The 57,671-nt window shown below is 63.0% G+C and carries 54 protein-coding genes and 4 pseudogenes (2 of these 58 running past the window's edge); 10 read left to right on the forward strand and 48 right to left on the reverse strand.

The genetic code is table 11. The annotated features are described in order from the left end of the window. Positions 1-5,634: the 3' portion of a helicase-related protein gene (locus K3G64_RS00575; protein WP_370646923.1), read on the forward strand. The gene continues 33 nt to the left of window position 1, outside the view; 5,634 of the gene's 5,667 nt are visible here — the last part of the coding sequence; its start codon lies off the left edge, out of view; it ends in the stop codon at positions 5,632-5,634. Further along, positions 5,631-6,362 carry a hypothetical protein gene (locus tag K3G64_RS00580; protein ID WP_238884719.1) on the forward strand — a complete coding sequence of 244 codons (732 nt, stop codon included), beginning with the start codon at positions 5,631-5,633 and terminating at the stop codon, positions 6,360-6,362. Before K3G64_RS00575 ends, K3G64_RS00580 begins: the two co-directional genes overlap by 4 nt. A gap of 104 nt (positions 6,363-6,466) precedes the next feature. Here the strand turns inward: K3G64_RS00580 and K3G64_RS00585 are convergent, their stop codons facing one another. Beyond that, positions 6,467-7,228 (reverse strand): hypothetical protein, encoded by a 762-nt coding sequence (locus K3G64_RS00585; RefSeq protein WP_238884720.1) that lies wholly within the window; start codon positions 7,226-7,228, stop codon positions 6,467-6,469. A gap of 227 nt (positions 7,229-7,455) precedes the next feature. On the opposite strand from K3G64_RS00585, the gene K3G64_RS25595 reads away from it, so the two are divergent. Both K3G64_RS25595 and K3G64_RS00590 read left to right on the forward strand, forming a co-directional pair. After that, the gene (locus tag K3G64_RS25595; protein WP_370646911.1) at positions 7,456-7,728 is read left to right on the forward strand and encodes a hypothetical protein; all 273 of its coding nucleotides are present in this window, start codon (positions 7,456-7,458) and stop codon (positions 7,726-7,728) included. 2 nt (positions 7,729-7,730) lie between these two features. Beyond that, positions 7,731-8,393: a Fic/DOC family protein gene (locus K3G64_RS00590; RefSeq protein WP_238884723.1), complete on the forward strand. Its 663-nt coding sequence runs from the start codon at positions 7,731-7,733 to the stop codon at positions 8,391-8,393. Positions 8,394-8,447: 54 nt separating this feature from the next. Here the strand turns inward: K3G64_RS00590 and K3G64_RS00595 are convergent, their stop codons facing one another. The 3 genes from K3G64_RS00595 to K3G64_RS00605 all read right to left on the reverse strand — a co-directional run bounded on the left by K3G64_RS00595 (position 8,448) and on the right by K3G64_RS00605 (position 9,830). Next, positions 8,448-9,149, reverse strand: coding sequence for a hypothetical protein (locus tag K3G64_RS00595; protein WP_238884725.1), 702 nt, complete (start codon positions 9,147-9,149; stop codon positions 8,448-8,450). Between the two features lie 64 nt (positions 9,150-9,213). Further along, positions 9,214-9,561, reverse strand: coding sequence for a type II toxin-antitoxin system PemK/MazF family toxin (locus K3G64_RS00600; RefSeq protein ID WP_238884887.1), 348 nt, complete (start codon positions 9,559-9,561; stop codon positions 9,214-9,216). A 2-nt stretch (positions 9,562-9,563) separates the two neighbouring features. Then, positions 9,564-9,830: an antitoxin gene (locus K3G64_RS00605; RefSeq protein ID WP_238884726.1), complete on the reverse strand. Its 267-nt coding sequence runs from the start codon at positions 9,828-9,830 to the stop codon at positions 9,564-9,566. A 741-nt stretch (positions 9,831-10,571) separates the two neighbouring features. On the opposite strand from K3G64_RS00605, the gene K3G64_RS00610 reads away from it, so the two are divergent. The 3 genes and pseudogenes from K3G64_RS00610 to istB all read left to right on the forward strand — a co-directional run bounded on the left by K3G64_RS00610 (position 10,572) and on the right by istB (position 13,399). After that, positions 10,572-10,823, forward strand: a complete 252-nt coding sequence (locus K3G64_RS00610) for a helix-turn-helix domain-containing protein (protein ID WP_238884728.1) — start codon at positions 10,572-10,574, stop codon at positions 10,821-10,823. 282 nt (positions 10,824-11,105) lie between these two features. Next, positions 11,106-12,605, forward strand: coding sequence for an IS21 family transposase (gene istA, locus K3G64_RS00615; RefSeq protein WP_238884730.1), 1,500 nt, complete (start codon positions 11,106-11,108; stop codon positions 12,603-12,605). Next, positions 12,602-13,399: pseudogene (istB, locus tag K3G64_RS00620) on the forward strand (IS21-like element helper ATPase IstB). The gene istA (K3G64_RS00615) and the pseudogene istB overlap by 4 nt, the downstream one beginning before the upstream one ends. 456 nt (positions 13,400-13,855) lie before the next feature. Here istB and K3G64_RS00625 read toward each other — a convergent pair. The 10 genes and pseudogenes from K3G64_RS00625 to pcaH form a co-directional block, all read right to left on the reverse strand. Further along, positions 13,856-14,209 (reverse strand): DUF732 domain-containing protein, encoded by a 354-nt coding sequence (locus K3G64_RS00625; protein WP_011891521.1) that lies wholly within the window; start codon positions 14,207-14,209, stop codon positions 13,856-13,858. A gap of 11 nt (positions 14,210-14,220) precedes the next feature. Then, a complete protein-coding gene (locus K3G64_RS00630; protein WP_011891522.1) occupies positions 14,221-14,709 on the reverse strand; it encodes a cupin domain-containing protein in 489 nt (162 codons plus the stop codon). Between the two features lie 210 nt (positions 14,710-14,919). Further along, entirely contained in the window at positions 14,920-15,513 is a 594-nt protein-coding gene (locus K3G64_RS00635; RefSeq protein ID WP_238884888.1) for a CAP domain-containing protein, read from the reverse strand. Positions 15,514-15,786: 273 nt separating this feature from the next. Then, positions 15,787-16,239: pseudogene (locus K3G64_RS00640) on the reverse strand (aldehyde dehydrogenase family protein); the annotation flags it as partial. Between the two features lie 64 nt (positions 16,240-16,303). Continuing rightward, positions 16,304-17,026 (reverse strand): 3-oxoacid CoA-transferase subunit B, encoded by a 723-nt coding sequence (locus K3G64_RS00645; protein ID WP_238884732.1) that lies wholly within the window; start codon positions 17,024-17,026, stop codon positions 16,304-16,306. Beyond that, positions 17,023-17,721 (reverse strand): 3-oxoacid CoA-transferase subunit A, encoded by a 699-nt coding sequence (locus K3G64_RS00650; protein ID WP_238884734.1) that lies wholly within the window; start codon positions 17,719-17,721, stop codon positions 17,023-17,025. The genes K3G64_RS00645 and K3G64_RS00650 overlap by 4 nt, the downstream gene beginning before the upstream one ends. Then, positions 17,718-18,899 (reverse strand): bifunctional 3-oxoadipate enol-lactonase/4-carboxymuconolactone decarboxylase PcaDC, encoded by a 1,182-nt coding sequence (pcaDC, locus tag K3G64_RS00655; protein ID WP_238884735.1) that lies wholly within the window; start codon positions 18,897-18,899, stop codon positions 17,718-17,720. The genes K3G64_RS00650 and pcaDC overlap by 4 nt, the downstream gene beginning before the upstream one ends. After that, positions 18,896-20,101, reverse strand: a complete 1,206-nt coding sequence (locus K3G64_RS00660) for a lyase family protein (protein ID WP_238884737.1) — start codon at positions 20,099-20,101, stop codon at positions 18,896-18,898. Before K3G64_RS00660 ends, pcaDC begins: the two co-directional genes overlap by 4 nt. Continuing rightward, positions 20,098-20,667 (reverse strand): protocatechuate 3,4-dioxygenase subunit alpha, encoded by a 570-nt coding sequence (gene pcaG / locus K3G64_RS00665; RefSeq protein ID WP_238884738.1) that lies wholly within the window; start codon positions 20,665-20,667, stop codon positions 20,098-20,100. The genes K3G64_RS00660 and pcaG overlap by 4 nt, the downstream gene beginning before the upstream one ends. Beyond that, entirely contained in the window at positions 20,667-21,464 is a 798-nt protein-coding gene (gene pcaH, locus K3G64_RS00670) for a protocatechuate 3,4-dioxygenase subunit beta (RefSeq protein WP_238884739.1), read from the reverse strand. Before pcaH ends, pcaG begins: the two co-directional genes overlap by 1 nt. 72 nt (positions 21,465-21,536) lie before the next feature. Between pcaH and K3G64_RS00675 the strand changes: the two genes are divergently transcribed. From K3G64_RS00675 to K3G64_RS00685, 3 genes are all read left to right on the forward strand, one after another. Further along, on the forward strand, positions 21,537-22,286 hold the full coding sequence (locus K3G64_RS00675; RefSeq protein ID WP_238884740.1) for an IclR family transcriptional regulator: 750 nt from the start codon (positions 21,537-21,539) through the stop codon (positions 22,284-22,286). A 267-nt stretch (positions 22,287-22,553) separates the two neighbouring features. Next, positions 22,554-23,531, forward strand: a complete 978-nt coding sequence (locus tag K3G64_RS00680; protein ID WP_238884741.1) for a dihydrodipicolinate synthase family protein — start codon at positions 22,554-22,556, stop codon at positions 23,529-23,531. Positions 23,532-23,572: 41 nt separating this feature from the next. After that, the gene (locus tag K3G64_RS00685; protein WP_238884743.1) at positions 23,573-24,535 is read left to right on the forward strand and encodes a ketopantoate reductase family protein; all 963 of its coding nucleotides are present in this window, start codon (positions 23,573-23,575) and stop codon (positions 24,533-24,535) included. Between the two features lie 25 nt (positions 24,536-24,560). Here the strand turns inward: K3G64_RS00685 and K3G64_RS00690 are convergent, their stop codons facing one another. The 34 genes and pseudogenes from K3G64_RS00690 to K3G64_RS00850 all read right to left on the reverse strand — a co-directional run. Continuing rightward, positions 24,561-25,559, reverse strand: a complete 999-nt coding sequence (locus K3G64_RS00690) for an AraC family transcriptional regulator (RefSeq protein WP_238884745.1) — start codon at positions 25,557-25,559, stop codon at positions 24,561-24,563. A gap of 389 nt (positions 25,560-25,948) precedes the next feature. Further along, entirely contained in the window at positions 25,949-26,761 is an 813-nt protein-coding gene (locus tag K3G64_RS00695; protein ID WP_083044876.1) for an ATP-binding protein, read from the reverse strand. Continuing rightward, a pseudogene (istA, locus tag K3G64_RS00700) lies at positions 26,758-28,310 on the reverse strand (IS21 family transposase). The gene K3G64_RS00695 and the pseudogene istA (K3G64_RS00700) overlap by 4 nt, the downstream one beginning before the upstream one ends. A gap of 860 nt (positions 28,311-29,170) precedes the next feature. Further along, entirely contained in the window at positions 29,171-29,431 is a 261-nt protein-coding gene (locus K3G64_RS00705) for a hypothetical protein (protein WP_238884746.1), read from the reverse strand. A gap of 251 nt (positions 29,432-29,682) precedes the next feature. After that, positions 29,683-29,907, reverse strand: a complete 225-nt coding sequence (locus K3G64_RS00710) for a ferredoxin (protein WP_370646912.1) — start codon at positions 29,905-29,907, stop codon at positions 29,683-29,685. 152 nt (positions 29,908-30,059) lie between these two features. Further along, the gene (locus K3G64_RS00715; RefSeq protein ID WP_238884747.1) at positions 30,060-30,278 is read right to left on the reverse strand and encodes a dihydrodiol dehydrogenase; all 219 of its coding nucleotides are present in this window, start codon (positions 30,276-30,278) and stop codon (positions 30,060-30,062) included. 48 nt (positions 30,279-30,326) lie between these two features. Beyond that, the gene (locus tag K3G64_RS00720; protein WP_238884748.1) at positions 30,327-30,845 is read right to left on the reverse strand and encodes an aromatic-ring-hydroxylating dioxygenase subunit beta; all 519 of its coding nucleotides are present in this window, start codon (positions 30,843-30,845) and stop codon (positions 30,327-30,329) included. A gap of 64 nt (positions 30,846-30,909) precedes the next feature. Further along, a complete protein-coding gene (locus K3G64_RS00725; protein WP_238884749.1) occupies positions 30,910-32,310 on the reverse strand; it encodes a Rieske 2Fe-2S domain-containing protein in 1,401 nt (466 codons plus the stop codon). Positions 32,311-32,382: 72 nt separating this feature from the next. Continuing rightward, positions 32,383-33,273, reverse strand: a complete 891-nt coding sequence (locus K3G64_RS00730) for a VOC family protein (RefSeq protein ID WP_370646913.1) — start codon at positions 33,271-33,273, stop codon at positions 32,383-32,385. A gap of 12 nt (positions 33,274-33,285) precedes the next feature. Then, on the reverse strand, positions 33,286-34,137 hold the full coding sequence (gene hcaB / locus K3G64_RS00735) for a 3-(cis-5,6-dihydroxycyclohexa-1,3-dien-1-yl)propanoate dehydrogenase (RefSeq protein WP_238884891.1): 852 nt from the start codon (positions 34,135-34,137) through the stop codon (positions 33,286-33,288). A gap of 236 nt (positions 34,138-34,373) precedes the next feature. Further along, positions 34,374-35,153: a class II aldolase/adducin family protein gene (locus K3G64_RS00740; protein WP_238884752.1), complete on the reverse strand. Its 780-nt coding sequence runs from the start codon at positions 35,151-35,153 to the stop codon at positions 34,374-34,376. Positions 35,154-35,687: 534 nt separating this feature from the next. Further along, positions 35,688-36,641, reverse strand: coding sequence for an extradiol ring-cleavage dioxygenase (locus tag K3G64_RS00745; protein ID WP_069416773.1), 954 nt, complete (start codon positions 36,639-36,641; stop codon positions 35,688-35,690). Positions 36,642-36,660: 19 nt separating this feature from the next. Continuing rightward, positions 36,661-37,803, reverse strand: coding sequence for a Gfo/Idh/MocA family protein (locus K3G64_RS00750; RefSeq protein ID WP_238884753.1), 1,143 nt, complete (start codon positions 37,801-37,803; stop codon positions 36,661-36,663). A gap of 123 nt (positions 37,804-37,926) precedes the next feature. Further along, a complete protein-coding gene (locus K3G64_RS00755) occupies positions 37,927-38,439 on the reverse strand; it encodes an aromatic-ring-hydroxylating dioxygenase subunit beta (protein ID WP_096312488.1) in 513 nt (170 codons plus the stop codon). Positions 38,440-38,441: 2 nt separating this feature from the next. Then, positions 38,442-39,758 (reverse strand): aromatic ring-hydroxylating oxygenase subunit alpha, encoded by a 1,317-nt coding sequence (locus K3G64_RS00760; protein WP_238884754.1) that lies wholly within the window; start codon positions 39,756-39,758, stop codon positions 38,442-38,444. Continuing rightward, complete coding sequence (locus K3G64_RS00765; protein ID WP_370646924.1) at positions 39,758-40,657, reverse strand: alpha/beta fold hydrolase; 900 nt, start codon at positions 40,655-40,657, stop codon at positions 39,758-39,760. The genes K3G64_RS00760 and K3G64_RS00765 overlap by 1 nt, the downstream gene beginning before the upstream one ends. A 451-nt stretch (positions 40,658-41,108) precedes the next feature. Further along, a complete protein-coding gene (locus K3G64_RS00770) occupies positions 41,109-41,627 on the reverse strand; it encodes a MarR family winged helix-turn-helix transcriptional regulator (RefSeq protein WP_036348802.1) in 519 nt (172 codons plus the stop codon). Between the two features lie 165 nt (positions 41,628-41,792). Continuing rightward, a complete protein-coding gene (locus tag K3G64_RS00775) occupies positions 41,793-42,671 on the reverse strand; it encodes an NAD(P)-dependent oxidoreductase (RefSeq protein WP_370646915.1) in 879 nt (292 codons plus the stop codon). A gap of 89 nt (positions 42,672-42,760) precedes the next feature. Continuing rightward, entirely contained in the window at positions 42,761-43,204 is a 444-nt protein-coding gene (locus K3G64_RS00780; protein WP_011559081.1) for a cupin domain-containing protein, read from the reverse strand. Positions 43,205-43,303: 99 nt separating this feature from the next. Next, positions 43,304-43,858: a 3-phenylpropionate/cinnamic acid dioxygenase subunit beta gene (locus K3G64_RS00785; RefSeq protein ID WP_094286155.1), complete on the reverse strand. Its 555-nt coding sequence runs from the start codon at positions 43,856-43,858 to the stop codon at positions 43,304-43,306. Continuing rightward, complete coding sequence (locus K3G64_RS00790; RefSeq protein WP_083043724.1) at positions 43,855-45,270, reverse strand: aromatic ring-hydroxylating oxygenase subunit alpha; 1,416 nt, start codon at positions 45,268-45,270, stop codon at positions 43,855-43,857. The genes K3G64_RS00785 and K3G64_RS00790 overlap by 4 nt, the downstream gene beginning before the upstream one ends. 251 nt (positions 45,271-45,521) lie before the next feature. Further along, positions 45,522-45,719 (reverse strand): ferredoxin, encoded by a 198-nt coding sequence (locus tag K3G64_RS00795; protein WP_238884757.1) that lies wholly within the window; start codon positions 45,717-45,719, stop codon positions 45,522-45,524. A gap of 30 nt (positions 45,720-45,749) precedes the next feature. Further along, the gene (locus K3G64_RS00800; protein WP_238884759.1) at positions 45,750-46,730 is read right to left on the reverse strand and encodes an FAS1-like dehydratase domain-containing protein; all 981 of its coding nucleotides are present in this window, start codon (positions 46,728-46,730) and stop codon (positions 45,750-45,752) included. Between the two features lie 52 nt (positions 46,731-46,782). Continuing rightward, complete coding sequence (locus K3G64_RS00805) at positions 46,783-47,037, reverse strand: Zn-ribbon domain-containing OB-fold protein (protein ID WP_234794338.1); 255 nt, start codon at positions 47,035-47,037, stop codon at positions 46,783-46,785. A gap of 81 nt (positions 47,038-47,118) precedes the next feature. Continuing rightward, positions 47,119-47,241: pseudogene (locus K3G64_RS25600) on the reverse strand (Zn-ribbon domain-containing OB-fold protein); the annotation flags it as partial. A 36-nt stretch (positions 47,242-47,277) separates the two neighbouring features. Next, positions 47,278-48,444, reverse strand: coding sequence for a thiolase C-terminal domain-containing protein (locus tag K3G64_RS00810; protein ID WP_238884760.1), 1,167 nt, complete (start codon positions 48,442-48,444; stop codon positions 47,278-47,280). Beyond that, positions 48,441-49,694: a CaiB/BaiF CoA transferase family protein gene (locus K3G64_RS00815; protein WP_238884761.1), complete on the reverse strand. Its 1,254-nt coding sequence runs from the start codon at positions 49,692-49,694 to the stop codon at positions 48,441-48,443. The genes K3G64_RS00810 and K3G64_RS00815 overlap by 4 nt, the downstream gene beginning before the upstream one ends. A 54-nt stretch (positions 49,695-49,748) precedes the next feature. Beyond that, entirely contained in the window at positions 49,749-50,780 is a 1,032-nt protein-coding gene (locus K3G64_RS00820) for a 2,3-butanediol dehydrogenase (RefSeq protein ID WP_238884762.1), read from the reverse strand. 106 nt (positions 50,781-50,886) lie between these two features. Further along, positions 50,887-51,429 carry an aromatic-ring-hydroxylating dioxygenase subunit beta gene (locus K3G64_RS00825; protein WP_238884763.1) on the reverse strand — a complete coding sequence of 181 codons (543 nt, stop codon included), beginning with the start codon at positions 51,427-51,429 and terminating at the stop codon, positions 50,887-50,889. Continuing rightward, positions 51,426-52,817 (reverse strand): Rieske 2Fe-2S domain-containing protein, encoded by a 1,392-nt coding sequence (locus K3G64_RS00830; RefSeq protein ID WP_238884764.1) that lies wholly within the window; start codon positions 52,815-52,817, stop codon positions 51,426-51,428. The genes K3G64_RS00825 and K3G64_RS00830 overlap by 4 nt, the downstream gene beginning before the upstream one ends. A 284-nt stretch (positions 52,818-53,101) precedes the next feature. After that, positions 53,102-53,530, reverse strand: coding sequence for a MarR family winged helix-turn-helix transcriptional regulator (locus tag K3G64_RS00835; RefSeq protein WP_013470368.1), 429 nt, complete (start codon positions 53,528-53,530; stop codon positions 53,102-53,104). After that, positions 53,520-54,980, reverse strand: a complete 1,461-nt coding sequence (locus K3G64_RS00840) for an MFS transporter (protein WP_238884765.1) — start codon at positions 54,978-54,980, stop codon at positions 53,520-53,522. Before K3G64_RS00840 ends, K3G64_RS00835 begins: the two co-directional genes overlap by 11 nt. Positions 54,981-55,294: 314 nt before the next feature. Beyond that, the gene (locus K3G64_RS00845; RefSeq protein WP_238884767.1) at positions 55,295-56,728 is read right to left on the reverse strand and encodes an aldehyde dehydrogenase family protein; all 1,434 of its coding nucleotides are present in this window, start codon (positions 56,726-56,728) and stop codon (positions 55,295-55,297) included. Between the two features lie 162 nt (positions 56,729-56,890). Further along, positions 56,891-57,671, reverse strand: the 3' portion of a protein-coding gene (locus K3G64_RS00850) for an epoxide hydrolase family protein (protein ID WP_198957150.1). Its footprint extends 344 nt past the window's final position; only the last 781 of its 1,125 coding nucleotides appear in the window; its start codon lies off the right edge, out of view — the gene reads right to left on this strand; it ends in the stop codon at positions 56,891-56,893.

The raw sequence follows: 57,671 nt of genomic DNA on the forward strand, positions 1-57,671 counted from the left end.
CGCCGCGCCGACCACAGCGCCGCCGAGGAACAGGCACACGAGACGGCAACGCATGCCCCGCACACGCTGACCCTGCACCCCCCTCAACGACCGCCGCTGACGCTGGTGCCGCCGCTGCAAGCCCAAACCCCCGACACCACGACCCAGGCAGACGAGACCCGCCCGCACCTGAGCGCAGTCCCCGACACGACGCCCGCCGCAGGGCGTGACACCGCGACCGCCGCTGCCGAGGCTTCGGAGTCGGTCCCGGCGGAGACCGCCGAACAGCAGCAGGAAGTGGTTCACCCGCCAGCGGTGGACTTTCAGCCCGGCACCGACATCCGCGTGCCGTCGGGCACCAAGGCCCGGCTGACGGCCAACATCGCCGTCATCGACACCCTGATGCGACTGCAGCAGGAAGGACGGCCCGCCACCGCCGCCGAGCAGCAGACCCTGGCGTGCTGGTCGGGCTGGGGTGCAGTCGCCGACGTCTTCGACACCCGCAAGGACACCTACCAGTCCCAGCGCGAATACCTCAAAGAGGTGCTGGGGCAGCGGCAGTACCGGGCGGCCTCAGCCAGCACCCTCAACGCCCACTACACCGACCCGGCCATCGCCGAGCACATGTGGAAAGCCGTGCAGCACGCCGGATTCAGCGGCGGCCGCGTCCTGGAGCCGGGCTGCGGATCGGGCACCTTCATCGGGCTGGCACCCGAGACCGCCCAGATGGTCGGGGTCGAGAAGGACCCGATCAGCGCAGCGGTGGCCGCCCACCTATACCCGTCGGCCCAAATCCGTTCCGAGGGCTTCGAAACCACCAACGTGCCCAACGGCAGCTTCGCCGCCGTCATCGGCAACGTGCCGTTCGGCGACTTCGCGCTGCGTGACCCTTCCTATAACCCGAAGCGGCTGTCCATCCACAACCACTTCATCGTCAAGTCCCTCGAGCTGACCGCTCCCGGCGGCTACGTCGTAGTCCTCACCAGCCGCTACAGCATGGACAACGTCGAGGACGAGGCCCGGCGTGAAATCCTCGCCCGCGCTGATCTTCTCGGCGCCGTCCGGTTGCCCACCGCCGCGTTCCGCCGGGTCGCCGGCACCGAGGTGGTCACCGACATCCTCGTGCTGCGCCGCCGCGAGGCCGACCGCGAAATCGCAGTGGGGGAGGACCGCTGGCTGGCTGTGGCCGACATGGACCTCGTCGGTGAGGACGGACAGTGGTCGTCGCTGCCGGTCAACACCTACTTCCATGAGCATCCCGAACACATGCTCGGCACCCCGGTGATCGGGCACGGCATCCACGGCAGCACCACCCTGCAGGTGCGCACGATGGACCCCTCGGCCGTCCCAGACCAGGTGGGCCGCTGCCTGCGCCGGATCATCGACACCGCCGTGGCCAAGGACCGTGGCCTGACCGCCAGCCCGGCCAGCCTCACCGACGTCACCGAAGTCAGCTTCGATCCCGGCCTGCTGACCAAGGCCACCGGCGGCCAACTGCCCGCCTACGGCACCCTGCGCTTCAACACCGAGGCCGACCGGTTCGAATCCTGGGACCGCGACAAGTGGGTGGAAACCAAGGTCTACCAGAGCCGCAAGGACGAGACGATCAAGCTGCTGGCGCTGCGGGATGCCGCCAACGCCGTGGTGGCATCCCAGCGCAACGGGCTGGCGCCCGAGGAACGCGAGCAGCTGCGCGGCCGGCTCAACCGCCTCTACGACGCCTACGTCAAACGCCACGGCCCGATCCAGCGGTTCAAATGGAGTACCCCCGCCGCGATCACCCAGGACAAACACGACGAGAAACTCGCCAAGAAGATCGAGTCGTGGCGCAAGAAGAACCCCGACGCCGCCCGGATCCCCGAGGAACTCATCGAGCAGTGGGACCAGGAGGCCTGGGAAACCCCCAGCCCCTACAAGCTGCGCCCACACATCGTCACCGCCCTGCGCAACGACCCGTCCTGGACCACCGTGCTGGCCCTAGAGGCCTACGACGAGCAGACCAAAGAGGTCCGCAAAGCACCGATCTTCTCCGTCGACCTGCTCGGCCCGCCCACCATCCGAGACCGCGCCGAAACCGCCGACGAAGCCCTAGCCATCAGCCTCGACCAGCACGGCGGCGTCGACCTCGACCACATCGCCACCCTGCTGGGCACCGACAAAGACGCCGCCCGCCAGCACCTACGCGGCCTGGTATTTCCCTCACTACGCGACCCCGACGTACTGATCCCCGCCACCGCCGCCCTGTCGGGCAACGTGCGCCGCGCACTACGACAGGCCGAACAGGCCGCCGAAAACGATCCCCGCTACCACGAATACGTCGAGGCGCTGCGCAAAGTGCAGCCCCTCGACAAGCAGGCCAGCCAAATCAGCGCCCGCCCCGGATCCCCCTGGATCGACGCCCGCTACGTCGCCCAGTTCGCCCGCGAAACCTTCGCCCCCTCCGAGCACAAGATTCCCCGCATCAAAGTCGACCACATCCAGGGCGTGTGGAACATCGAATGCCCCGCCCACGACCGGGCCCACGCCAGCTTCTTCGAAACCTGGGGCACCCGCTACGACAACCGCGACGCCATCGACCTACTCGAAATGGTGTGCAACCAAAAGGAAATCGTCGTCAAGTACACCGCCGAGGAGACCGAGCGAACCGGCCGAACCGGCGTCAACCGCGACGCCACCGTCGCCGTGCAGGCCAAGGCCGCCAAGATCAGCGAGGCGTTCCAAAAGTGGATCTTCGCCGACGAGGCCCGCCGCGACGAACTGGTCAAGGTCTACAACGAACGGTTCAACTGCCTGCGGGCACCCAAGTACTGCGGGGCCGCGCTGACGCTGCCCGGACTGTCGAAGCGCTTCGAACCCCACCCCTACCAACGCGATGCGGTGGCCCGCATCATCGCCGAACCCAACGTGCTTCTCGACCACGTGGTCGGCGCCGGCAAATCCGGCACCATGTTCATGGCCGCCATGGAACTGCGCCGACTCGGGCTGGCCCGCCAACCCTGGATCGTGGTGCCCAACCACATCATCGAGCAGGTCGGCAAGGAGGCCAAGTGGTGGTATCCCAGCGCTGAAATCCTGCTCGGCGCACCCGGAACCGACCCCGAAGGCCGCCGCCGATTCATCGCCCAGTCGGCCACCTCCGACTGGGACATGGTGATCGTGCCGCAGTCGCTGTTTGAGGCGATCCCGGTCGGGCCCGAAGTGCAACACGACTACATCGAACGCGAGCTGGAAATCCTGCGCGAGGCCCTCAACGCCACCACCGAGGACACCACCCCCACCAGCGTCAAGCGTCTCGAAAAAGCGCTGCAGCGCTACGAAACCAAACTCAAAGACCTCACCGATCAGGCCCGCAAGGACACCGGGCTGCGCTTCGAACAGACCGGCGCGGACTACCTATTCGTCGACGAAGCCCACATGTTCAAAAACAGGACACGGCTGTCGGCAGTCAAGGAATTGGCCTGCCCCAACGGATCTGAACGTGCCGACGACCTGGCCATGAAAATGGACCTGCTGCGCCAGCGCCGCCGCGAGGACGCCCTCGCCGTCGGCCGCCGGCCCACCGCGGCCGACGAACGGGTCGCCACCTTCGCCACCGGCACCCCCGTCGCCAACAGCCTCGGCGAAATGTATGTCATGCAGCGCTACCTGCGTCCCGACCTGCTCGAAGACGCCGGAGTGTTCCACCTCAACGACTGGGGCGCAGCGTTCACCTCCACCATCAACACCGTCGAAGTCAACGCCACCGGCACCCAGCTCAAACCCGTCACCCGCGTCGGCAAGTTCACCAACCTCCAAGAGTTGCTGAAGCTGTCGTCGGTGTTCACCGACGTCATCACCCGCGACCAGGTCCTCGACCAAGCCAAAATCGAGCTACCGGAACTGATCGGCGGCAAACGCACCATCATCAACATTCCCGCCGACCAGGAACTCAAAGACTTCATCACCGACCTGGGCTACCGGGCCACCGCCATCGACCCGAAAAACATGGCCCGCGACAACATCCTCAAAATCAGCAACGACGGTCGCGAAGCCAGCCTCGACCCCCGCATGGTGCACCTACCCGCGCCGGCGTACTCGCGCACCGCGGCCGTGGCCGACCAAGTCATGGCGGTACACAAGGCCACCGCCGACCGCATCTACAAAGACCCCCAACACGGCCACGACATGCCCAATCCCGGTGCGCTACAAATCGTTTTCTGCGACCGGGGCACACCGACCAAGAAAGCCGGGAAACCCAAAGACAGCTTCGGCATGTACACCGCGATCCGCGACGAGTTGATCGCCCGCGGCATGCCGGCCGAAAGAATCCGGTTCATCCACGACGCCGAAAAACCCGAGGACAAGCTGCGGCTGTTCGACGAATGCAACCGCGGAATGGTGTCGGTGCTACTCGGATCGACGGAGAAAATGGGCACCGGCACCAACGTGCAGGCCCGCGCGGTCGCCCTGCATCACGTCGATGTCCCTTGGCGCCCAGCCGATCTGGAGCAGCGCGAGGGACGCATCATCCGACAAGGCAACCAGAACCGCGAGGTCCACATCTTCAACTACGTCGTCGAAGGCAGCTACGACACGGTGATGTGGCAGAAGATCGAGGCCAAATCGCTGTTCATCGAACAAGTCAAACGCGCCGACATCGCCGTCGATGAAGTCGAAGACGTCGGTGGGGGAGACCTCAGCGCCAGCGCCGCCGAAACCAAAGCCATCGCCACCGGCGACCCGCGCTACGTGCGGCAAGTGCAGCTGCAGGACGAGATCGACCACCTCGCCGCACTGGAACGCTCCCACCACGAGACGCTGGCCAGCCGCGACCGCGAAATCGCCGCCAACCAACGCCAACTCGCCATCGTCGCCTCCGACCTGCAGACCCTGGCGCCCGTGGCCGAAGACGCCGCCGCCCGCGACCCCGAGACCCGCCCGACCATCCTGGTCGAAGGCCGCGGACACAAGGAACGCAAAGACGCCGCCGAAGCGTTCGCCACCATCTGCCGCAACACCTACCACGCCATGAAAAACGCACCCGGATACGAGAACCGCCCGCTGAACGTCTCGATCAACGGCGTCGGGCTGCTCGCCCGCCGAGACCACATCAACTCGAAACTATGGATCAAAGCCGACGTGCCGTCAGCCGAAATCGATGTCACGGTGATGGACCTGCACGGAACCATCGGCAGTCTCGATGACAGCGGCAACGCCAAAGCCCGAGGTTTACTCACCCGCGTGGAAAACCTCTACAAAGACCTGCCCAAGCACCACCAGCGGCTGCAGCGCACCCACGACCAGATCGCCGGCGCCATCGAAGACCTCCAAGCCACCGAGGTCGAGGCGTTCGACCGCGGCGACGAACTCGCTGCGCTGCGAGAAGAACACACCACCTTGACCACCATGCTGCGGCTGGAGGCCGAATCCGAGGCGGCCAAAGCCAAAGCCGCCGAAGCAGAACACCGCATGCGGGCCTCCGGCCGACAACCCGGATGGTCGCTGCACCTCAACCCGACCCCGTTCCTCCTCGAGGAATCCGGTTTCGACACCGCCGAGCAGTACCGCTTCGCCCAAAAGCTGGCCGAGCGAGCCTGCGCCGCCGAATACCTTGCCTCCCAACAGGAACAGGGCGAGGAAGACGACCGCGACAACGGCGAAGGGCTGGCACTGTGAACGGCCCGCAACGCACCGACGACCCATGGTGGAGCTACACCCAGGGCTGCGCGGCCGCGCTGAGCAGGGGAGCGCCACCACCCGCCGTGGCCACACACGGCCCGCTGCTGCAACCCAACGAGGTGACCAGACTCAGCGCCCCCGCCCACTACAGCCGCCTGCTGGGCGGCGACGGACACTTCGACCGCGCCGGCGCCCCATTCTTCGTCAACCCGCTGCTCATGGCCGGAGCGATGGCCACCCAAGGAGCGCTCAACCATGGCCGACGACGCCGCGCCGAGCGCGATTCGCAGCCCACCTGGCGCAACCACCGCCCAGCCGCGGTGCTGACCACCAACCTGCGGCTGATGTGCAGCCGCCCCGACGGCGGCTACGTGTCGTTCTGGTACCAAGACCTCGCCGAGTTCTACCCCCAACCGCACAACCGCACCCTGATCATGGCGTTCGAGGAAGACCACACCCCGCCCCTGCAGCTCAGTGGGCCCGCCGTACCCGCGATCAGCCTCTGGGCCGGCCACGCCATCTACGGCGACGCCTGGCGCGAACACCCCCACCTGGCCGCCCTCATCCCCAGCCAACAGCACCGTCAGCGCGACACCCCCGACCACACCCACAGCCAGCAGACCGATGGGCTCACCGACGAGCAGCGGCAGTGGTGGACCGACCAGCAACAGCGCAGACCCCGCAGCAACACCCGAAGCGCCGACGAACCAGGCCTGAGCCGATGACCACAACCGAGAATCTGCATCGGCTCTGCCCCGACAACCTGAGCAGCTACACCCGATCCCGGCTGCGGCACCTCACCAACGGCTCAGCCGTCTACATCCCCAGCTCACTCGCCGCCGAGTTCCAGCCCCACCATCCACCACGGCTGTACCGGCACCCCTACGCCAGCACCCAAATGCCGCTGCTGGAAGGCACATTCAGCACACTCACCCCCGATACCGCCGAAACCTGGCTGATCAGCCTGGCCCACCTGGCCCACGCCGAATGCCCCGCCTGCCAAGCCACCTGGGCCGAAACCGCCGACCACCTCGACGCTCTCCCCGCCGGCATCCCTCTGTTTTGCACACAGCGAATCGGAGCGCACTATCTGCTGCTCCACCGCGAAGACCACCCGTAATGCGCGGACCAATAAGCCCGCAGCCACCGCCGCCGAAGCCGCGGCCGCGAGCGCGACCCGCACATCGTCGGGCAAGCCGTTGGCCCGCCAGCTCAGCACGTCGCTTTCGAACGGAAACCACGTCAGAAAATGCGACTGCAGGGTTGCTTGCAGGATCACCAGCGCCTTCGGGTGTTGTTCAGACGGCCCGTAGACCGAGGTCCTCAGGTCGAACTCTTCCCAAAACACCAGCAGGTCGGTGCCAACTACGGCGGCGGCGATCCGCCCCAGTTCGGCGCTAGCGACCGCCGCGTCCTGGCCGCGCCGGTACGGGCGACAGGTCACCCGCCCAACCAGCCTGTCGCCGCCCAACCGATCGAAGACGAATACCTGTGGCGGCGGCGATAACCCCTGTGGCAGCAGGGTTGTCGTGGCCGCATTAAAGACCGCCGAGGCCGTCGCCTCCATGGCCGCGGTCAACTCGGGAGGCATCATCTGACCGTACGCCGAGGCACTGACACCGACGACTCTGTCCGAAACCCGCGCGAGAGCGTCGCTGCCGGCTGACAGTGGCCCGTGGCTGTCGTTGCCCGTAGATCCACACACACCGTCACCGCGCGTACGCTGAGTGTGCCTCTCCGGTGTGACAACGCTTCGTAGCTGGTGCGCGGCAGACCGCGGATCTTCAGGCGGGCTTCTTGTCACCGCGACCAGGTAGAATGGCAAAGGAATCGCAACGAGGGGAGTACGTAGCAGTGACCGTGAGTAAGGCCGCCACTAGCACAACCGCTGTCCTTCGACAATGCCCCGCGGTACTCGACGGACTCACCGGCCACCAACGTCGTGCCCTGGAGAACGCAATCGCGACCAACGTCCTGGAGGGCTGGGCCCCGACCCAATGCGACATCGAGCGGCTCGCTGCCCTTGGCCGCGGAGAGTTGACCGCCGAGGACTACGTCGCAGACGTCCGAGCTCGCCGCGCACCTCGCTAGCGATGGCGTGGGCCGACTATTTCTGGCCTGGCACCTCGGTCCTTCGCAACAAGCTGGGTATCACCGATCCCGCTGAACTCGCCAAAGCTGACTACGAGTTGGCCGCCATGCGGACACAGGAGATCGCCAGTGGGCGCGCGCCGATCACTGCCAGCCTCGATGCTGCCCACTTGAAGTCGTTGCATTGGTGGATTTTTCAGGACCTCTACTCCTTCGCGGGAATCTACCGCGATGTGCCGATCGCCAAAGGCACCCATTTCGCGCCGCCCACAAATATCGATGAATGTCTCTCCAAGGCAACAGATATCATCCGTTCCGTCTCGTGGAGTGAGCTTGACACGGCAGATTTCGCCGACGAGGCGGCGAAAGTCTTTGCCTGGGTGAACTTTGCCCATCCGTTCCGGGAGGGCAATGGACGCGCCTCCCGAGCATTCATGGACGCGGTCGCCGCGAATGCGCACCGGTGGCTGGACTACTCCTGTGTCGACCCTGCCGTGTGGAACCAGAGATGCGCCTTCTCAATGCCCGACCTTGACGACACCAGCCCCCAGCATCATTGGCTGACACCAGTTTTCGCGACGATGGTGCGCGCACAACCGCGCACCATCGAACTACCCGAGCGCACCATGCGCGCCCGCGACACCCGGTACGACTTAGGACTCTAAGAGGCCAGAACAAGGAACCAGGAACCACCAGCAGACCAATGATGTTGTGAGAGATCAGCTTCTGTTGCTCGACTCTTCGGTGAGGTTCCACCGCTGGGCGACGACGTGCGGGATCGGCAGTCCGGAGATGGTGGCGTCCAGCAGGGTGTGGACGGGCAGCTCGGTCGGCAGATAGTGTTTCCAGCGGCCGGCCGGCCCCGTCGACGAGCCTGATGTAAGACAGTCCAGGTATGCAGTGGCCAGCGACACCCGGCAATCGTGGAGCCACCCTCCGTGACCCCGCTGCTCCTCGAGGAAGGTCAGAGCGATTTCGTAGTCGCGATCGGCCGGATCGGGACGCTGGGGTGGGACGACCTGGGCGAGCCTTTCGACCAGTGCCCGGACTGTGCGGCCATAGGGTCCGTACTCGAAGCCTGGGGTCATGCGCTGCACCACTTCGATGCGGCGAGCCCGAAGCTGGCGGGTGGTGAAACCCGGCAGCGATGTGGGTTCGTAGCGCAACGGGCGGATGGGCTTGACCTGCCACACCTCCCACGGCAGGCAGCGGTGGGCATAACGGCCCCCGGCGTACGCGAGGTACGCCGGGTCCTCGAAGAGCCGAAACCCGTTCCAGTTGCGAGACATCAAGCGCCGTCCCGGTCGCAGGGTGCTGAACTCCTGAACGTTGACGACGTCGCGTCCGCGGGCGGCCACCACGTACCAAGGGCGGCTGCTGATGTCAGCGCGCGCCTGTGCATCGAGAGCGGAGGAGGTCATGGTGGGCATTGTGCTCCTTAGCGGTGACAGCCCGGCGCACCGGATTATTCGTCACAGTGACGTATTAATGCGTGGGCGGGGGTTGTGGCCGAGGGGAGCGCCCCGCGGGCAGGGCGAGCGCGATGGCAAGCGCGGTATTGACGCGGGCCATGGTGGCCGGCGACAGCGCACCGAGGTAGTCGCCGAGTTCGTCTTTAGCGAGCGTTTCGATGTTGTCGGCGTTCGCGTAGCCGGTCAGCGGATCGCTGCTGGCGAGTGCCACCCAGGTTGGGAGCCGGCGGGACGTGGTCGTCAGTCGGATGGCGACCACGTCGGCGGTGTGGCGGTTGCGTTGGTTGTTGGACACGATCAGCCACGGTTTGGCGCCGTAGCCGAGATCGCAGCGATACACCTGGCCTCGCGCCGGGGTCACGGTCACTCGCTGACCGCCTGGCGTCGGTTACGCCGGGCGCGCGCGGCCGCGCGCTCGGCGACGGATTCGTATGGATACGAGGGATTCTCGGCAACCGCGGCGGCGTAGGCCGCGTCGAGTTCCTGCTCGCAGACGTGGTCCCAGAGACGGTTGATGGCGTCCACGATGGCGGCATTGCTGCTGCGGTAGTGGCCCTTTCCGACAATGTCTTGCAGGCGCTGATGTGTGGACGCATCGAGTCGCAATCGTGTGGAGTATTCTTCCGCCATAGCCTTGATGGTACCACGCCATGTGCGTCTCAGCGGTACCTACTTCCGGTACCATTCACCGGTACCGATAACATCCGTATGGTCAACCAGTAAATGGGCACGTGCGGGGGAGCACCCTCCAGGGCGTCAGTCCAGGAGGCGTGGTATCTCCGAGCCGTCATCGGGTGTCAGTTGCGGTATCGAGACGGTGAGAAGCGGTTGGAGCTGCTCGCAGCGGCGCCGGTCGGGTCTGCGCGGCCGCTCGGCTTCGCCAATCGCGCCTGCAGTGGCCTTCGCGAAATAGCTTGCGGTGCTGAATTATTCGAGTCCAATGCGTCACAGTGACGAAAAGAGCCGCTATGTGGGGCCCAATTATCACCGCTCCCGCAAGCGCGAGGCCGCCGCGTCGTAAGGACGGTCCAGCAGAACGTCGTGCCACGTTGGCGTCGTGACATTCTTCATGTCGGACATATACGGCCCGGAGCGCCCGCAGCGACTCGACATCGTTATCGAACATTCGCTGGTGACCAACCCGCTCCTGTCACCAATAGTGCTGTCCATCAGCATATTACGTCATACGTCATGGATAATCTCTATTATCCATGAATTTGGTTCGCCGACGTCCCTACGCCCCTCGATTCGCTATCGGCCCAACGTAGGTGTGAAAGTGCTGCGGGCTGAGTGCCGTCCGGCGCGGCCGCAAATCACCAATACGGACAGAATCGCTACTCGAGCACGCAGATGCAAGTCAGAGTGTGAGTTATGCCCGACGACGTGCCAGAGGTCAAGACGTATTCGCTCACGGAAGTCGCGAAGATGGTTCTCCCGCCGGAGATGACGGATGGTGTGCGCTGGCTATCCCGTCGGTTGAACCGTGGCGAATTGTCGGGATACCGCGTCGGTCGTACCTGGCGCATGACGCTTAAGGACGTTGAAGGCTTGATCGAGCAGCACCGGGAGCGTCCCCTACCGGGGATGCGACGGGACAGCGGACCGATCTTGTTTCTTGCTTGACGCCAACTTCGCGCCGGCGACTGAAGCGAGGCGTTGTCGATTGATGGTCATAGACTTACGGAGTTTGCAGCGTGATTGTTGGCCAAGACGTCTGTCCGTGGCCATGTGAAAGTCCCCATTGGTGGCCAGGTGTAGGTCCCCACTGATGGCCAGATAGATGTACCCATTGGTGGCCAGGTAGAAGTCCCCACTCCCTTGCGTGTCGTGTCGGTCCGGGGAGCTCGTGGCCTGGGCGGTGACGGTGATTGCGCCAACAGTCACTGCACCGCCCAGGGAGTTCCATTGAAGTCTGCAAGGGAGCGTATGAACATCATCTCGACCTATCGGGAGGTCGGAACCTATCGGGGGGCCGCCGAGTTGTGCGGCACCACCCACAAGACGGTCAAGCGCGCGGTTGAGCGCGCTGAGGCCGGTGGGCCGCCGGAGCGGGAGCCGCGGCCGCGCAATTTCGATGCGGTGCGCGACTTGGTGGCCGAGCGGGTGGACAAGTCGCGGGGCCGGATCTCGGCCAAGCGGTTGTTGCCGATCGCGAAAGCGGCCGGTTATGAGGGATCACCGCGCAACTTTCGTCGGCTGGTAGCCGAACAGAAAGCGTTGTGGCGCAACGATAATCATCGTGGCCGTCGCCCGGCTGTGTGGTCGCCGGGTGAGTATCTGGTGATCGACTGGGCCGAGGTCGCGCCGGGTTTGTTCGCTTTCTGCGCGGTGCTGGCGTTCTCGCGGTGGCGATTCGTGCGGTTCGCCACCGATCAGAAAGCCTCCACCACGCTGGCGATGATCGCCGATGCGCTGGCCACGATCGGCGGGGTCCCGGCCAAAGTGTTGGCCGATCGGATGGGCTGTCTGAAGGGTGGGGTGGTCGCCAACGTGGTGGTGCCCACCGCTGACTATGTCCGATTCGCCACCCATTACGGCTTCCGCCCGGATTGGTGTGAGGCCGCTGACCCGCAATCGAAGGGCATCGTGGAGCACCTGTGCGGCTACGCGCAGTCCGACCTGGTGGTACCGCTGCTGACCGAGGCGGCCGTGTCGGGTGTGCCGGTGAGCATCTCCGCGGCCAACGCGGCCGCGGCCACGTGGTGCGCGGAGGTCAACGCCACGGTGCACTCAGAAATCGTCGCGGTCCCCGACCAGCGCCTGGCGGTCGAGCGCGAGCTGTTGGCGGCGCTGCCATCGCTGCGCCCCGAGATCGGTGCGGCCTCGGTGACCCGCAAGGTCGATCGGCTCTCCTGCATCCGCTACGGTTCGGCGCGCTACTCGGTGCCCACCCGGTTGATCGGGGCCAGCGTGAACATCGTCATCGATCACGGGGCGCTGGTGGTGGTGGAGCCGGGCACCGGGGCGATCGTGGCCGAGCACGAACTCGTCGCACCCGGGGAGACATCGATCCTCGATGCGCACTACGACGGTCCCAGGCCTGCGCCCAGCCGTGGGCCGCGCCCGAAAACCACAGTGGAGCACCAGTTCTGCGCTTTGGGTGAGGATGCGCAAGCGTTTCTGGTGGGTGCCGCCGCGATCGGCAACACCCGCCTGGGTGCTGAGTTGGAGACCCTGCTCGGGCTGGGTGCCGCCCACGGCGAGGCCGCGCTGACCGCGGCGCTGCGGCGGGCGGTGGCGTTCGGGCGGTTCCGCGCCGCCGATGTGCGCCCCATCCTGGCCGCCGGCACCGCGCCGCAGCCCCGCCCGGCCGGGGATGCGCTGGTGCTGGATCTGCCCACCGCGCCGACGCGGTCCCTGGACGCCTACAAGATCACCCGCACGCGTGACGGGGACGCCTCATGACGACCACAACTGACACGAAACCTGTTGCGCCCAAAACGATCCCGCCGCTTGCTGCGGATCTGGATGCGGGGTTGCGCCGGCTCAAGTTAGCGACGGTGCGCCGCACAGCGCCTGAAGTGCTGTTGACCGCCAAGACGCAACGCTGGACTCCCGAGGAGGTGCTGCGGACCCTCGTCGAGGCTGAGATCGCTGCCCGCGATGCCTCCAACACCGCCAACCGGCTCAAGGCCGCCGCCTTCCCCGTCGTCAAGACGCTGGAGGGCTTCGACGTCGCCGCCTCGTCCATCCCGCAGGCCACCATCGACTACCTGTCGAGTCTGGAATAGATTTGGGCACAACATAATCTGGCGATTATCGGTCCGCCGGGTACCGGCAAGAGCCACGTCTTGATTGGGCTGGGTCACGCCGCAGTGCATGCCGGCCACAAGGTGCGTTACTTCACCGCCGCCGACCTCGTGGACACCCTCTACCGCGGCTTGGCCGATAACACCGTCGGCAAGATCATCGACACCCTGTTGCGTGCCGATCTGATCATCATCGACGAGGTCGGGTTCGCCCCGCTCGATGACACCGGCACCCAGCTACTGTTCCGGCTCGTCGCCGCCGCCTACGAACGCCGCTCACTGGCGGTGGGCTCTCATTGGCCCTTCGAGCAATGGGGCCGGTTTCTGCCCGAGCACACCACCGCGGCCAGCATCCTGGATCGGCTCCTACACCATGCCAGCGTCGTCATCACCGACGGCGAGTCGTTCCGCATGCGCCACGCCCAACACAAGCGAGGTGAACGCCCCTGAACTAACCTCAACCCCTGCAAGGGGGTGGGGACTTTTCCTGGCCACCAGCGGGGACTTCAACTTGGCCACGAACAACGTCAATGTTGATGTGGCTGTTGATGTTCGGTCATCCGCGAACTGAAATGCGCTGCTCAGCGCACCCCTTCCCGGTGGAGCTGCCGGGAATTGAAACCGGTGTGCAATCAAGGCTGACCTGCGAAAACAATGGCTGCGACGACTTGAGACAACGCGAAACGACGCGGCGTGCCGTGCGCATTTAGCCAAGCGTGTTGATGGCATCAACAGCCATCGCCGGCCAGCGAACCTTCGTCCGCGAACGGACTTACAGTCCGCGTCTCTCGGTCCTTGTTCCGACAAGCAGTGTTGGTTACGGCGGACGATGCTCGTCAATCGCGCGAAGAACAAGCATGGCTCCGCCCATCTGCGGCGCAGCCATGTGGCAGAGGAATTAGAACCCTACCCAGTGATGCTGGCTGAGTAGGTGTATCCGGCGGCCGACTGCCGCAGCTGCCAGATCTGCGCCGGGCACAGCTCGTTGACCGCTTGGTTGATGAGGTAGGCGCCCTGGTAGTAGTCCGAGGTCCGGAAGTCGGCCTTCACCTGATCGACGAGTTGCGCATAGTTCATCTTCGCGGCGACCCGGTCGCAGATCGTCCTGCCGTAGCCGATCGCGGCCTCGGCGTTCGGGAAGTTGTAGCCCGGCCGGACATGAACGTTGACGAGATAGGCCACGGTGTCGGCGCCGGCCGGCGGGGCGATGACGCCGAGGACGGCGGTAGCCGCCGCAACTGCCACGAACACGCGCTTCATGAGCGAAGAGCCTATTCCGTGTTCGCGCCGAACGCGTCGGCGAAGCTGGCGTTGCCCATGCTCTCCCTCTGGCTGGCGTCCACCGCCGCTAGGAGGCGAGAGTTTTCGATGACGATCATCTCCACGTCGCGCCCGTCGTCGGCATAGTGGCGATGCCAGATCCACGGCGGCGTATACACGAAGCTGCCGGCGCTCCACCGCACGCGTTGATCGCCAATTTCCGACCAGCCCGAGCCATGTTGCACGAAGTGGATCGACTCATGTACGTGTCGATGAAGGTCGCTAGCCTCCCCCGCGGGAATCTTCTGCAGAAAAATCTCAATAGAGCGAGCGGGTATTCGCAGGAGCAACCCAATTTGCGATGGGCTTGCAGTCTGGATCCAGTGCGCCTCGGCGGAGCTAACGACGAGATGCTTCTCCCCCACGTGCTGGCTGTCGCGACCTCCTGCTCGCGCCATACTCTTGGCGAATTCGTCTAACTCGTCACGGGATAGAGTCATTCAACGGCCTCCTTCGGGTATTCCTTCGCTTAGTCAGCAGAGTTCTCGACCTGCCATGAACGATGGCCCTTGGTGGACAAGGGTCCAACGGAACTCTGAGTTTGGTCATCATTGATTATCTCGCCGGGCCGATAGATTCGTTGCGATGACCACAGAGGCGTGTAGGGGTCAATGCAGGGAACGCACCCGTCACCATTCCTCCGCTTTGACTCATTGGGGCTTGCCGTACACCGCCACGACAACGGTGCGGTCGACGGAATTCTCTGACCAGACCCCGATCCGGGTGTTCGAGCAGTCGGACATGACTGCGAGATCGACCGGATCGTGATACCACTGGTTAATCAACTCGATACCGCTGAACGCGAGCGCGGGATTGATGGCCACGGTCTCTGACACCGCGCCGCTAAATCCCGCGGCCTCCGCCCGCTGCTGTAGCGTAGAACCATCCGATCCGACATCGCCGTTGACGTTGCGGTTGGTCAACGCATCGCGTGCGTGCCACTGCGCAGCGAGCTGGAGACTCGGACTAATCTTGATGTCGCTCACGCAGCCCGCTTGGCGTTGAATGGTGTATACGTTCGCTACTACGCCGTCATTGAGGCGCTTGTTATCGCCATGTGCGGCGGGCGTTATCAGTAGTGCTTGCACGCCAAGCACCGCAACGATACCTACCGTGAGCGTCAAAGGGTGTCGGAGGCGGCGGCGGCCTGATGGCTCTCTGACCATCTTCATTGCGCCCGGGTTCGGTCGCCGGGCGTCGAGTTGATCACCGCGGGGCCGCTTTTCGTGGGTCGAGTTACACACAAGAAACATCCCTATGCCGTAGTCTGCCAAGATGCCGCCTGCAGCCTCGTCACACTGATCGAAAATGGACGGGATCCAATCAGCGGCGACCGGCGGCTCAGCGAGAATTGAGCTCACCGCGGCACTTCGATGAATGCGCCATGAATGCCGTGCGGGATACGGGTCATACGAACCAAAAATCCTCGTCTCCTTCGCTGCCCCGGCTATGGTGCAGCCCGGATTATCGACGCCGCTACAGGACATCTCGGGACTGTTCTTGCGGGAGCCGTTGAACCATGTAAAGCCGGCTGTAGCCTCACGGCTCAAGCCAATCGCGGCGTCGTTGAGACGGGTCCACACCGCGACTGCAAGACCATACGGAGTTGCATTAGCCAGGCTGATCGCCTGAACCTCATCGTCAAATTCCTTCAACGTGAGCACCGAACCGAATATGTCGTCCTGCATGTCCTGAACAACGGCGGATGCCGGTTCAAGGGTGGCAACAATCGTCGAAGCGGCGAAGTAGCCGGGTAATCCATCGGGTTGGCTCGGCTCCCCTCCGCTGAATTTCGTTCCCTCGGTCCTGGCGATGTTCCGGCACACTTCTTCGGGCTGAGCGTGGGAAACCAGCGGTCCAGCCTGGGCACCGATTTTGCGGGGATTTGCGACGACGATCATGCTGACCTTGGTCCTGGAACTTGCCGTTGCGTCATGAAACTTGGAGACGTACACGAGGATTCGCTGCATGCCCTAAAGATCTGCCCGTCGGTGATCACCGAGGCCGCCTGCGATGCCGATAGCGCCGCCAAGGTCAGCATTGACGAAGATCAGCGACGCGTCCATCACACGAGAGTGCCATGCGCATCCGCTCCTCGAGCGCGGCAATGCTGAGCCCGAACGTGTGCAAGACCCGCAGCTGGCCGCCACCGGTGTGGTCGATGTCAAACACGGCATAGTCGGTGTACACCCGATTGACGCATCCAAGTCCGGTCAGTGGATAGCTGCACGAAGGAACCAATTTAGCGGTTCCGTCCTTCGCGAACAGCGTCATCATGACCAACACGCTCTTCGCGCCGATAGCAAGATCCATCGCGCCGCCGACGGCGGGTATGGCGTCAGGCGCCCCGGTGTGCCAGTTGGCGAGATCCCCGCGCTCGCTGACCTGAAACGCGCCGAGAACACAGACATCGAGATGACCGCCGCGCATCATGGCGAAGGAGTCGGCGTGGTGGAAGTAGGATGCCCCAGGGGTTTCGGTAACCGGGATCTTGCCGGCGTTCGTCAGATCCGGATCGATTGCGTCGCCGATCGCCTCCCCACCCATCCCGAGCATCCCGTTCTCGGTGTGCAACACGACCCCCGCGGCGGGGTCCAGGAAGTCAGCGACCATAGTGGGCTGCCCGATGCCGAGGTTCACGTACGAACCCGCGGGGATGTCGTGGGCGATCATCGCGGCGATCTCCCGACGGTCCAGCGGGCCCCGGTCGAGGTGCTCGACACAGGCGCGGGTCGATGCGTCGACTGTTCTCGTCACGAGGCTGCCTCCGTGGACGTCTCGGGAATTGCGGACAGGTCGAGGACGCGGTCGACGTAGATGCCGGGCGTGACGACCGTCTCGGGGTCGATCTGCCCGGTGTCGACGACGCGGGAGACCTCGACGACAGTAAGCAATGCCGCGGTCGCCATCACCGGGCCGAAGTTTCGCGCGGTCTTGCGGTACAACAGGTTTCCGGCCTGGTCCGCTACGTGCGCCCCGATGAGCGCCACATCTCCGAAGATCGGGTACTCCAGCACGTAGTCGCGGCCGTCGATGGTGCGGATCTCCTTGCCCTCGACCAGTGGCGTGCCAACCCCCGTCGGGCAGAAGAATGCGCCGATGCCGGCCCCCGCCGCCCTGATCCGTTCGGCCAGGTTGCCCTGAGGGACCACCTCGAGGTCGACCTTGCCCGCCCGGTAGAGCGCGTCGAACACGTACGAGTCGGCCTGTCGGGGGAAGGAGCAGATGACCTTGGTGACCCTGCCCGCCGCCAGCAGCGCGGCCAGGCCGGTGTCGCCGTTGCCTGCGTTGTTGCTGACGATGGTGAGGTCGGCGGCACCCTGTCGAATCAGCGCATCGATGAGCGTGGTGGGCATGCCCGCCATGCCGAACCCCCCGACGAGAACCGTTGCACCGTCTTCGATTCCAGCGACGGCATCCTCGGCACGGTCGCAGACAACGGTGCGACTCATGACGGCGCACCTGGGTGCTCGTCAAACTCCGGCAAGACCTCGGCGGCTATGCGGAAGGCGGAGTTGGCGTCGGGAACTCCGCAGTAGATCGCGGTTTGCAAGAGCAGCTCTTTGATCTCGTCGTTGCTCAGACCGTTCCGGCGGGCCGCCCGCAGGTGCATCGCCAGTTCCTCGTGGTGGCCGCGGGCGACCAGCGCCGTCAGCGTGATCATCGAGCGGCTGCGGAAGTCGAGACCCGGGCGGGTCCAGATGCTGCCCCAGGCATACTGCGTAATCATGTGCTGGAAGTCGGCGGTCAGGTCGGTGGTACCGGCCACTGCCCGGTCGACGTGCGCATGGCCCAGCACCTCCCGCCGTACCGCCATTCCTGCACGGTGCACGTCTTCGAGGGTCTTGCTCGGGGGCTGCGGAACACCGACGATCTCTGCGATGAGGCCGGCCACGCGCTCCGGCGCTTCGGCGGGGGCCAGGTGTCCGACGCCTTCGAGCACCACCAGGTCTCCGTCTTTTACGTCGGAGGCGATGCGCCGCAACGATTCCGGCGGCGTGGGGCTGTCAGCGCTACCCGCAACGGCCAGGACCGGAGTGCCGATCTCGGACAACCTATCGGTTACATCAAACACTGCTAACGCTTCGCATACCTGCGCATAGGACTCCGCATCGGTGTGACTCAGGGCATCCAGCAGCGCCGAGGCGGTCCCCGGCTCGCGGTCGACAAAGCCCGGCGCGAACCAGCGCTCGGCCGCGCCGGTCAGCATCGTGTCGACACCGCCGGCGCGGACGGTAGCGGCACGTGCGAGCCAGCCGTCCGGGGTGCCGATGGCGGCGCCGGTGCACAGCAGGGTCGCCGAGCTGACCCGTTGCGGAGCATCGAGCAGCAGCTGCAGACCGACGCATCCACCCACCGAATCACCGGCGTAGTGGAATGTCTCCACGTTAAGGTCGTCCGCGATCACCAGCACCGCTGCCGCGAGGTCGGCGATGGTGAACGGGTGGGCCCGACGGCCGCGGCCGTGACCGGGAAGGTCCCATCCGACTACGCGCACATGATCGACCAGTCGTTGCGCCACGCCTGTCCACAGGGTGGCCGTCGTTGTCCCCAGCGAGGGGCCCAGCAAAAGCAGCGGCCCGTCGTCGGGTCCGCCGAGGTGGATGGCGGTGAGAGGCGGATTGCTCATGGCGCGTCCTTGACGAAGCGGCAAGCCCGGCCGAGTGTCGAGTCGATCAGCCGATCCGCGGCGCCGGTGTAGCCGGGTAGCGCTGCACGACCTGTCAGCTCGGTCATCGAGCGCTGTTCGGAAAGCAGGCTTTCGGCGGCGGCCAGATTGGCCGCGGCGCGCGGCGGGTCGACACGGAGGCCGGACAGGAGGTCGGATGTGTGCGCGGCGGCGACGACGGTGTGGCGGGCCAGCGTCCGCAGGGTTGCCCATTCTGTGTGCCAAGCGCCGTCGGAGCGTTCGTCGACGGTCGCGCCTGCGGCGGTGTGCAGGATGCTGCCAAGGGGTCCGGCGGTGAGCGCGGCGCGGCGGATCAGCACCGAGCGGACCGGGTTGTTCTTGTGCGGCAGCGTCGACGAGCCGCCACCATGCCCCTCAGCCAGCTCGCCGATCTCGGGCCTACAGCCCGTCGTGACGTCGGTGGCGATGTGGCCCCAGGCGTCGCAGCAGCTCACCAGCGCGTCGCCGATCCGGGTGACCTGCCACCGGGTGGTATGCCAGGGCGGGGTGGGCGCCAACCGCAGCGTGGCGGCCAAGCCGTCACTGAGAGCGATGGCCCCCTCGACGGATCCGGCCAATTCGGTTGCGGCTGCGAGCGATCCCACCGCGCCACCGACCTGCGCCGGCAACGACGCCATCAGCCCCGCTATGGGCTCGGCGGCGTCGAGTACACCGGTCAGCCAGCGGGCGAACTTGGCGCCGAGGGTGCTCGGCAGTGCGGCCTGGGTCAGCGTGCGGGCGAGTGCCGATGTGTCACGGTGAGTTTCGGCCAGTTCGGTCAGCGCCCGTACCTGGATGGCGAACTCGTCGCCGAGGCGGATCAAGACGTCACGCGTGCAGAGCATCAGTGCGGTGTCGACGACGTCCTGACTGGTCAGCCCGCGGTGCACCCAGCGGGCCGTTGGTTCCGCCGAGCGTTCCCGCAACACCAGCACCAGGGCGGAGACGGGATTGCCGTCCGCGCCAGCGCGCCGGGCGATCGTCGCGGCGTCACCGTCGGCGAGCAGGATGGTCAGGTCCGCCCGCGCCTGCCGGGGCGCGATGCCCGCATCGACGAGTCCATCCAGCCAGGCTTGTTCCACCGCGACCATCGCGGACAGGAATGCGCCGTCGCTCATCAGGTCGCCCGCGAGATCGTCGCCCGGCCAGAACAGATCGATCATCGTTGGTGGCCCGGGTAACGCAGAAAGACCGTCTCGGGCTTGTCCGGGGTGTCCTGCAGTTGGATGTCGAAGCGTAGACCGGTTTGGTCGCGGGTGGCGATGAGCGTGTCACGACGCTCGGGCGTAAGCGTGTTCAGCAGCGAATCGTTCTCCAATTGCTCGCCGGGAATGTAGGCGCGGGTGAACAACCGGTTCAGCAGTCCCCTGGCGAACACGGTGATCGAGATGAACGGCGCCACAACGGGTTCGGTGACACCGGGGATGACGGTGGTAAAGGTGTACCGCCCCGCTTCATCCGTAGTGGCACGACCCCACCCGGTGAAGGTCCAGCCGTCTCGGTGCAGGGAGCCGCTGGCGTTCGGGATGCTGCCGTCGGCGTCGGCCTGCCAGATCTCCAGCAGCGCGTCGGGTAACCCCCGGCCGTCGGCGTCTGCGACGACGCCGTGCAACTGAACAGCGTTCGGCGAACCGGGCGGCACCAACTCGTTACACCTGTCGAAGGGCAGTGCATAACCGAAGAACGGTCCGACGGTTTGGCCAGGGGTGGCCGGCAGCAGCGTGGACATCAGCGGTGGGCTCCGCGGCCGAGGTTCTCGATTGGGGTGCGCGCCGACCCGGTCAGGACGACGTCCCATCGGTAGCCGGTAGCCCATTCGTGGGTGCTGAGTTCGTGATCGTAGCTGGCCACCAGCCGGCTGCGCGCCTTCTGATCCGGGATCGCCTGGAAGATCGGATCAAGGCCGAGAAGCGGGTCGCCCGGGAAGTACATCTGGGTGACCATTCGCTGCGTGAATTCCGTGCCGAAGAGCGAGAAGTGGATGTGTGCGGGCCGCCACGCGTTGCGGTGGTTCTTCCACGGATACGGCCCCGGCTTGATCGTGGTGAACCGGTAGATGCCGTCCTCGTCGGTCAGACAGCGGCCGGCGCCGGTGAAGTTGGGGTCGATTGGGGACGGGTGCTGATCCCCCTTGTGGATGTAACGCCCGCCGGCGTTGGCCTGCCAAATCTCGACGAGCTGGCGCCGCACCGGCCGCCCTGCGCCGTCGACGACCCTGCCGGTCACCACCAGTCGTTCGCCGATGGGTTCACCCGAGTGCTGAACGGTGAGGTCGGCCTCCAGCGGGTGAACGTCGCGTTCGGAGAAGCACGGCGTCCATAGCTCGACCCCTTCCGGGTCGGCGTGGTGAAGGTCCCTTGTCGGATGCCGTAGCAGGCTGCTCCGGTAAGGCGGATAACTCAGGCGCGGCTGCGTCTCCTCGACCCCTGCACGCTGGTAGGCGGACTCGATCGCACCGATCTCCGCGCTGATCTCCGGCTGGCTCGCTACGGCGCCGTCGGGATTGCTGTCGATCAACGCTGCCACGGCGCCTACGGTACCGACGACGTTGAGACTGGCGAACGGTAGAATTCCACTGAGCGGAAAGGCCATCCACAATTGGCAGGGAACACTTCGACGCCGGGAACCACTGTCACCTCGCGTTTGCTGAACATTCTCGGCGCCTTCGACGAGCGGCATAACAGCCTGACCCTGTCCGAGTTGGCCCGCCGGGCCGGACTGCCGATTGCCACCACACACCGCCTTGCGGCCGAGTTGGTCGCCGGCTCGGCATTGCAGCGCCGCGCCGACGGTCAGTACGTGGTGGGCAGGCTGGTCTGGAACGCGGGATTGCTGGCGCCGGTGGAAGGCCAATTGCGCCAGGTGGCTGAACCGTTCTTGTATGACGTATACGCGGCGACCCTTGCCACCGTGCACCTGGCCGTGCGCGATGGCGACGAGGTGCTGTACCTGGAACGGATGATGGGCCGGACATCTGTCCCGATTGTCAGCACCGTCGGCAGCAGGCTGCCGATGCACTGCACCGGCGTTGGCAAGGTGCTGCTGGCCCACGCGCCGGAGGACGTTAAAGACCGAGTGTTCGCCACCTTGACTCGCATCACGCCGTACACCATCGTGTCGCCGACCGTGCTGTCTTCGCAGATGCAGCGCATCCATCGTGAAGGAGTGGCCAGCACGAGCGAGGAGATGTCGCTGGGTGCATGTTCGCTGGCGGTGCCGGTCATCCGTCAGACCGACGACGCCGTAGTCGCCGCGATCGCCGTGGTGGTACCGACGCTGAAGCGCGATCGTCAGCGGCTTCTCGGCGCCCTGCAGGTCGCCGCGCGCGGCATTGGGCGACTGCTATGACCCGTCAGGCGCCGTCGTAGCCGTTGAGACAGAATCTCTCGACCGGGCAAGCTTTCGCGGCGGCCGCAACCTAGGTCGAAGTGCCACACGTTAGGCGCGAACCGGAGTCCGCGCAGCGCTTACTGGATAGACGCCAACGAGTCTCCCCGCCAATGATTTACAGAAAGCCGGCGCACTCCGCAGCTTCGAATATTCAGCGAGGGAGGCGGTTCCGCCCACCCTCAAACCCTCAACAGCCGAACTATCGCCGAAGGAATTGCAAAGAACATGACCACCACGACACCGCTGGGATCCGACGCCAGGGCGTGGGCCGCCGAGAACCTTCGAGGCTTCTATATGTGTCCTGTCACGCCCCTCACCGACGCGTTCGAGCTGGACGAAGAGGGTCTGCGGCAGAATATCGACGCGTTTGTGGAGATGGGGTGCACCGGCCTTGTCGTCGGCGGGTTTTTCGCCGAGGGATGGAACATGACACTGGCCGAATGGCAGCGTTACCACGAGGTAGTCGCCGATGCCACCGCCGGCCGCCTGCCCTTGTTCACGATCATTCTGGACCATTCGGCGTACCAGGCGATCGAAAAAATGCGGTTCGTGGAGTCCCTGGGCTTCACCGGCGCCGAGATCATGAACCCATCGGTGCAGCTCAAGACCGACGACGACGTGGTCGACTACTTCGACTTCGTGGCGCCCGCCACCGGGCTGGCGCTTGTGCTCTACCGGACGCCGGTATCCGGTTTCGTGTATAGCCACGACGCAGTCGCTCGGATCGCCGAGCACTCCAACGTCGTTGGGATCAAGAATGGCACTTTGAGTTGGACCGACAGCATCGCATTGCGCCGCCGCTTCGGGGACCATCTTGTGATCAGCGAGCCGAATGAGCGCTATTGGGCGCATGATGCTGCGCTCTTCGGGGGTCGGGTGCTTTACGGGGAGCTCTCCCTGATCCTCTACGGGAAACGGCGGCAGGAACTGCACCACTACACCGACCTTGCGTTTGCTGGTGAACTCGCGGGGGCGCTACCTGTGTCGGCGAAGGTGGACGCAATTCGCCAGGTGTACGAAGAGGTGCTCATCGGCCGCATCGCAGCAACGGGTTCCTACGTCGCGGCCATGCCCTATCTGAAGGCGTGGTTCGAACTGTTGGGGCTGCGTGCCGGCCCGGTGCGACCGCCCGTCAAGGCCCGGCTGTCTGCTCCGGAGCGGGAAGTCCTGCAGGAGAAACTGACGACCGCCGAGGCCATTTGATGCGCGTCCTAATCCTGGGCGCTGGTGGGCTCGGATCTGTCTTGGGCGGATATTTGGCGAACATTGGCGTCGATGTCACCCTGGTCGGCAGGCCGGCGCACGCCGAGGCCATCACGCGCTACGGTCTCCGAATCACGGGCCGTCGGGGCGACCTGGTGATTACTGATAACTTGACGGCGGTCGACCAGACAGCAAAAGTTACGGGGCATTTCGATTACCTGGTGTTGGCGGTGAAGGGCAAAGATACCGCGCAGGCCCTGGCGGAGGCCGACGGGTTGCGTGATTTCGTGAGCAGCGCGTTGTCGGTGCAGAACACCGTCGAAAAGGATGCGACGCTCGCCGGGTGGCTTGGGCCCGACAGGGTGATCGGAGCCTCCACCATCGAGGGCGGCACCTTGCTCGAACCGGGCCTCGTCAGAAATCACCTTACAGCTGAGGTGACCGCTTACTTCGGCGAACTTGACGGAACATCTAGTGCGCGCGTCGACGACTTGACGGCTGCCTTCACCAACGCCGGCCTTCCTGCAAAGGCGGTAGGCAACATCGAGCAGGTCGAGTGGGAAAAGCTCGCCCAGATCGCGTTGGCGGCCGCGTGGTCGGTCACGGCGCTGGGCGCAATCCCTGACGCCTCGGTCTTCGAGGGCATGGAGGTGCGCGAGGGAGCGATGTACTTCGTCGCGCTGGCAAAGGACCTTCTTGGGGTCTACCGGGCGAAGGGTTACGAGCCGATGAACTTCTTTGCGCCTCTCTCCCGCCTGAAGGAACTCGATGCCCTTCCGACGGCCGACGCGATCGAGTTTGTCATCGGGCAAGGCAGAGTAATGCGCGAGAAGGGAAACCTGGGACACCCCTCGATGTACGAGGATGTTCTGCGACGACGTAAGACCGAGGTCGACTTCATGCTGACGCCTTATCTCGCCGCCGCTCAAGAACTGGGCATGGATGTACCGACACTGCGAGTCGCCTACCAGATCATCAAGACCGTCGACCGATTCCTGGCCTAGCGATGACGCGGTTCGAAGGCGATGTTCAGGTAGCGCGCAAGGTGTGTTGGGGAGTGACGCCGAACTTGCGCCGATACTCCGCGCTGAAGCGGCCCAGATGACCAAAGCCCCACTTCATCGCTACGCGGGCAACAGTCACGGCACCCTCAGACGACGCCGCCAGTTCTGCATGCGCACGGATCAGCCGGACTTCGCGCAGATACGTGAGCGGAGGAAGCCCGACGTGCCGCTTGAAGCTCTCTTGAAGAGCGCGGACACCGATACCAACCTCGCGAGCAAGATCGGTTGTCGTCCAACTCCGTTCGGGATGCTCCTCGATTAGGTCGAGAGCTGTCCTGAGTACTTTGGGCGGCGGCGCTGCGTGTTGGTCGGCGGCGAGCGCCATGGCCTGATAGTGAGGGTGGGCGAGTAGAAACCCATGCATGAGCAACTGTTCGAAATGTCGCCCGGTCATCGGATGTTGCACGATGCTCTCAGGGCGAGCGACCTCCCGATATAAGACCGATAGCAGCGCAAGCCACGCACGACTGCTGCCCGCCGTCAAATCCATGCTATGCGCGATACTCAGCGGCCTAACCGCAGGTCGTCCAAGCAAGCCCTCGAGTTCGTATTCCAGATCCGTGCGGCTGAACTTCACGCACAGCTGACCACAATCGGCGGCCCACTTGATGCCGGCAGGACGGCCTGGGAGGAAAACCGCCGCCTGCGTGGGCGTCGCTTGGGCCGTGGCTGAGCCGCACCACGAATCGGCGTGGCTGGTGAGGGGAACGTTGATGTGGTAATCATCGAGCGCAGTCGAATTGACGAGCTCGACATCTGCACCGTACCGAAGATAGCCAACGGTCACAGCACCGATTCGTGCGGCGCTGAGCCGCGCATTCAAACGCTGGCCTCGACGGGAGTAGCGGAGACGGTGCGGTGTGAAAATTTCCGAAGCGAGGTGCTCGGCCGCGCTCAACTGTTCGGTGCATACGGTCTCGCGTCGGCTGAAGTACGATCCTGCCATCTTCGGCCCATCCGCCATTGGTAACACCTCACTTTCTCGCTGCGGTAACCGCAGTTCGCCGACAGAATCTGTCGCTCCGTCGAACACCGACGCGGAAGGTCTGGCCTCCGACTCAGGGTCCTGCGTCACCCGACCGCATGCACACGAAACATTCTAGTGGATGAAGAACTCTGTTAAGCAGAGAGTGATTCTTGTAGACGCGTGTTGTCCTTTCTCCAGGCAGCAGGGTCACTGGCTGCCGCGTGCATCGTCCACCTCGATGGTGTGCTGGTCGGCGACCGCTCCGACCCCGATATTGCTGTTGTCGCCTGCCAGGGTGATGGGACCTCTGGTTTGCCATGAGCATGGGACCGGGTTGTTCCGGTTTCAGGCCGTGCGTTGATAGTGGCCGAAGGGGTGGTTGCCGGTCAATCCGACGAAGTCGGAGGGGCCGGCTTTCGTGTCCCTGGTTTCTGGCGTTGCCGGTAGGACTCGCCTTCGACGACGAGTTCGTAGGCTGCTGATTGCAGTCGGTCCATCGCCGATTGGGCCAGCAGCGGGTCGGCCATCATGGTCAGGATCTCGGGTGGTTCGCGGTTGCTAGTGATGACGGTCGAGGCGGCGCGGTGGCGTTCGACGATGATCTCGTAGAAGTCGGTGGTCTCGGTGGCCTCCAGGCGGTGCAGCGCCAGGTCGTCTATGATCAGTAGGTCGACGCGGTGCAGTTTGCGCATCTCGTCTTCGTAGCTGCCATCCAGTCGTGCCCCGCGTAGGCGTTTGAACAGTTTGTCGGCCCGTTCGGTGTGCACGCTGTGATGTTTGCGTACCGCGATGTGCCCTAAAGCGTTGGCCAGGAACGTCTTTCCCACTCCGACCGGTCCCATGACGAGCACGTTGTAGGCATCGGCGAGAAACCGCAGTGAGGTCAATTCGGCCCACAACTGTTGATCGAACGCCACCGCAGCGGAGTCGTCCCAGGCCTGCAGCTGCATCGCCGGGTCCAGGTGGGCGGCCTTGGCGCGACGGGCCGCGGATTCGCGGTCACGACGGGTGACCTCGTCGGCGAACAACAACTCCAGGAAGTCGTGATGGGGCAGCCGGTTGGTGCGGGCCAACGCCAGCCGTTCGGGCAGCGTGTCGAGCAACTGCCCGAGCTTGAGGCGACGCATCAGGGCTTTGAGGTCAGCGGAGACCTCGATCGGCTTGACCGCCGGTGCGGCATCGGGACGGGCGGGGCTCATGAGGGTCTCCGCACCGCGAAATCCGCGCCGTCACGGACGAACCGCGACGCCTGCGCCGGTGGTGTGGGCATCAGTGGCAGTTGTTCACCGCCGCCGCGGGTCACGATCCGCTCGATGAGCCCGACGTCGATGACCTCGGTGTCCAGGGCCCGGCGGCACGCGTCATCCACGGCGTCGGCGCCGTGACGGCGGACCAGCCCGAGCAGCCGGTAGACCTGACGCATCTTGGTCCACGGCAGCGGATGCTCCAACACAGCGGTGGCGTAGGCGCCGACATGGGTGCCGTGCGCAGCTGCCTTGCGCTGCAGGGCTTTCAGATCCCGCATGGCATAGACCGAGACCTCCGAGGGAGATCGGCCGGATCGGTGTGCCGGCGGCCCGGCGCCATCACCGGATGCACCTTGATCAGCTCACCACGCCAGTACAGCTTGACCGAGTGGGCATCAGCGCGGGCCTCGATGCGCTTGCCGACCAGCTCTCCGGGCACGCTGTAGAGCGCCTTGGCCACCTGCACGTGGCGGTCGGGTGCCACCTTCGGATGGGTCCAGACCGGAACGTCGAATACCGTCTCAGGCACGGGCTTGAGTGCGGGCAGTTCGTCGGCGGCGAACACCTCGGCCGGGCGCTGCCGGGTGGTGCCGTGGATCCGCAGCCCGGCGATCTGAGCGCACCACTGCTCGGCGCGGTTGCGGCAGTCGTCGAGATCCCGGAATGCTTCTCCGGCATAGAAATTCGACCGCACGTAGGTCACCATGCGTTCCACTCGCGGCTTATCGCGCGGGCTGCGGACCCGCGCCGGGTCGATGGCGAACCCACGCGACTGCGCATACTCACGGAAGGCATCGTTAAGCCGGGGCTCGGTCGCATGCGCGGTGGTGACGATGGCTTTCATGTTGTCCGGGATCACCACCGCGAACACTCCGCCGAAGAACACCCACGCGGCTTCGAACCCAGCGATCACATCACCCAGGGTCTGACGGTAGGTGGGCCAGACGAACATGTGCCGCGAATACACCGCGGTAAAGATCAATCCCTGCACGACTCGGCGCCGGCCGTCGGCGGCATCGGTGAGCATCCCGAGGCGCCCAAAGTCGACCTGCACCTCCGCACCCGGTTCGCAGTCGGCCACCGGCACCGTGGCTTGGCGGCGGCCGAAATCCAACTCGGTTGTGGCGTAACGATTCAACGTCCGATACGACACCACCACACCCCGGCGCCCCAACAGCGTATGGATCTTGGTCAGCGTCAACCCGTCTTTGAGCCAGGCCTTGATCTGCTCGTGCTCGGCGGCGATCGTCTCCCACGCCAAGCTCTTGCCGGCCGGCCGGTGTGGACGCACCCCGGCAATCACCGCCGCGATCAACTCATCAGTGAGCTGACCGTCTCCGCCATCGCGGTCCAGCCCACTGGCGCGGGCTCGGTCGACATACCTGCGCACGGTCTTGCGGTCGGTGCCCGATAACCGGGCCACCTCCCGCAACCCCAACCCCTGCAGCCACAGCCGCAGCATTTCCACGATTTCGATCACCGATACCTCCCGGTAGCTCATCAGGCCAATACAGCGGCCCAACAACCGGAAGAACCCACGCCACGCCGAGGTGGTCCCAGAACTGGCAAACCGCCAGCCAGATGGTCCCATCAATGGCAAACAGGTGGTCCCATGCTCATGGCAAAACCAGCTCTGAAGTGGTCCCATTCACCTGGCAGCCGACACTGTTGAAGGACGCTCTGGAGCTGTGTGAGCTGGCCGGCGTCAGCTCGACAGTTCCCGCGTGGCGTTGACTGGCGCGATCGCACCCCGGTGCAAGTGCCCTCCGGAGGGGATTCGCGCCTCTGGCGGGAACGCATCCGATACCCAGCTTGCGTGTGCAATAGCCTGCGCTCACAGATCACATCCCAGCGGAGATGGAGGAGCCAATCGGGCCTGACGGGTCTGCATACCTTGAGTGCCGCAAATGTATTACACGGTGGGGCACTGAAATAGTCACAACGATTTTGCTTCTCGTCGCGCCTTCCGTTCATGCAAGCCAGTAGGTTGAGCACTTCTGGCATCCATCCCATTCCTTGAAAGCTTGGAACCTTCTCGCGCTCTGAAGACATAGAGGGCGAGATCAAAATCGCTGGGAGAGACGGAAAAATGATGGCTTGTTCTCAGACACTTCGGCCACACTAGGCCAGCTGGCGATGTTGCGCTAAACGCTCTGCCAAAGCTCGCGATGACCAAGCGTTGCGGTAGTCGATAGCGAAGATATCGCCCGACACCGCACGGCGCACAATCGCCTTGGTGTCACATCGAAAGCGGAAGAGTTGGAGGTAAGTCAATATTCGCGAAAAAAGGAACGACACAGGCCGTTTCGGTGATCATCACCGACACAGATTGGCAATTCGATCTCTTAACTGCACGAGCTGTCATAGCTCCTCGACCTCGCCGTCGGACCAGATAACCGCTGTTCCGTAATCAGGGTGCGCGTAGATGTGAACCTTATACAGATGGTCTAGGTCATCCCACCAGACGCAAGACCCAGCGCCTACCATCCAGCGCTGCGCGACACGGCCATCAGAGAAGACGCACATTTCAAATTGCGCCTCGTCAGGCGGGTTGTAGTTGTCCTTCTCGAAGTCGTCCTTCACGTCTCTGGCGAGCCGGCGATAGACGACAGCCGTTCTCATAGGTCAACCTCTGACAATCCCATCACGTCGAGGAGTTATCGGCGGTCTTCTGGTGTGAGGCGATAGTGGCGACAGAAAACTTCTTGGCGTACTCCCTCGGCCTTCTTGATCGCCTCGTGCTCGTGAGAAGCAGAGACATAGTAGGCGGAAGGTCGCACCACGCAAGAGATCAGACGGCGCCGGGTGAGCGCCTGCGACAACGGGGGACGGTCGTTTGGGGGTGAACCTACCCGAGGAAGACGTTTCCGGTGTCATTGCGCGGACCCGGAAGCACGTACGGTGATCGCTGCCGACGGGCATTCGCGTGCTGCCGCGCGGACGTTGACCTCTAGATCAGCGGGAATGTCGCGCGCCAATAATTCCGCCTTCCCAGCCGCGTTGATAGCGAAGACACTTGGCGCGACGTCCACGCACAACTGGTAGCCGCAGCACCGACGTGGATCGACTTCCGCATGGATCACTTGTCCACTCCTCACTTAAGTGCACCCCTCCACCGCGATAGATCGAGCGGAGAACCAAGGCAAGCCGCCGCGCAGCACCTGCAGTTGTCATTACAGACGTCCTTTCGACGATTGGTGAAAGGGCGTCAAGTAGGAAAACGATCCCCTGCTCACTGACGTGCGCGAGGTCAATGGCCAGGACCGTACGGGTCCTCGAGAAACCGCGAAAGGCTTTCCTTGGTCTGCCATGACAGACTCTCAAGTTCCAACGGGTCGAGCTGAATTCGGAAGCCGAGGCGGGGGCTGGCAATCTCCAACCGCTCTCCATTGCGGGTAAAGATTTTGTCGACGGTGACGACGGCGAACTCGTTCGCGATGGTCGTCGCCGCACCCTGGTCGCCGGTCACGCCTGTACCTTTCTAGGTTTTAAGTAATGCACGCTCAACGTCACCCCGTTAGAAGAAGTTAGCCAGATTGTGGGTGCCGACAACGGCATGATCAAGCACTACCCGTCGGCTCGCTAATTGCAGGCCCATCTCACTGCGGCGGATGACATCGTGGCGCTCCGCAGAGATGAGGTCGTGCTGCGGACTGTCCCCCCTGTTGCGGAACACGAGAAGGTTGGAGCGGACATCGTATTCGTCCGTCCCTGCCCCGGGGCGTACCCGCACATTCGACACGTGGTGTCGGATCCGTGAGGGCGGATCTTCTGCCCATGCGTATTCGGTGTCCAGACGTAGCACCCGCAGCTGCAAGCCCGCGTAGTCGTCATCCCAGTGGGTCATGGTCGTCGAATTTCCGTCGCCGTTGGCGCGTTCTCTGCTCACGCGCACCGGGACGATGTAGTGGATATCTTCGGCGCACAGTTCTAGCCAGTCGTGAAACCGGCCGTCGTTTAGCAGCTCCGCCTCTTCGAACAGAAAGTTCTCCATCTCACAGCGGAGCAGAAGCTGTTGTTCGACCGTCGCTACCATGGCACACCATCCTTAATGACTTGGTTGATTGTGGTTGTGAGACAACCAGGTGCCTGATGCCTCATCAGGCGACCTCGTCTGCATTGGTCAGAGATTGCGCGCGTAGTTGGGGTTTGGGCTCGGTTTCGCTGGCGTCATCGCCCGAGTCGGTGAGTAACTCCAACAGGCGACCCCAGAATTCGCGTTGGTTACGCTCCGCGTACCCGCTGGACAGGGGACGACCGGGCCCCTTCCACGTGTCGTCGCTGGTCAGCACACCCATGCCCATCTCGAAGTTGAGTGTCTGGCTGCCTGCGAGAATGCCTTGCGTCCCCGCAGTGATGGAGCGCCAAGTCTCGGCGTCGTCCTGTTCGAACACACCGGAGATGCCGAACGTTCGTACGTAGGTCTCATACGACTGCTGTTTGAACTCTTCGTCGGCATCCTTCTCGACGAGAAACCACGACCAGACTTCCATCGTGTCGTGTGACAGTGGACGCCACAGCCGAAATGTCAACATCGGCACTGGCATTGACTTGTTGTCCTTACCGATGAGGACGTTGAGGAACGACAGGTTGGGAAAGATCGTGCCGTGAATGAAGGCCGAACGCTGAAGCATGTCTGCGTGGTCCTGATCGCCGTAAGCCGCGGCGAGTCCATCGACGATCTCGGGTGGATAGTTCATAAAGGGCGGCATCGGTTGCCCGGGCGGCACCCCGAGGACGCCGAGGCCGTGACCGTTGGAGAGACTGATATGCGCCGGCTGCGATGCGAATTTCGGATCGGGCGGAGCCAGACCGAGCTCGACCGCCGATCGGTGCGTCATCAACGTGTGGTAGGCGTCCCCGACAAAGTTGTCCGCGCCGAGCTTCCAGTTGGAGTCGATGATCCAACGCTGGGGCTCACCCCGCACCTCCAGTCCACCCTTGGACTTCTGGGTGATCAGGTCCAGATACCACGCCATATCGCCCAAATAATCAACGAGAGGTTCTGCCTTCTCGTCCAGGCAACCGAATATCATTCCGCGGTAGTTCTCGAGGCGCGGAACCTGGGTCAGACTCCACTCGTTCTTGTCCATCTCGACCCCATAGACCTCTTTTTGTGCGGGTACACCCGCAAGAGTTCCGGTATTGCGGTAGGTCCAGCCGTGATAGGGGCAGCGGAAGTGCGAAGTGTTGCCCATCTCCGTGCGGCACAGCATTGTTCCGCGGTGCCGACACGAATTCGCCATGGCGCGCACTTCCCCGTCTTCGCCGCGGACAACGATGATCGAACCGCCGCCCAGATATCGGACCACGTAGTCCCCTGCCTGGGGGATCTCCGTCTCGTGGGCCAGGAATTGCCAGCACCGGCCGAAGACTCGCTGAGCTTCGAGCTTGTGGAGTTCTGCGTTGGCGACCAGCCCGGCGGGCAGACGGCCCTTTGCAAGGCCTTCTTGGCCCGCCGCTACCAGTTGCTGAATGTCGTTCTTATCGACAATAGACATGTACTTCTCCTACGTTTCTTGGATTGGGCTGCGTAATGTTCTCTTGGACAGATGTTTTCGTGATTGCGGCGTTCACGGTGTGGCGGCTTCGAGTGCGCCTGGTGGTGTTTGGGCGACCATTTGGTGGCCCCAGACACTGGGGCGGTCGTACTGAGCGACTGTCCAGGTGTCGTCGTCGACGGTGGCCCCATCCCAGCCGTACTCGAGGTCAAACCCGCTCGGTGTGCGTACGTAGAACGACACCATCCGATCGTTGACATGGCGCCCCAAAGTCATGCTCAGCGGAATGTTGCGCGACATGCACAGGTCATAGGCGATGCCCACGTCATCAAAACTTCGCACCTCCACCATCACGTGGTGCAGTCCCCGCACACCCGGCATCGGGGTCAACGCGATGCTGTGATGGCGCGGGTTGCAATGGTAAAACCACAAATCGATGAAGGTGTAAATCTCATCGCTCTTCTTGAACCCCAGCACCCCCCGCAAGAACCGGTCGGCCTGCGCGAGGTCCGGCGTCGCCAGCACCACATGACCCAACCCCTGCGCACCGGTGACAAACCCCGACATCGCGCGTCCGGGCCGGAAGGAACCCGGCACCACCTTCTGACCGTAGAACAACTCATGACGCAACCCCGAAGGATCCGAAAGCGTCACAAAGCCCAACACCCCGCGGGCCGCGCAGTCCTCCTCGGTTCCCACCTCAAACCCAATGCCCCGCTTGTGCAGCAACTCCCCAGCAGCCTCAAGCGCATCCTCGCTGCCCACATCCCACCCCGCATACAACATCCGGTTGCGGTCCCCGTGATGAACGGCGATCCGGTGATCCGCGTCGTCGATCCGCAACAGGACCGACCCACTGGACGCCTCAACCGCCTCCATCCCCAAAACCTCCGGACCGAACGCCAACCACTCCTTCGCATCCGGAGACTCCACACCCACATAACCCAACGCTTTCACCAACATGTGTAAAACCTCCTATGTTGACCCGACATCGATGCGCATCGCGCCGGTGGCAAGTTCCAGCCCTCCGGACGGCTGGTTGAGGCCCCGCACGCCCAAGCCGCCGTCGCTGTTGATGACGACGCCGGTCACCGCTCGCGAGTTGTCTGCAGACGCGAGTAGCAGATACAGGCCGGCGTGATCGGCGGGCTGCTGCGCGTACTGCAATGGGTTTGTAGTACTCATCATGTCGGCGATGCCGGGCACCGATGACAACACGTTGTGACCCTGGCCGAGGTCCTCGATTCCACGCAGGCCCGTTACCGTGCCGCCTGGAGCGACGCCATTCACCCTGATCTTCGGCGCCAACTCGTAGGCCAGTTCACGCACTACGCCAACGACTGCGTGCTTGGAAGCGGTGTACAGCGGGCCGCCACCGGAGGCATAGAAGCCAGAGTTGGAGACGGTGAAGATCATGCTCGGGCCATCGCTTTTGAGGAGTTCAGGAACGGCGGCCCTGGCACCAAGGAGGTAGCCCTTGACATTGACCGCGAAGATCTCATCGAAGGCGCTGCTGAGGTCGGCTCCGTCGAAACCCACCAAGGGGGCAAAGTAATCGAAGATCCCAGCGTTGCCGACGAAGACGTCGAGCTTTCCGAACGCATCGACCGTTTCGCGCACCGCCGTGACGTTGTCTGCATACGACGTCACGTCACCTGTTACCGCGATGAGCCTGCCGTCGGCGTTGCCGATGGTAGCCAGGTCGCCTTCCGAGCGATCCAGGACGCCCACGCATGCGCCCTCGGCCAAGAAACGCTCGACCACGGCCAAACCGATTCCGGCTGCCCCGCCGGTCACCAGGGCGACTTGCCCGGTCAACCAACTCAAAACTATCGTCCCTCCGGTGATGCGCAATGCTCCTGTTGCTCTGCATCTGCCCACCAGCGTCCTCGCCGCTGAATGGGGGGTCTATCCGCGCAGCGCTGTCGAAGCTCCGATTCACGCGGGTCTCGATGCTCGGGCGAAGAGAGTGCAGGGGATGTCTACGCCAATGGTCCGATGGGATCGGAAGCCGCGTCCCAGACCACCCGCGGCAATGGACATGAGCGCGTGCCCGGATGTGCCTATGAGGACCTTTTCTCCGATGGGTGACACGACAAACCATGGGTTTCGAGGCGCGCCAACTCGTGACGCCACGCGATGGTCTCGTTGAAAGCGTTACCGAGATTAGGCAGCTCTGCTGCATCAGCGTCGGGTAAATCAGCCAGAGTGCCACCCGCAGAAGCGATCTGGAGCGACAAACGCGAGATCGTGTCGACGCTGATGGCCTGTAGTACGGCCCGCTCGACGGTTTCCGCAGCACTGGTGAGGCCGTGGGCCCGGAGAACGACCACCGGCCGGTCTGCCATAGCAGCAACCATTTCCTGGGCTAGTTGCCGATTGCGCACCAATACGCCTCGCCGATAGACCGGCACGCCAGCCGCGGCGAGCCGAAAACCGGGTATGTCAAACGCTCCGACGATCGGTCGGACAGCCAGACCGGCGAGATCGGCGGCGACTACCGCCTCGGGGTGCGCATGAACCACAGCATTGACATCGCGGCGGGTGCGGAGCACTTCGGTGTGCAGTGGCAATTCGTTCGGCGGCTGGTAACCGTCGTCGAGTTCTCCTTTGCCGCCCGCTGTACCGTCCAACGTGACCATCCGGATGTCCTCTGCGCTGGTGAACGCGAGCCCTCGCTCGCGCGGACCACGACATCGGATCAGCAGTCGATCTCGGTCGACGCGCAGGCTGATGTGGCCGAGGATGCCTGGCGCCAAGTCGCGCGCCGCCAGGACGCGACAGGCCAGCGCGATGGCGTGTCGTTCAGTGTCTAGCCCTGCGCCCGAAGGGGTGGAGTTCATCGCCAGCTCGGGGTTTCGGTGTCGACGCCGTCCTTGACGACGACAGCGAAGTCCGCGGATGCCTTACCCAAACTGCGATGGGCGGTGCTGGCAGCGCAAATGGCCATCCGGTTCGCCTCCTTGTCCGTTCCTATGGGCTTGGGCTGTTGAGGCCCCGAAGCAGAAGGGCATCGTTAACCACGAGCCATCACTTCCACGCAGTTAGGGGCTGCACCCATAGCCTTACTGTATAGCAGAAATTTTCTCTGTAAAACAGAGACTCTGGCTTCGGTGTGGGCCTATTGTCGCCGACAGTCCGCGCAGGCGGCGCAACAACGACATTGGGACACACACCCTTTCGCGAGCGAAGTCTCGGCCGCCCCACGGTTCTGCCGGTTGACTGGGCCAGAGGGTGGGCAGACATGCCCTCGTCCCAAGATCACGGCCACGACATCTTCCGTCGACCGTCGGGGTTCTCACTGCAAACGTCGAGTAGATCTGCGGATAACCCACACACCCGCCGAATCAAATTTCGCGTGCCTCACCTTCTACGCGCTAAACAGTGACTTCGCAGTTCGTCCAGGCGACGGCCATTCCCATCAGGGCGCGGGGAATGGGCTCATAGACGCTGGCCCATGGCGTGTTGCCGCCGACTGCGCCGACAGCACATATCCACGATCTCAGCTCGATGTTGCCAGAGTTGAGCAGGTCTTCGCTGGTCAGTTTGCTCAGCTCGTAGCCGTTTCCGGTAGCAAGGCACTTCAGGGTGCGGCGATCGAATTCGTCGTCGATTGAACCGTGAACGCGCGGCCCATCGTAGGCAGCCCACGGAAAGCCGGCAGTGAAGTGTGAAAGTCCACCGGACGCGTAAAGACCTATCCTCTCGTCTGCAGGGCGGCGTGACCGCACGGCGTCGGCAATCGCGCGGCCGAGCGCGAAGCACCGTTTAGGCGACAACGACGGCACGTGAACGGCATTGAGGAATACCAACACCACTGGGATTTGGTGGTCTCCAAGGATATTGGCCACAATCTCGCCATGGGCGTGTGAGTGCAAGGTGGTCTCACGGAAATCGACAACGGTGGCGACGTCGAACCCCGCCTCGACGGTGTGCTCACTCAAGTCCTTACTGAGCTCGGGCGAACTTTTCCAAAACCGCGCGTCTGGCAAGAAGCGGTCAGACACTGTGAACCCATCTCCTGTGTGGATGGCTATCTGGGGCAGTGCCGAACCGTCGAAGTTTTCGTTCTGGTCATCACCGATGATGATCAGGCAATCCAGTCGGTCTTGTCTGATGCTGTCACGCAGCCTTTGAAGCCCGTTCTCGATGTGCGCGTAACGCGCCGCAGCGTCGTCGAATGGTTCTTCGTCTTTCCTCAGGCGAGGTGGGGTCTTACCGCGTCGCAATGTGTAGCTTTGCCTGTTCTTTATGCGGAAGCCTTCCCACCTGGGAGGCGGGATGAAAGTGAAGGCATGGGACGACGCGTAACCGGCTACAATCTCACCCACGATTTCTCCTCATCTGAAGTCACAGCGATACCTGGTGGGAGAGAACGACTTCGCGATCTTCGTAGGCCGACTGCAGGATGGCGAAACATATTTCTAGCGTCGCGCGCCCCCAGCGACCGTCGTGCTGAACAGGGCGGTCCTCAGTGATCGCCCGATGTAGTTCAGCCAACTCTGCGGCCCTGCCCCGCATGGTGCGCGCGACCGGTAGCTCCTGCAATCCGTTCTGCCCGTACACCACCAGCCCGTCGGGCGACTGCCTGATCGCGCCGCGTTCGCAGGACACCACGGTCAGGCCGAAGTAGGGATGGTGGATGATCTCTCCGGGGGCGGAGTAACCCCACAGCTCCTGTGACTCTTCGGTCGTCGTCGCAGCACCGTAGCGGCCCTGTTCCTTCTGAGCTTCCAGTGCGACTTCAAGTTGGTCAGGGTTCTGACTGAGCGCAGCGAAGTTGTTGGCTACTCGCTGGTTGGCTTGGGGGCTGCGTCGGCCGCCGTCTTCTGCCACCCACGAGTGCAACTCCGCGACGTCGAAGAAAGCTCGCGCGTCATAGACGAGCGTGGCGGAAGCTCCTGATTTGAATCCGAGATGACAGGTGTATCCCCCGACGCATTCCCGGACGTCGTCCCATATTGTCGACGCACGCACTGTTCTGGCCAAACCGCCGACTATTTGCCGCACGATATCGACCTGGTGGGGCCCCTGGTTGAGAACGGGCCCGCTGGTCGAGCGCAATTCCGAAGTCGGCCACGGTCGCCGGTTGAAGTCGTTGAAATTCCAGGTGTTGACCATGAGCAACTCGCCGAGTTCGCCACTGGCTACAAGTTCGGCCATCGCTCGCACCGGCGCGTCAAAGCTGTGTGTGTGGCCGGCCATCAGCTGCACGCCCGCTGCCTGGGCCGCCTCGACCATTGCAGTGCAATCGTCGATCGACATGGCCAACGGCTTTTCGACGATCATGTGTTTTCCGTGACGTGCGGCCATTAGCGCATGCTCCCGATGCAGCTCGGGAGGGGTGGCGATGTAGACGACGTCCACGCTTGGATCGGCACACAGTTGCTCTGCGTTCGTGTAGGTCTGGCCGGAGAACTCGGTGGCGAAGCGGGCGAGCGAGTGTGATCGGGTATCGGCTGCCGCCACAACCCGATACGGCAGCGTCGACATGTCTGGGTACTGTTGGAAGATTCGGGCGACTGCCTGACCGATTCCGAGAAATCCTAGGCCGAGCTCGCGTGACGCGACATCTGTCATGTGCGACCTATCTGAGAGCTAGTGAACGACTGGGCATTAGAAGAAGATCGAAATCGCTCGTGGAAGAACGCTATGAGCCAGGGTGATGTCCCGGGCGGCCAGCAGCAGGCCCGAGTCTTCGTCTCGGCGTAGAACGTCTTGTCGCTTGCCGATGAAGAAGCTCTCGTGGCGTTCGTGGCGTACGAGAAACACCATGACGCTGGATCGGACGCTCAGCTCTTGATCGGATACATCGGTGACCAGGATGTCGCTGACTATGCGCTGAGTGATCGTGCGTGGAGTTTCCCCGGGGGCGAGCCCAGTAGCCAGCCGGGCAATTCTCAGCTTCAGCGATTCGTAGTCGTCGTTGAACAACAGAAACGGCGGTAGGCCGTCATCATCGTCGACCGGATGCGTGCTGGACTCTGGGAATGGCATCGTGTATCTGACATCCGGCGCCAATAAGCCCAGCCACTCGTCCAGCCGCCCATCATCGAGAAGCATGGTCTCCCGCGCATAGAATTCGTTTATTCGCAGCCGCAGTTCCACGTCCAACTGGCTGGTCTCCATGGCTAGGCCGGCTCCGTCATAGTTCGGTGCCAGTGCCGATAGAACTCGCGCTGGTAGGCTTCGCTGATCTGCGGCCTGACATTGCCGGGTAACTCCGCAACCAGCGACTCCATTGGTTCGACGTCCTCGCCGAGTGAGTAGTTGAACGGCACATCCCGGGCGACTCCGGTGTCAAGGGCGTCAGACAATCGTTCGAAGTTTTCGTGATCATCGGGCGTCACGAGACCGGCCGCCGATTGCCGCTGACTCAAGACGAAGACCATGCGTTCCTTGACAGCACGGGGCGCGGAGCTTTCCACCAGACACCACTCCCAAACCTCGGTCAACCGCGGTCCCCGAGGCTGCCACATGATGAATCCCCGACCGTAAAAGGCCGTGCCCATGCCAATCATGCTGAAGTTTGGGAAGATATTGGCTACGTGAAAGCTGTAGGGCTGCACGGGGGATGTCGCCAACCGCTCGTCTTGCAGGCGCTGCCGTTCGGTTAGCCAGTCGACTGCTTCGGTACCCAGCGTTTCGGCTTGGGCGAGATCGTCCTGATAGAAATTCTTACCGACTGCCAGTTGCAGCAACCCATGGGGCGCGCAGCCGTCGAGAACCACGCTGTAGTGCTGCCCCTCGTCTATCGAAAAGTTGATGCGGGCAGTCTGCCCAGCTTTCGACAGTGCGGAAACCGATCCGTGAGTGGCAGCGAAGTGATACTGGTCGCCGCCGAAGTTCTCGGCCAACAACTTCCAGTTGACGGGCATGAGGTAGCGGTGCAGGCCGGGAACGACCTGCAGGCCGTTGGGGTCACAGTCGAGTAGAAAGTTGTCGAGGTACCACAGCAGGCCCTCCCCCAGATATTCTTCCAGCGGCGGCGCCGACTGATCCCAGCAAGCAAAGATAAGTCCTTTGTAGGTAGCTACCCGGGGGGAGACGAGGCCCATGCTGGCCTTATCGAACTGCGGCCCGTAGGCGCTCTCGGCTAGCGGAACACTGCGAAGCCGTCCGGCAGTGTCGTAACTCCAGCCGTGATAGCTGCAGTGAAAGATGTTCGTCTTGCCCTTGTCGAACTGACAGACTTTATTGCCCCGGTGCCGACATTTGTTCAGCAGCACACGAACACGAGATTCCTTGTCCCGGCATACGATCACGGCGTCGTCGGCCATATAGGTTGTGCGGAAGTCACCGGGCTTGGGGATCATGGACTCGTGGCCGACGAATAGCCACGACCGCTTGAAGATGGAGTCGAGTTCCCGCTGGTACACCGCCTCGTCGTAGAAGGCCGAGGAGTCTATCGGCAGCGCCGGGCCGGTTTTGGAACCGATTGTCTCCATCAACGTTGCCCTCTGGACTCGCGATCACCTTGAAGATAGTTGGTGAGGATTTGGTTGAACTCTTCCGGCCGTTCCCACTGCGGCCAATGGCCACAATCCTCCATCAATGCGAATTCAGCACCGGGAATTAGCTCGGCTGCCCGCCGTCCGAATTCCACCGTCGCCGAGGGATTGTGACTCGTCCACAGCACGAGCGTGGGCCTGGTCAAGCTGGTCAATCGCTCAGCCGTGAGATTGTCCTCAGCAGTCGCCGCTGAGGGCGGCGCCGTCGCGTTCGTCAGTGCCGACCGCGATTCTTCGCTCTGGTAAAGCGCCCACCGCAGCGCCACCAGTTCATCGGTCAGGTCGCGGTCAGGGTGGTGGAAAAGCCACGCCATCCTCTCCCGCACATTCGCCGGACTCGGGTCAGCCAGGAATTGCCGGGTGACCCGGGCAAGCTCTGCGCGCCCGGCAGCGGTGCGAGCCTCGGCATCGGCGCCGACCTCTAGCGTCAACCGCGCGCCGCACACGTAGATCAACCGGTCGACACGGTCGGGATGTTCCAACGCAGTCCACGCCGCGATCCAACCTCCTAACGACTCGCCCACCAGGTGGGCTCGGTCGATGCCTTCCTGGTCCATGTATCCGAGTAGGTGACTGACATAGTCCTTACGGTTCGGGGCGACCTCACAACCACTGGTGAGACCGTGACCCAACAGGTCCAGCGCATGCACTCGGAAATGACGCGACAGCGCCGTCACGTTGCGGGCGAAGGCTTCGGCGTGACCGCCTCCCCCGTGCATGAGAATGAGGTCCGGACCTTCCCCTGCCTGAATTGTCCTGGTTCGGACGCCGTCGACATCTACGAAGCGTGTTTCCGCTCCAAGCAAGCTCACACAAATTGAAGCGTCTTTGAGCAACCTTCGACGTCCCCTCAGCCAGTACAGTACCCAGTTTTTATCATACTTCCCGAATATCTGCAAGGTAGAAATTTAGGCTCCTGTGTAAATGGACTCTCGAAGGGGAGACGATGCCCACGTCAAGCGGGCGCAGCGGTGCGGCTGCCGACGCAAACTGTCGACCATCACATCGACACAGTTCTTCGCTGCGGTCGTGCAGCGTCGTATCAATAATTCTTTCTGTGCCGCAATGTCATTCGCACCTCGCGACAAACCCTGAACGCCACGCGGACTGCCACGTTTCACCAAGGTCGGACGCAACCTAGCCGACGAGCGAACGTTCTTCTCGGGAGTACTCACTACCTGAGTGCACCCGATAGACCCCTCAGTTGGAGCCGTGGATGCCAAGCGAGGACCGGTGAGTGGACGTCAGCACCGTAGCGGCGTCGACCGTCCTATAGCCGGGGACCGATCAGGAGGTGCGCTGGCCACTCGGGTAGTTCTCCAAGCAATCTATTAGTTCGTTCAGTCGTGCAAGCAGCTGCTGCCTGTGTCGCGGGTTGATACCGGCAAAGAGTCTCTGCAGAAAGTCGTAATGACCGGGCAGAAACTCGGTCATGAACTGATCGCCCTTCTTCGATATCGCGACCACAACCGAGCGCCGATCGCGGGGATTCACCTTGCGTGTGACAAAACCTGCCTTGGTCAGCGTGTCCACCACGCTCGTCAGGCTGGCTTGGCGTACAGAAATAGAATCGGCCAGTGCGCCCATCGTCATCGGCCCGTCGGCGCGCTTCAGGACGGTCAGAACGTTGAACTGGCTCATCGAGAGGTCTACCGGCGTCAACTCATCGACGGCTACCCGACCGAAGGCGGTCACAGCACGGTAGAGCGCAAGCGGGAGCGCCAACGAAGAGGGGTCGTGATCGGGTCCGGCTTCGCGGGTCTTGGCCGCGACCTGTTCGGCCATCGTCAACTTCTCGGTACTCATGAAGTCCCTTGCAACGTTGATCAGCGGTTTGGCAGACATCTCCACCGGGTGGTGATCATACCGGCAAATGGTCGGTGGTCTTTCTTTCCGCTCACCGATATTCGGCCCGTTTACAATTCAGTTAGCTATACAGCGTGACGGGGGTCGCACTCAAGACGTAGGGGTTCACTTCGGAGGCATCGACCGGATTCGTTGAAGAAGTTCTGTGCTTTCGGGGTAGGCACGGTCGCGAAACTCCGAGGCCGCAACACTTTGGAAGAAGTCCACGACGGGCTCAAGCGTCCTGCTGCGGATACCGGCGTTCGTCGCCATTCGTTCCGCGAGCGCGGTGTCTTTCGTAATGGTGCTAGCGGGGGCGCGGTTCCTAACTGACTCGGTGTCGTGGCGGAAGTACGCCGCCGCCGTAGTGAGACCCGAGTCCCCCCCGCTGCACTCCGCGATCGCGTCGGCTACCTCGCCGGCATTCAATCCCATCGCCTCAGCGATTAAGAGGGCTTCCGCCGAAGCGAGGTACCAGCTGTACTTGACGTGCTGGTTGAGAAGCTTGGTGGCATATCCCGCACCTCGATGGCCGCAGTACACCAAGGTGCGCGAGACGGCGGCGAGGACATCGGCATCAGGGCCGAGCACCCCGCTTGGCCCTCCGACCAGAACGGTCATGTTCGGCGCCTTTCGGCTGACGGGGCAATCGACAAAACGCCTCCCAGCCGCGTCGTAGGCCTGCCCGATGATTGCTGCGACCTCGGGATTACAGGTCGACATATCCAGCAGGGCGGCCCCGTCGGCAAGGCCGGCCAGGACACCTCGCTCCGACCCGAGCGCCACCTCCAGCACCTGACTCGGCCCCGGGAGGAACGTCAAAACGACATCACATGCGCCGGCCAACTCACGCGCGTCCGCAGCAGCCTCGGCGCCTAGCTCGACAATTGGGCGTAATACGTCGGGGCGAATGTCGAAACAGACTACGTAATGGTCCGTCGCAAGAAGTGACGCCGCCAGCGCGGAACCCATGCCGCCCAAACCGATCACGCCGACCCGCCTCATGACACCGACCACCGAATGTCAGGCCGTAAATCGACTACCGACACCGTCGGCGAATGCCGGCATCTGCGGCCTGGTGGCTCAACAGACGGCTATCCCAACGCCGGATCGGCGAATCGGACACTGTTTCGCTTGGCCGCCTCAATGAGGGCCTTCACGTCACCCGGGCCGTTCGACGTTTCGTCCACGTCTGAAAAGAAATCCAGCGCGCCGCCCGGGCAAGACGAAGTCGTGATCCACCGGGCGCCGTCAGAGAGAACGCGATAGGCGTGCACGACGCCAGCCGGCACTCGAATCGCCTCACCCACCTGCAGGGTCGCTTCTTCGCCACCGCGGCTTACCCACAGTTCGCCCTCCAGCACGACATAGCTTTCATCCCAGGGATGTTGGTGCGGCGGTGGGCCAGATGATTGCGGAGCGCGCACATCGAACATCTGGTACCCGTCGCCGACGAGAAGCGGGCGCATTTCCTCTGTCATCACACGCAGGGCGGTCACGTCATCGGCACGCCGCTTCGGTTGGAGCGAAGTAGACAATCCAGCTGCCCCCTCATCGGTCGCGGCCCATCGAATATGTTTAGAGAAGACTATATTTTGCCGTGCTGAAGGTCAAGGGTTCAAGGACATGGTCCGGCTTCATAGAATGATCGACAGGTTCTTAGCGAGTAAGACCGTTTGGTCGAGGAGTAGCCGGCGACGGCACAGTTGCCAGTCACCGGCGACGCGGCGCAACCGGTCCTTGCGCCGGCCGACCAGCAAATCAGTCTCATCGGCGACCCGGTTTCGATACACCAGGAACCGGCAACTCACATCGACTTCCGCGCCGTCTACTCCTTCAATACGCACGTTGGTAACCAGGTGTGACACTCGCGAGACGGGTTCCTCGGCCCAGTGCAGTCCAGTCATCAGCTGCTCCACCCGCAAAGCGACGGTCTCCTTTTTCTCGTCGAACCAGCAGATGTCGTGACCTTCCTGAGTCTGCTCCAGCTGCGCGAGGTCGTCGTAGGCGACGTTCGCCCGCAGTGGAACGGAGTACTCGTAGTCGTCGGTGAGCAGACCGAGCCATTCGGAGTAACGTCGTTCGTCGAGCAGGTCGGCTTCCCGATTGAGGAAATCGGCGATTTCGGCCTGAAGCAGCAACTTCTCTACCGCATCCTGCCTCGTGGAAATTTCACCGCCCGTTGCACTCACGACCGTGCGGCTCTCTCGTCGGATTTGGCAAGTTCGATGAGTTGAGGCCATGAGAGGTTGTCGGTGAACTCGGCCCATCGCCGGTAAAAGGCGCGTGCATTCACCTCGCCAGCGATGGGGTGGTGAGAATGCACAGCCTGGTCGAGCGCACTGGGAGTTTCCATATCGAGACCCTGCTGATAGTTGTAGGGATAGCGCCGGGCTATCACGCCCTGGCTGGCCTGCGTCGCGTAATTCCAGTTCTCCATATCGTCTTGCTCCGTCATCCCTCCAGGACCCGAGTAGCGCATGTAATAGCGGCGCAGCCAGTCGCGTACATCATCGGGTGCGTTCTTGTCGATGAGGTACCACCGCCACACTTCGGTTTCGGTGGGGCTGATCGGGTGTGACACCAGGATCGTCCGCGGAAAACCGGCGGAGAACGACATATTGGGGAACATCGTCGCTGGGCCACGACCACCGAGCTGTCTGCCCTGCGCCTCTAACCGCTCTTTACGGAGTGCCCAGGCCTGGGAGAAGTACTCACTCAAGGCCGGTTCTTCGGCGAACTCAGGATAGGCGATCTCATACGCCAGGTTGTCCGATGCACCGTGGCCCGTACGAAACGACGTCTTCACTCGGCCCTTCGAAAAACCACCCTGATCCTGTCGTTCACCGTGACGCCGGGAGTTTCTGCCGCCCGGGCCGATACCCACCTGTTCAACTGAGGCGTGAGTCGTCGCCCCGTGATAGGTATCGCCCAGAAAGTTTTCTGAAACGAACTTCCAATTCGATCTGATGCGCCACTTCTGCACTCCACGGAACACCTCGGTCGCGCCCTCGGTGCCATCGAAAGCATCAGCCAGGTTGTCCAGCCAATAGTGAAAGTCGCCGACATACTCGTCGAAATCCGGGGCGGCGGGGTCCCAGCACGCGAAGATCAGGCCCTTGAAGTTGTGCACCTTGGCAGCCCTGACAAGTCCCCAACTCGCTTTGTCAAGGCCATTGCCGTAGGCCATGCCCTGCTGCGGCACACCGTGCAAATCCCCTGGAGTGGACACCAGCGAACCGTCCATCGAGTACGACCAGCCATGGTAGGGGCAGGTGAACTGCAGCGTACGGCCCTCGTCATAGCGACACACCGCCATACCCCGATGTCGGCACGAGTTGAGGAGGACATTCACATCACCTTGAGCGTCACGGGTCAACAGCACCGGATCCGAACCCATCCTCGACGAGAAGAACTGGCCCGGCGCAGACACCTGCGAGGCATGGCCCACAAACAACCAGGCTCGCGGAAACAAATACTCCAACTCACGGTTGAAAATCGAAGCATCGATGAAGATTTCGCGACTGATCTCCCCGCGATCGACATCGACGAGACTACGAGCGGTTTGATCTGAACCGCCTGAAGTAATCATTCTTAACGTCATCGCTACCTTTCCTTTGCTGTAATGCCCGAACCACCCCCGAGACAGCCGTAACTCAGATCACCACAAACCGTCACCGCGTCTGCCAGGCGTCGAGCTCACGTCGTACCTCGTCGAGTGGAGCCAGACCCCGGTCGGCCTGCAAGCAGCAGAACTCATGTCGGTTGAAACGCAAGTACATTCGGGAACCAACTCGTCTCAACCATGGTCGACGCACTCACCCGCTGGTACTTGCACGTTCACGGCCGTCTCACTCACACCGTTGCGAGACGTAGAGCCGAGACGGGACAACTGCGAATTGCCGTGACGATCCTTGCCTCAGCGCTCTCGGTTACCGTGTCATCAAGAATGACAACGGTTCCCGCATCACCGATGTCGAAGACGTCGGCCGCTGCAACGACACAGTTCGCGTAGCCTTGGCAGACCTCCACGTCCGCCTTGATGACACTCATTGGACCCCTTCTTGTCCTACAAACTTCTGATCAGCTTTGCTTTTTGCCATCGAGGGCGATGGCGGCAATCCCTTGCACCGCTTGCCGATCCCCGGCGAAGATACCGAATTCGAGATCTACGGTTTCTGCGCCAGCCTGGGCATGCTTGCCAGTCACCGTCCATCGCGCCTGCACGACGTCGCCCGGGTGAACTGAGGCACTCATCTTGAACGGACCCAGATGCACCAACCTGCCGCGAAGGCCCATCCAGCGACGAAGCCCGGTCTCGAAAAGAGTTTCCAGGCCACGAGTATTGAAGATGATGTCGGCAAGCCCCGCGGCATGAGCGGCCGCGGCGCTGTGGTGTATCCCGGAAAACATGCGATCCGCGGCAATGTTCATCACAATGCGCTGGTAGGTCAGGGCCAGAGCCGGTCCGCGCACTTGCGCACCGACCGTAACGTCGTCGAACTGAAGTGGCGTGTTCCAGTCGACACTGGTATCGGCATCGTCCACTGAGCGCGTGCGGGGACCTCGGTCGCCCTGCTGGGCGCGGGCCGAAGTGCCGGGCTCAGGCCTGGAGGCGTCGTCTGGGTCGTAGTTGAAGACGGTATTTCGGTTGAGCGCTACCACTTCTCCCGAAACCTTCACGTACTCCGACTCGTATTGCAGGAAGACTCCGGTACCCACCCGGGTGCGCTTCTGCTCTACCGAGATGATCGTCGTAGTCCCCTGCAACCTGTCCCCCAAGTACAGCGGTGTGTGGTATTGCCACTCGCTGCTGACGTTGACCGATCGGCTGAACGGCAGAGCCAGCGTGTCGGTGATGTTGCCCGTCATCTCCTGCCCGTCGACCAGATAGGGACTGGGCTGTCCGGGTGCCCAATACGGCGGCAGCCCCCAAAGCGGGGTCATCGTCACCGGGGCCACGACGCCGAGGTAGCCGTGCGCCTTCGCTGCCGCCTCGTCGTCATGCAGTGGGCAGGAAAAGGTGAAAACCTCCAGTTTGCGGCGGATGTCGTTCTGCGTCACCGAGTCGGCTCCTCGAAAGTGGATCTTCTCACCGACACGATCGCGTAACTCGTCAGCGGCGGCCATTGCCCCGCACTTCCGCAGCGGACAGCCGAAATGCCGGCAGCACAACATCATCGGCGACGTGCACGTAGACAACCTCGACGGCCGCATCAACCAGCATCGCCGTCCGGTCGGCAACTAGGTCCACTATCCGTGCCACCATCCGCACACCCTCATCCATTTCGACAACGGCGCACACGAACGGGACGGCCTCGTCGAACCCGGGATGCAGCGCGCGGTGAATAACCGTGTAGCTGAATACCACTCCCCTGCCCGACGACCTCTGCCAAGACCAGGAGTTACTGCCGCAGCCAGCACACGTCAGGCGAGGAACGTGACGCCAACGGCCGCACCTTGAACACCGCTGAAACGACAGCTCCTGACGTCGGCAATGCTCATAGAACTCCGCCGTAAGACCTTCCAGGGATGGCAACAGCGGTGCTGCGACATCCGTTTCCGTTCGCCTCACATCGGGCCCCTTGTGAAGCGGCCAGTCACAACGCCGTCACCGACGCAATATGGCGAGAGCACCTGAACCCCATCCGCCGCCCATACCGGTCACTACGGCCAACTCCGCGTCGTGGACCTGGCGCTCCGCTAAGCCCCCGCGCAGTTGCCGCACCGCCTCGACCAGATTGTTCATCCCTTGCACGTGCGCTTCGGAAAGCAAACCGCCATTGAGATTCGTCGGCAACAGGCCGTCCGCGGCGATACACCCGTCGAGTACAAAATCCGCTGCTTCGCCCGGCTTGCAGAATCCGGCCGCTTCGATCTGCCGCAACACGTTGACAGTGAAACTGTCGTAAACCTCGAGCAGATCGATATCAGACGGGGCGACACCGGCGTCGGCAAACGCGCGCGGCGCCGCCTCGGCGAGCCCGATCTCCAATGGATCGGCCCTGTTGGCGAATTCGTCGACGGGAAATGGGCGACCTTCCGCCACGCTCATCACAAACACCGGCCGGTGCGGGCCGTCAGCCGCACATTCGGCCCCTGATACCACCACCGCCGCTGCGCCGTCGGTCTCCAAACTGCAATCGAACAAACACAACGGCGAACTGATCGGTGGAGCGTCGAGGTAGTCCTGCATCGTCAACTCACGGCCGCACATCACCGCATTCGAGTTGAGCTGCGCGTTAGCACGAAACGCAACTGCCACCGCCCCCATCGCTTCAGGCGGCACGTCATACTTGCGGACGTAGCGGTCGGCCACGAGCGCATACTGGTGCACCGCCGACACCGCGCCCTGTGGCGCGTAATAATCCCGGACAACCTTGCCTATCGCCATGTCCGCGCTCGATGCCATCCCGCGGGCACGCGGACCTGAGTACCCACACCAGCCCGCGGGAATGAGGACATGGCGAGCGACGCCCGACCAAACCGCCATCGCCGCAGTTGCCAGACCCGCCACACTTGCCGCGCCTCCGGTATGGGAAGTCACCGCGTAACGAACATTCGTCAGGCCAAGATTCGCGATGAAATCTTCGGCCGTGCCACCGTTGATCGGGCAGATGAGGCCATCGATCTCGCCAGCCGACAGCCCGGCATCCACGATCGCGGCATGGGCCGCTTCAAGCTGCAGGCCAAGGTCCGTTGCCGACTCAGTGGCATCACGACGGTAGACCGTATGACCAACGCCGACGATGCAAGCCTTGTCCCGCAGCGAATTCAATGCCCGGGAACCTCTCCGTCAACGTCGACCGCCCCGACGACGCCACTCGATACCAGCGCCTCGTACTCCGAGTCGGCCAAGCCGAGCCACTCAGTCAGCACCTCTTGGCCGTGGATCCCGAGACGGGGCCCGGTGCTGCGCACGGATCCGGGAAAGTTCGTCAACCTCGGCACCACCCCGGTGACGCGGACCGGACCCAATTCCTGGTCAGCGACCTCGACCAGGCTCTCGCGAGCCGCGAACGTGGGACTGGAGAACATCTCTGCCGGCGTGAAGATCCGCGCAGCCACGACACCCGCGCTCGCGCAGGCCTTTTCGACAATATCGGAGCTGTTTTCGGCGAACCACTGGCGAACCATCTCGCCGAGCTCCTCGCGGTGCAACATCTGCAGTTCCTGTGTCGCGTACTTCGGATCGTTGCGCAGAGTCGTGCCGCCCAGCAGTTCGAGCAGGCTCTGTACTGACCGGACGGTGCCGGTCGCCACGGTGTACCACACCCCATCGCAACTGAGATAAGTATCTGACACCGGTGACGGGCTGACCTGAAACTGGTTGCCCTGACGCTCGGCAACATAGTTCAACTGGTCGTAGAGGATTACCTGCCAGTCGATACCACGAAACAGTGACTCGTAGAGAGCCAGGTCGATACATTCCCCATCGAAGCGATTCCCGATCGCTTCACGTTTGAAGAGTGCTCCGGCAACAGCGAACGCACCCATGATTCCTGTCGTTACATCGCCCAGGGAGAAACCGAAATGCGTCGGTGGTCGGTCAGGGTGCCCGGTGATGTGTACCGCTCCGCTCATGGCCTCGCCGACCCGTCCGTATCCCGGCTTTGCGCTCTCCGGGCCGATCTGGCCATACCCAGAAATCCGCAACATGATCAGCCGCGGGTTCGCTGCGTGCAGTTCCTCCCATCCCAGTCCCCAACGCTCGAGCGTTCCCGGGCGGAAGTTTTCGATCACCACGTCGGCGCGTTCGACCATTTTGCGCACCAGCGCTTGCCCCTCGGGGAGACGCAGATCGATAGCGACGCTTGACTTGTTCCGCGCCGCGGACTTCCACCAAAGGTGCACTCCGTCTTTCCTCGGACCGGACCCGCGCAACATGTCGCCTGAGCCGGGGTCTTCGATCTTGATGACCTGTGCTCCGAAGTCGCCGATCAGCGACGCAGCGAAAGGCGCCGCGATCACGTGCCCCAGCTCGAGGACGGTCAGACCGTCGAACAGGCTCTCCATATTGGCAGACACTTAACTCCTTTGGTGCGGCGGCGTGACATCTACTGCGTGCGATACCGGTCGCAGCTATGCCGATGGGTCGATCAGTATCTTTACGTGTGCATCGCGGTTGACGCGCAATTCCTCGAAGCCCTGACTGATCACGGCATCCAACGGGATCTCGTCGGTGATGAGTTCACCGAGGCTGATCGCCCCCGTAGCTAGTAAGTCAAGAATCGCCGGGACCTGCCTTTGCGCTTCGTAACAAAATGAGAAGCCAATATCTGCTTCGCGCATGATGCTTCGATTGATGTCGATACCAGCCGGAGCCTCCCAAATCGCCACGACCATCAATCGACCGCGGGGGCGCAGCACGCCCAACGCCGCATCAAGCGCGGGTTGTACGCCGGCAGCGTCGAAGGAGATGTCGACGCCGTTTCCGTTCGTCAACGTCCGAACCACCTCAACTGCATCCTCAGCCAGAGGATCGATTACGCGCGTAGCCCCGACCCGGTGAGCCGCAACGCGGCGCGTCGCCGAAACCTCACTGACGATGACCTGAGTCGCACCTTGGGCAAGTGAGAACTGCACCAGGGCGAGGCCGATCGGGCCAGCGCCGGCGATGAAGACGGTCCCACCCGCTGCCAACCCGCTACGGCGGACAGCGTGGTACGCCGACGCGATCGGTTCAACGACGGCAGCCTCGGCGAGACTGATCTCATCCGGGATGCGAAACAACGCCTTCGTCGGCAACGACGCGTAGCGGGCAAGTGCTCCGTTGACAGCGAAGCCGATGAAACCGACTGTTCCGCAGAGTGCTTCAGCGCCCTGTTTGCAGAAGCCGCATTCACCGCAGCCGAAAACGCCGACGCCGCAGACTCGGTCACCTTCGGTGAACTCGCGCACGCCGGGCCCCACGCCGACCACCGTCCCGGAATATTCGTGGCCAATGACGACCCCTGGCGCAGCATGCATCGGACCGGCGATATACTCATGCAGGTCTGTGCCGCAGATCCCCGCTCGGGCCACCTCGATGACCACTTCGCCCGCACGTGGACTCGGGTCGGGAAGCTCTTCAATCCGCACGTCTTCGCGGCCGTGATAAATAGCTGCGCGCACCTACCGGCCTACCTTAAGGACAGACCCAAATTCGCTCGGCCACAACGTTCGTGGGCCGGAGTTTCGGCGGAGGCGCCGCCGTAATGATGTCAAGCTCACCGGCACCTTAGATCCAGAATGACAGGTTGTGCGTGGGCAACGTGGTGTGATCCAGCAGGATCTCGCGCTGGACCAGTTTCAAACCCGTCTCGTCGCGACGAATAATGTCTCGGCGCTCGGCAGCGACTGTCTCCGCCTTAGGCTCGTCCGCGCGCGTGCGCACCAGCAACGCATTCGACGTCACACGGTACTCATCGCCGTCCTCACCAGACCTGACCCTGACATTGGTGATGAAGTGCCGGATCCGCGACGGAGGATCCTCAGCCCAATCCGACGACGTTCGGTGCCGCTGAATACGCATCTGCAGACTCGTGTAGTTATCACTCAGGTGCATAGAGCGCTCAGAGAACCCCGGGCCACCTGCTCTGCGAAGCGTCTGACGGACGCGCGCGAAATAGTGCACATCCGGTGCCAGCAATTCCAGCCACTCTTCGAACTCATCGCGATCCAACAGATCGGCCTCGTCGAAAAGGAAGTCTTCGATTTCCTCGCGCACGTCGCGCGAAACCCTCGCAGCCTTAGGTGGATCCTGCGGCACCGTTGTCGTCATACGTTCTCATCCCTTCTCGGTGTGGCCAGATAGTCGAAGTACTGCTTCCAGTACTCGCGCTGATTCTGTTCGGCGTAGCCACTGGCCAACGGTCGTCCCGGGCCCAGCCACGTTGGATCAGGAGCCAGATTGTCCAGTCCCATCTCCAGGTTCAGCTCCACACCACCAGCCAACTCGCCGCGTGTTCCCTTGGTAATAGCCTGGAATATCTCGGCGTCATCCTGCTCGAAGACACCCCCGACCCCGAACGTCCGAACATAAGTCTCAAACGACTGCTGCTTGAACTCTTCGGGCGCGTTGCGCTCCACGAAGAACCACGACCACACCTCCATACGAGCTGCGTCCAAGGGACGCCATTGCCGCAAGGTCAGAATGGGCACCGGCATAGACTGCCCGTCCTTGGCGATGAAGGCGTTCAAGAAGGACAAGTTCGGGAACACATTGCCATGAATGAACATCGTCCGTTTCAGCATCTCGCCATGGACGTCATCGCCATAACCCTCGCTGAGACCGGAGACGATTTCCTCCGGATAGCCCATGTACGGCGGTGCGGGTATGCCGGGTGGTGCGCCTAAAACGCCCGCCCCGTGCCCGCCCGATAGGCTGACGTGGGCCGGCGAAACGGCCACATTATCGGGCGGTAACAACCCCAGCTCACACATCGAACGGTGCGTCATGACCGTGTGATAGCCGTCCCCAACAAAGTTGTCGGCGCCGGTCTTCCAGTTCGCGTCAATCACCCAACGCTGCGGGGCACCCCACGCCTCAAGGCCGGCCGGGCTCTTCTTCATCATCAAGTCGAGATACCAGCGCATGTCCCCGAGGTACTCATCCAGTCCCGGCGCCTCATCCGACACACACCCGAAGACAAGGCCCGCGTACGAGTCCAGCATCGGCAGAGCGCGCAACCCTAGCCGACTCTTGTCGAACGCAGCACCGTACACTGCCTGCTGCGCAGGTATCGCGATGAGATCACCGTTGTTTCGATAGGTCCAACCGTGGTACGGACACTGGAACGCCGACTCATTCCCAGACTCGGTTCGGCAAAGCAGCGTGCCGCGGTGCCGACACGAGTTCGACATCGCCCGAATCGTCATATCCTGCTGCCGCGCGACAATAATTGAGTTGTCAGCGATGTAGCGCACTACATAGTCACCCGCATTGGGGATCTCGTCTTCGTGGCAGAGAAACTGCCAGGTCCTACCAAATACTCGCTTCAATTCAAGCTCGTAAAGCGCTGCATTAGCGATGAGAGACGCAGGGAGGCGACCCTTTAGGATGGAGCCGCGCGCATTCTCTAATGTTCGCATTGTCGTCGCATCAGGCGCCATCGAATCCACCGGGCGCACCTTCCTATCGATTTGTGCCCGTAGAATGTGAGCACTCATGTGGGCTACACCACACGGAAGCTTACATAGGATGACAACTGTTTGCAAGCTATTATTTAGGCCACCGCGGTAACGGCGGTATCAGCCGGCATCCCCTCGCAGACCGACGTCTGCCACCCAGGACTCCAACCGAACAGAGTTCTTCTCGACACTCGCGGCCCTTGGTCCACCAATCCCGCCATCTGACCCGACTTCTGCAGTACCCCACAGCGACCCTGGCAAGTTGCAGGTTCGCTAGGCCGGACTGAGAGTCGTTCGTTGAGCGATCCGGCCGCGGCTTTCATTCAGTGTTTGGCGGCGGCGCTGACTCTTGCTATCGCATCGCGCAGCGCCCTCAGTTCATTACCCTCAAGTGCCGCAAGCGCTTCGGGAGCCGGGTCGTCGACCGCATTGATGGTGGCCACCATCGACCAGCCGGCGTCGGTCAGTGATACCACTTTGTACCGCCGGTTGGTGGGAATAGTCTGACGCATGACTAGGCCGCGGTCCTCCAGATCGTTGACGGCCACCGTGGCCGCCGGGGGATCGATTGTCACGGCGTGCGCGACCTCTTTGACGGTCATCGACCCGCGGGACAGCCGGAGCAGTATCCGGATGCGACTGAAAGGTAGGCCCGTCTGGTCGACGGTCGCTCGCCTCCAACTGTCGCGGTTGTCGGTGACCAGTGCGGTCATCGCGCGCCAGACCTCGTCCGCTTCCGGATTACGCGACATCGGCAGCCTCCCGTCGCGGATCGGTTCCTGCGATCAGCGGCGCCAGATGCTCTGCTGAGCGCAGCGCGCGCTTCGACGTCGAGTAGACACCGAGCGTGAAGATCAGCACACCTACTCCAGCGAACACTAGCCATAGGGGCTGGGCGGAGACCGCGAAATCGACGTTGGTGTCGCCCAATGCCGCACCAGCGACCGGGCCGCATATGGCCACACCGATGGCGACGCCCACCTGTCGGCTCGTGGATGTGATAGCCGCCGCCGCACCGGCGCGATCGGTCGGCATACCACTGACGGCCGCGGTTGTGACCGGTGCGTTCACCATCGAAGTACCGACGCCGAAAACCGCAAAGGCGACCAGCATTCGCCATTGCGGGGTAGCGTCGCTCATCTGCGCGAGCATGAGAGTCGCGGCGACGATCAATGCGCCGGCGATCATCAGCGACGGTCTGGCACCAAATCGCCCCACCAGCCGGCCAGACAAGGGCGAGAAGATGAATGCGCCGACGGCCACGGGCAGAAACATCAGCCCGGTGTTCACCGCTGAAAGCCCGCGCTGCCCTTGCAAATAGATTGACATCATGAACAGGAACGCGCCCCATGCAGCGAATGCGCACACCGCGATGGCCGTCGCCGAAGCAAACGGGATGCTGCGGAAGAATCGGAGCTCGACGAACGGGTCGAGGCGGCGTGACTCGTAGCGCAGGAATGTCGCGAAGGCCAGCGCTGCGAGGCAACAGCTAACGACGACGCGGGTGTCGGTCCAGCCCATCCCTGGCCCTTCGATGAGCACGAACACCAGTCCGAACAGGAAGGCCATGCCCAGGACCAAGCCGATCAGGTCGACGTGGCGCATGGTGACCGACTTGGATTCGGGAACGAAGATCGCGGTCAACAGCACCGCTAGCGCGCAGATCGGCACGTTGATCCAGAACACTGCTCGCCAGTCAACATACTCGAGAAGTATTCCGCCCATGATCGGACCCAAGGCCATCGAGATGCCTACGACGCCCCCCCATATGCCGATGACGCGCGCGCGCTCCACTCTGCCGGTGAACACCTGCGTGACGATCGACAACCCAGCAGGAGTGAGCATCGAACCGCCGATCGCCTGCAGGAAGCGGGCGCCGATCAGCGTTTCGACGTTGGGAGCCACGCTGCACAGTAGGGAGGCCGACGCAAAGATTGTCAACCCGATCTGCAACGTACGCCGCCGACCGAATCGGTCGGCCATGGCACCCGAGAGCAGCAATAGCGAGGCCACCATCAAGGTGTAGATGTCAATGACCCACTGCATTTGCGAAGGCGACGCCGAAAGGTCGGCGCGGATGCTCGGGATTGCAACGTTGGCGATGGTCACGTCGATCGACACAATGAGCACGCTCAGGCAGCAGGACGCCAGGACGAAGGCCTTGTGCCGGCGGCTCAGTCGTTCGACAACAGTTTCATTCACACAACTATTTTGAAACTACAACTGATGCTAGCGCAAGTCGGCGTGTACCAGTCGATTGCGTGCTGCCCGACCCGACGCCGGACATAGCCGCCGCCGCGGGCATCGGAGGGGTTCCGGGGGAACAGCCGCGTGTCACATACCCGCAACGGAGCGGTGCCGTGTCCCGAGTCGATTTTCTAATCGGTCGCTTATCGTCTGGGGCGCCGATGCACGGCCGACTGACGCCCTACGTCAAATAGCAGTCCTCCCACAGGATTTCGACTGCGAGAAAGGTCACCGTCCGCTGTAGGCGCCTTCCAGCGCATCGACGCAGTTCAGTCCAAGGTGACGGTTACTGCCTTGACTTGGGTGTAGGACAGCAGTTCCTCCGTGGACTCTTCGGATCCAACACCTGACGATTTCCGACCGCCGAAGGGCAACCCCCAGTAGTGGCGTGCACTGCCGTTTATCCAGACGTAGCCAGCATCAAGTCCCGCAGCCATGCGGTGGGCTTGGCTTACGTCGTTGGTCCACACCGCGGCGGTCAACCCGAACTCGACGCTGTTGGCAACTTCGACAGCCTCGGCTTCGTCACGGACGGTCAGCACCGAAAGAACGGGCCCGAAGATCTCGTCGCGGGCGACATCGGCTTGTGGTGCCACTCCAGCCAATACGGTCGGGGCGACATACCAGCCTTTGCTACCAACACCCTGCGCGCGTCCTCCACCGGTAAGTACGCTGGCGCCGCCCGCCCGTCCTGACTCGATGGCCCGCAACGACTTTGAGTATTGCGCTTGGTCGATGACGGGTCCCATGTCCGTGCCGTCAACGAGCGGGTCGCCTACCTTGATGGCAGCGACCTGATCGACGACCAGATCAATCACCTCGTCAGCGATCGCTTCGTGCAGCAGCAGTCTGCTTGTTGATCCGCATGATTGGCCCGCTGTGGTGGTGAAGTTCATCCCTACCACGGCGCTTTTGGCAGCCGCCTCGAGGTCGGCGTCGGGCATGACGATCATCGGGTTCTTGCCGCCGAGTTCCAGCGTGACGTATTTGACGCCGTGCTCGGCCGCCAAGCGCTGGATATGTCGGCCCGTGCCCGGGGAGCCGATGAAGCCGATCCGCCGGACTAGTGGATGGGCAACCAACGCGGCGCCGGCAGTTGCCCCGTGCCCGGTTACCACCCCGAATAGGCCTTCGGGCAGGACCTCCCTGGCCAGCTCGGCGAGCCGGATGGCCGACAACGGTGTTTGATCGGGAGCTTTGAGCACCACGGCGTTCCCCGCCATCAGCGGAGCGGCGATCTTGGATCCTGCAAATAGGACGGGATGATTGAAGGGGACGATTCGAGCGACTACGCCGTAGGGCTGCTGCAGCGTGTAGTGAAGGTTCGCCGAGAGCGGGATAGTCCGTCCGCCGAGGTCGAGCGCGTCGTCTGCCATCAGCTCGAGCACGTCGGCCGCCCAAGTGACGTCGTCGCGCATCGCAGGCAGTGGAAAGCCGCCGTCAATTGCGTCGAGCAGCGCGAGTTCTTCAGAGTGATCGCGCATGAGTGTCGCCAAAGCCCGCAGCGCGGTGCCGCGCTGGCGAGGCGTCCGCAGCGCCCAATCGCGTTGAGCGGCATGTGCAGTCGCCACCACCCTGTCGACATCCTCACTGCTGCAGTCGGGCACCTGGGTCAGCACGTCGCCGGTACACGGATCCTCCACGTCGTAGACGCTTTGGCCCTGCAAAGTTGCGACACCTAGCGGGAGCGTCCACGTTCTCATGACTGCACTCCGTGGGTCGTCTACCACTCATCGCCTCCTTGATAGTTGACACGTGCTTGTCAGCGGGCATCCTCTTGCTAGCAGATAATATCTCCGCAATACAGAAAGTTTAGCTCATCGAAAGCGTGCTCCCAAAGCTTCGTTGCCTGCCGGCTGGCCGCATCACCGCACGGATTCGAAGAATGCGCGGATGTCGTCGACGAAGAGCCTCGGTTGTTCCAAAGCGGCGAAGTGCCCGCCGCGCGGCATGGTCGTCCAATGGGTGATGTTGTAGATCGGTTCGCACCAACTTCGCGGTGCGCGCAGGACCTCCTTGGGGAAGGCAGCAATACCAGTGGGCAATTCCACACGAGTTGTCGCGTCCAGGGTCTTGAAGCTCTCCCAGTACAACCGGGCCGAGGAGGAGCCACTATTGGTAGCCCAGTACATCATGACGTTGTCGAGGAGCTCATCGCGGCTGAGCACGTTCTCGGGATGGCCGTCGCAGTCCATCCACGCTGCGAATTTCTCGACGATCCAGGCCATCTGGCCGACCGGCGAATCGGCCAGTCCGTAGCCGACGGTCTGAGGCCGGGTGGACTGCTGCTCGGAATAGCCTGTCTCCCAACGCTGATAAGTCGTCAGGGCGGCCAGGGCCAGCTGTTCTTCCTCGGTCGGATCGGTGATGCCACCCGCTGGAGGGTAAGCGATCGGCATGTTCAGATGGATGGCGGCGCAGTGGCCGCGGTTGCGGCCCATTTGTGTGGTGATCGCTGCGCCCCAGTCGCCGCCTTGGGCGCCGTAGCGCTGGTAGCCAAGGCGCAGCATGAGCGTCTCCCAGGCCTGCGCGATCTTCCCGACACCCCAGCCGGCGTTGGTCGGCTTGCCGGAGAAGCCGTAGCCCGGAAGCGCCGGGCACACCACGTGGAAGGCGTCCTCGGCCCGTCCCCCGTGGGCAGTCGGG

Source organism: Mycobacterium sp. IDR2000157661 (assembly GCF_022317005.1).
Classification (GTDB): Bacteria; Actinomycetota; Actinomycetes; order Mycobacteriales; family Mycobacteriaceae; genus Mycobacterium.

Coding starts and splice junctions, on each gene's coding strand:
- K3G64_RS00830 (WP_238884764.1), bottom strand. CDS start 52,817: ATGAGTGCTCACATTCTACGGGCACAAATCGATAGGAAGGTGCGCCCG.
- K3G64_RS00585 (WP_238884720.1), bottom strand. CDS start 7,228: ATGCCTCCCGAGTTGACCGCGGCCATGGAGGCGACGGCCTCGGCGGTC.
- K3G64_RS00725 (WP_238884749.1), bottom strand. CDS start 32,310: ATGTCTATTGTCGATAAGAACGACATTCAGCAACTGGTAGCGGCGGGC.
- K3G64_RS25595 (WP_370646911.1), top strand. CDS start 7,456: ATGGCAAAGGAATCGCAACGAGGGGAGTACGTAGCAGTGACCGTGAGT.
- K3G64_RS00825 (WP_238884763.1), bottom strand. CDS start 51,429: ATGACGACAACGGTGCCGCAGGATCCACCTAAGGCTGCGAGGGTTTCG.
- K3G64_RS00680 (WP_238884741.1), top strand. CDS start 22,554: ATGACCACCACGACACCGCTGGGATCCGACGCCAGGGCGTGGGCCGCC.
- K3G64_RS00695 (WP_083044876.1), bottom strand. CDS start 26,761: ATGAGCCCCGCCCGTCCCGATGCCGCACCGGCGGTCAAGCCGATCGAG.
- K3G64_RS00730 (WP_370646913.1), bottom strand. CDS start 33,273: ATGTTGGTGAAAGCGTTGGGTTATGTGGGTGTGGAGTCTCCGGATGCG.
- K3G64_RS00610 (WP_238884728.1), top strand. CDS start 10,572: ATGCCCGACGACGTGCCAGAGGTCAAGACGTATTCGCTCACGGAAGTC.
- K3G64_RS00770 (WP_036348802.1), bottom strand. CDS start 41,627: ATGAGTACCGAGAAGTTGACGATGGCCGAACAGGTCGCGGCCAAGACC.
- pcaG (WP_238884738.1), bottom strand. CDS start 20,667: ATGTCCACGCTGCTGCCGGCCACCCCTGGCCAAACCGTCGGACCGTTC.
- K3G64_RS00750 (WP_238884753.1), bottom strand. CDS start 37,803: ATGTCGACGCTGCCGTATCGGGTTGTGGCGGCAGCCGATACCCGATCA.
- K3G64_RS00760 (WP_238884754.1), bottom strand. CDS start 39,758: ATGGAGACAATCGGTTCCAAAACCGGCCCGGCGCTGCCGATAGACTCC.
- K3G64_RS00660 (WP_238884737.1), bottom strand. CDS start 20,101: ATGATCGATCTGTTCTGGCCGGGCGACGATCTCGCGGGCGACCTGATG.
- K3G64_RS00790 (WP_083043724.1), bottom strand. CDS start 45,270: ATGACGTTAAGAATGATTACTTCAGGCGGTTCAGATCAAACCGCTCGT.
- pcaDC (WP_238884735.1), bottom strand. CDS start 18,899: ATGAGCAATCCGCCTCTCACCGCCATCCACCTCGGCGGACCCGACGAC.
- K3G64_RS00595 (WP_238884725.1), bottom strand. CDS start 9,149: ATGACCTCCTCCGCTCTCGATGCACAGGCGCGCGCTGACATCAGCAGC.
- K3G64_RS00705 (WP_238884746.1), bottom strand. CDS start 29,431: ATGAGAACGGCTGTCGTCTATCGCCGGCTCGCCAGAGACGTGAAGGAC.
- K3G64_RS00845 (WP_238884767.1), bottom strand. CDS start 56,728: ATGAGAACGTGGACGCTCCCGCTAGGTGTCGCAACTTTGCAGGGCCAA.
- K3G64_RS00740 (WP_238884752.1), bottom strand. CDS start 35,153: ATGAACTCCACCCCTTCGGGCGCAGGGCTAGACACTGAACGACACGCC.
- K3G64_RS00605 (WP_238884726.1), bottom strand. CDS start 9,830: ATGGCGGAAGAATACTCCACACGATTGCGACTCGATGCGTCCACACAT.
- K3G64_RS00720 (WP_238884748.1), bottom strand. CDS start 30,845: ATGGTAGCGACGGTCGAACAACAGCTTCTGCTCCGCTGTGAGATGGAG.
- K3G64_RS00650 (WP_238884734.1), bottom strand. CDS start 17,721: ATGAGTCGCACCGTTGTCTGCGACCGTGCCGAGGATGCCGTCGCTGGA.
- K3G64_RS00755 (WP_096312488.1), bottom strand. CDS start 38,439: ATGGAGACCAGCCAGTTGGACGTGGAACTGCGGCTGCGAATAAACGAA.
- K3G64_RS00630 (WP_011891522.1), bottom strand. CDS start 14,709: ATGACTCTATCCCGTGACGAGTTAGACGAATTCGCCAAGAGTATGGCG.
- K3G64_RS00625 (WP_011891521.1), bottom strand. CDS start 14,209: ATGAAGCGCGTGTTCGTGGCAGTTGCGGCGGCTACCGCCGTCCTCGGC.
- K3G64_RS00795 (WP_238884757.1), bottom strand. CDS start 45,719: ATGAGTGTCATCAAGGCGGACGTGGAGGTCTGCCAAGGCTACGCGAAC.
- K3G64_RS00775 (WP_370646915.1), bottom strand. CDS start 42,671: ATGAGGCGGGTCGGCGTGATCGGTTTGGGCGGCATGGGTTCCGCGCTG.
- K3G64_RS00690 (WP_238884745.1), bottom strand. CDS start 25,559: ATGGCGGATGGGCCGAAGATGGCAGGATCGTACTTCAGCCGACGCGAG.
- K3G64_RS00835 (WP_013470368.1), bottom strand. CDS start 53,530: ATGTCGCGTAATCCGGAAGCGGACGAGGTCTGGCGCGCGATGACCGCA.
- K3G64_RS00590 (WP_238884723.1), top strand. CDS start 7,731: ATGGCGTGGGCCGACTATTTCTGGCCTGGCACCTCGGTCCTTCGCAAC.